At 71.9% G+C, this 57671-nt stretch carries 50 protein-coding genes and 2 pseudogenes (1 of these 52 running past the window's edge); 13 read left to right on the forward strand and 39 right to left on the reverse strand.

Annotation, left to right across the window (positions count from 1 at the left end; translation table 11 throughout):
- Together AB0K15_RS36710 and AB0K15_RS36715 are read left to right on the forward strand one after the other, a co-directional pair.
- Positions 1-426, forward strand: a 426-nt coding sequence (locus tag AB0K15_RS36710; RefSeq protein WP_364061408.1) for a transposase, incomplete at its 5' end; no start/stop codon positions are given.
- Between the two features lie 105 nt (positions 427-531).
- Positions 532-1497 (forward strand): IS481 family transposase, encoded by a 966-nt coding sequence (locus AB0K15_RS36715; protein WP_364061410.1) that lies wholly within the window; start codon positions 532-534, stop codon positions 1495-1497.
- A gap of 264 nt (positions 1498-1761) precedes the next feature.
- On the opposite strand, the gene AB0K15_RS36720 is transcribed toward AB0K15_RS36715, so the two are convergent.
- Positions 1762-2196, reverse strand: a complete 435-nt coding sequence (locus tag AB0K15_RS36720; RefSeq protein WP_364061412.1) for a VOC family protein — start codon at positions 2194-2196, stop codon at positions 1762-1764.
- A 232-nt stretch (positions 2197-2428) separates the two neighbouring features.
- Between AB0K15_RS36720 and AB0K15_RS36725 the strand changes: the two genes are divergently transcribed.
- On the forward strand, positions 2429-2962 hold the full coding sequence (locus AB0K15_RS36725; RefSeq protein ID WP_364061414.1) for a DUF1062 domain-containing protein: 534 nt from the start codon (positions 2429-2431) through the stop codon (positions 2960-2962).
- Positions 2963-2996: 34 nt separating this feature from the next.
- Here the strand turns inward: AB0K15_RS36725 and AB0K15_RS36730 are convergent, their stop codons facing one another.
- The 8 genes from AB0K15_RS36730 to AB0K15_RS36765 all read right to left on the reverse strand — a co-directional run bounded on the left by AB0K15_RS36730 (position 2997) and on the right by AB0K15_RS36765 (position 11746).
- Positions 2997-4124, reverse strand: a complete 1128-nt coding sequence (locus tag AB0K15_RS36730) for a hypothetical protein (RefSeq protein WP_364061416.1) — start codon at positions 4122-4124, stop codon at positions 2997-2999.
- A gap of 10 nt (positions 4125-4134) precedes the next feature.
- Positions 4135-4527 (reverse strand): hypothetical protein, encoded by a 393-nt coding sequence (locus AB0K15_RS36735; RefSeq protein ID WP_364061418.1) that lies wholly within the window; start codon positions 4525-4527, stop codon positions 4135-4137.
- Position 4528: 1 nt separating this feature from the next.
- Positions 4529-5512 carry a phosphotransferase family protein gene (locus AB0K15_RS36740; protein WP_364061421.1) on the reverse strand — a complete coding sequence of 328 codons (984 nt, stop codon included), beginning with the start codon at positions 5510-5512 and terminating at the stop codon, positions 4529-4531.
- On the reverse strand, positions 5509-6711 hold the full coding sequence (locus AB0K15_RS36745) for an acetyl-CoA hydrolase/transferase C-terminal domain-containing protein (RefSeq protein ID WP_364061424.1): 1203 nt from the start codon (positions 6709-6711) through the stop codon (positions 5509-5511). The genes AB0K15_RS36740 and AB0K15_RS36745 overlap by 4 nt, the downstream gene beginning before the upstream one ends.
- Positions 6708-7583, reverse strand: a complete 876-nt coding sequence (locus tag AB0K15_RS36750) for a cyclase family protein (RefSeq protein ID WP_364061427.1) — start codon at positions 7581-7583, stop codon at positions 6708-6710. Before AB0K15_RS36750 ends, AB0K15_RS36745 begins: the two co-directional genes overlap by 4 nt.
- Complete coding sequence (locus AB0K15_RS36755) at positions 7580-9172, reverse strand: class I adenylate-forming enzyme family protein (protein ID WP_364061430.1); 1593 nt, start codon at positions 9170-9172, stop codon at positions 7580-7582. Before AB0K15_RS36755 ends, AB0K15_RS36750 begins: the two co-directional genes overlap by 4 nt.
- Positions 9173-9392: 220 nt before the next feature.
- On the reverse strand, positions 9393-10571 hold the full coding sequence (locus tag AB0K15_RS36760; protein ID WP_364061433.1) for a CaiB/BaiF CoA-transferase family protein: 1179 nt from the start codon (positions 10569-10571) through the stop codon (positions 9393-9395).
- Positions 10568-11746 carry an acyl-CoA dehydrogenase family protein gene (locus AB0K15_RS36765; protein WP_364061436.1) on the reverse strand — a complete coding sequence of 393 codons (1179 nt, stop codon included), beginning with the start codon at positions 11744-11746 and terminating at the stop codon, positions 10568-10570. Before AB0K15_RS36765 ends, AB0K15_RS36760 begins: the two co-directional genes overlap by 4 nt.
- Positions 11747-11884: 138 nt before the next feature.
- Here AB0K15_RS36765 and AB0K15_RS36770 point away from each other — a divergent pair, with 138 nt between their 5' ends.
- Entirely contained in the window at positions 11885-12649 is a 765-nt protein-coding gene (locus tag AB0K15_RS36770; protein WP_364061439.1) for a methyltransferase domain-containing protein, read from the forward strand.
- A 15-nt stretch (positions 12650-12664) separates the two neighbouring features.
- Here AB0K15_RS36770 and AB0K15_RS36775 read toward each other — a convergent pair whose 3' ends face one another.
- The gene (locus AB0K15_RS36775) at positions 12665-12994 is read right to left on the reverse strand and encodes a hypothetical protein (RefSeq protein WP_364061442.1); all 330 of its coding nucleotides are present in this window, start codon (positions 12992-12994) and stop codon (positions 12665-12667) included.
- A gap of 315 nt (positions 12995-13309) precedes the next feature.
- On the opposite strand from AB0K15_RS36775, the gene AB0K15_RS36780 reads away from it, so the two are divergent.
- Positions 13310-14242: a TIGR03619 family F420-dependent LLM class oxidoreductase gene (locus AB0K15_RS36780; RefSeq protein ID WP_364061445.1), complete on the forward strand. Its 933-nt coding sequence runs from the start codon at positions 13310-13312 to the stop codon at positions 14240-14242.
- A gap of 46 nt (positions 14243-14288) precedes the next feature.
- Here AB0K15_RS36780 and AB0K15_RS36785 read toward each other — a convergent pair whose 3' ends face one another.
- From AB0K15_RS36785 to AB0K15_RS36805, 5 genes are read right to left on the reverse strand one after another with little or no spacing between them, the layout of a single operon-like run.
- The gene (locus AB0K15_RS36785) at positions 14289-15146 is read right to left on the reverse strand and encodes an NAD(P)-dependent oxidoreductase (RefSeq protein ID WP_364061448.1); all 858 of its coding nucleotides are present in this window, start codon (positions 15144-15146) and stop codon (positions 14289-14291) included.
- Entirely contained in the window at positions 15143-16207 is a 1065-nt protein-coding gene (locus AB0K15_RS36790) for an alcohol dehydrogenase catalytic domain-containing protein (RefSeq protein ID WP_364061451.1), read from the reverse strand. Before AB0K15_RS36790 ends, AB0K15_RS36785 begins: the two co-directional genes overlap by 4 nt.
- A complete protein-coding gene (locus AB0K15_RS36795; RefSeq protein ID WP_364061454.1) occupies positions 16204-17184 on the reverse strand; it encodes a zinc-binding dehydrogenase in 981 nt (326 codons plus the stop codon). Before AB0K15_RS36795 ends, AB0K15_RS36790 begins: the two co-directional genes overlap by 4 nt.
- Positions 17185-17198: 14 nt before the next feature.
- Positions 17199-18584 (reverse strand): Xaa-Pro peptidase family protein, encoded by a 1386-nt coding sequence (locus AB0K15_RS36800; protein ID WP_364061457.1) that lies wholly within the window; start codon positions 18582-18584, stop codon positions 17199-17201.
- Positions 18585-18643: 59 nt separating this feature from the next.
- Positions 18644-19423: a glucose 1-dehydrogenase gene (locus AB0K15_RS36805; RefSeq protein WP_364061460.1), complete on the reverse strand. Its 780-nt coding sequence runs from the start codon at positions 19421-19423 to the stop codon at positions 18644-18646.
- Between the two features lie 170 nt (positions 19424-19593).
- On the opposite strand from AB0K15_RS36805, the gene AB0K15_RS36810 reads away from it, so the two are divergent.
- The gene (locus AB0K15_RS36810) at positions 19594-20292 is read left to right on the forward strand and encodes a cupin domain-containing protein (RefSeq protein WP_364061463.1); all 699 of its coding nucleotides are present in this window, start codon (positions 19594-19596) and stop codon (positions 20290-20292) included.
- 44 nt (positions 20293-20336) lie between these two features.
- On the opposite strand, the gene AB0K15_RS36815 is transcribed toward AB0K15_RS36810, so the two are convergent.
- From AB0K15_RS36815 to AB0K15_RS36835, 5 genes are all read right to left on the reverse strand, one after another.
- Positions 20337-21431: an SDR family oxidoreductase gene (locus AB0K15_RS36815; protein ID WP_364061466.1), complete on the reverse strand. Its 1095-nt coding sequence runs from the start codon at positions 21429-21431 to the stop codon at positions 20337-20339.
- 43 nt (positions 21432-21474) lie between these two features.
- Positions 21475-23988, reverse strand: coding sequence for an ATP-binding cassette domain-containing protein (locus AB0K15_RS36820; RefSeq protein ID WP_364061469.1), 2514 nt, complete (start codon positions 23986-23988; stop codon positions 21475-21477).
- Positions 23989-23999: 11 nt separating this feature from the next.
- A complete protein-coding gene (locus AB0K15_RS36825; protein ID WP_364061472.1) occupies positions 24000-25109 on the reverse strand; it encodes a substrate-binding domain-containing protein in 1110 nt (369 codons plus the stop codon).
- A gap of 12 nt (positions 25110-25121) precedes the next feature.
- Complete coding sequence (locus AB0K15_RS36830) at positions 25122-26207, reverse strand: ABC transporter permease (protein WP_364061475.1); 1086 nt, start codon at positions 26205-26207, stop codon at positions 25122-25124.
- A 107-nt stretch (positions 26208-26314) separates the two neighbouring features.
- The gene (locus AB0K15_RS36835) at positions 26315-27376 is read right to left on the reverse strand and encodes a 2,3-butanediol dehydrogenase (protein ID WP_364061478.1); all 1062 of its coding nucleotides are present in this window, start codon (positions 27374-27376) and stop codon (positions 26315-26317) included.
- A gap of 291 nt (positions 27377-27667) precedes the next feature.
- Here AB0K15_RS36835 and eboE point away from each other — a divergent pair, with 291 nt between their 5' ends.
- The 3 genes from eboE (at position 27668) to AB0K15_RS36850 (ending at position 30007) form a co-directional block, all read left to right on the forward strand.
- Positions 27668-28870 (forward strand): metabolite traffic protein EboE, encoded by a 1203-nt coding sequence (gene eboE, locus AB0K15_RS36840; protein WP_364061481.1) that lies wholly within the window; start codon positions 27668-27670, stop codon positions 28868-28870.
- A 65-nt stretch (positions 28871-28935) separates the two neighbouring features.
- Positions 28936-29628: an XRE family transcriptional regulator gene (locus AB0K15_RS36845; RefSeq protein WP_364061484.1), complete on the forward strand. Its 693-nt coding sequence runs from the start codon at positions 28936-28938 to the stop codon at positions 29626-29628.
- A gap of 34 nt (positions 29629-29662) precedes the next feature.
- Positions 29663-30007, forward strand: coding sequence for a hypothetical protein (locus AB0K15_RS36850; protein WP_364061487.1), 345 nt, complete (start codon positions 29663-29665; stop codon positions 30005-30007).
- An 8-nt stretch (positions 30008-30015) separates the two neighbouring features.
- Here the strand turns inward: AB0K15_RS36850 and AB0K15_RS36855 are convergent, their stop codons facing one another.
- Together AB0K15_RS36855 and AB0K15_RS36860 are read right to left on the reverse strand one after the other, a co-directional pair.
- On the reverse strand, positions 30016-31002 hold the full coding sequence (locus AB0K15_RS36855; RefSeq protein WP_364061490.1) for a hypothetical protein: 987 nt from the start codon (positions 31000-31002) through the stop codon (positions 30016-30018).
- 114 nt (positions 31003-31116) lie between these two features.
- Positions 31117-32850 carry a GAF domain-containing protein gene (locus AB0K15_RS36860; protein ID WP_364061493.1) on the reverse strand — a complete coding sequence of 578 codons (1734 nt, stop codon included), beginning with the start codon at positions 32848-32850 and terminating at the stop codon, positions 31117-31119.
- 139 nt (positions 32851-32989) lie between these two features.
- Between AB0K15_RS36860 and AB0K15_RS36865 the strand changes: the two genes are divergently transcribed.
- On the forward strand, positions 32990-33985 hold the full coding sequence (locus AB0K15_RS36865; RefSeq protein WP_364061496.1) for a nitroreductase family protein: 996 nt from the start codon (positions 32990-32992) through the stop codon (positions 33983-33985).
- Here AB0K15_RS36865 and AB0K15_RS36870 read toward each other — a convergent pair.
- From AB0K15_RS36870 to AB0K15_RS36920, 11 genes are all read right to left on the reverse strand, one after another.
- Positions 33975-35714 carry a GAF domain-containing protein gene (locus AB0K15_RS36870; RefSeq protein ID WP_364061499.1) on the reverse strand — a complete coding sequence of 580 codons (1740 nt, stop codon included), beginning with the start codon at positions 35712-35714 and terminating at the stop codon, positions 33975-33977. The genes AB0K15_RS36865 and AB0K15_RS36870 overlap by 11 nt on opposite strands.
- A 158-nt stretch (positions 35715-35872) precedes the next feature.
- Positions 35873-36268 (reverse strand): DUF6292 family protein, encoded by a 396-nt coding sequence (locus tag AB0K15_RS36875; RefSeq protein WP_364061684.1) that lies wholly within the window; start codon positions 36266-36268, stop codon positions 35873-35875.
- A 308-nt stretch (positions 36269-36576) separates the two neighbouring features.
- The gene (locus tag AB0K15_RS36880; protein WP_364061502.1) at positions 36577-37215 is read right to left on the reverse strand and encodes a response regulator transcription factor; all 639 of its coding nucleotides are present in this window, start codon (positions 37213-37215) and stop codon (positions 36577-36579) included.
- 132 nt (positions 37216-37347) lie between these two features.
- Complete coding sequence (locus AB0K15_RS36885; protein WP_364061505.1) at positions 37348-37956, reverse strand: CBS domain-containing protein; 609 nt, start codon at positions 37954-37956, stop codon at positions 37348-37350.
- A 25-nt stretch (positions 37957-37981) separates the two neighbouring features.
- Complete coding sequence (locus AB0K15_RS36890; protein ID WP_364061508.1) at positions 37982-39175, reverse strand: CHAD domain-containing protein; 1194 nt, start codon at positions 39173-39175, stop codon at positions 37982-37984.
- Positions 39172-40044 (reverse strand): universal stress protein, encoded by an 873-nt coding sequence (locus AB0K15_RS36895; protein ID WP_364061511.1) that lies wholly within the window; start codon positions 40042-40044, stop codon positions 39172-39174. Before AB0K15_RS36895 ends, AB0K15_RS36890 begins: the two co-directional genes overlap by 4 nt.
- A 396-nt stretch (positions 40045-40440) precedes the next feature.
- Entirely contained in the window at positions 40441-41298 is an 858-nt protein-coding gene (locus AB0K15_RS36900; RefSeq protein ID WP_364061514.1) for a universal stress protein, read from the reverse strand.
- Positions 41295-42311 (reverse strand): nitroreductase, encoded by a 1017-nt coding sequence (locus tag AB0K15_RS36905; RefSeq protein WP_364061517.1) that lies wholly within the window; start codon positions 42309-42311, stop codon positions 41295-41297. The genes AB0K15_RS36900 and AB0K15_RS36905 overlap by 4 nt, the downstream gene beginning before the upstream one ends.
- Positions 42312-42506: 195 nt before the next feature.
- A complete protein-coding gene (locus AB0K15_RS36910) occupies positions 42507-43235 on the reverse strand; it encodes an alpha/beta hydrolase (RefSeq protein WP_364061520.1) in 729 nt (242 codons plus the stop codon).
- Positions 43236-43425: 190 nt separating this feature from the next.
- Positions 43426-46275, reverse strand: a complete 2850-nt coding sequence (locus AB0K15_RS36915; RefSeq protein WP_364061523.1) for an FAD-binding and (Fe-S)-binding domain-containing protein — start codon at positions 46273-46275, stop codon at positions 43426-43428.
- A gap of 75 nt (positions 46276-46350) precedes the next feature.
- On the reverse strand, positions 46351-46884 hold the full coding sequence (locus AB0K15_RS36920) for a hypothetical protein (protein ID WP_364061526.1): 534 nt from the start codon (positions 46882-46884) through the stop codon (positions 46351-46353).
- Between the two features lie 592 nt (positions 46885-47476).
- Between AB0K15_RS36920 and AB0K15_RS36925 the strand changes: the two genes are divergently transcribed.
- Together AB0K15_RS36925 and AB0K15_RS36930 are read left to right on the forward strand one after the other, a co-directional pair.
- Positions 47477-49027, forward strand: coding sequence for an AMP-binding protein (locus tag AB0K15_RS36925; protein ID WP_364061529.1), 1551 nt, complete (start codon positions 47477-47479; stop codon positions 49025-49027).
- 119 nt (positions 49028-49146) lie between these two features.
- Positions 49147-50530, forward strand: a pseudogene (locus AB0K15_RS36930) (IS1380 family transposase).
- A gap of 170 nt (positions 50531-50700) precedes the next feature.
- On the opposite strand, the gene AB0K15_RS36935 reads toward AB0K15_RS36930, so the two are convergent.
- Positions 50701-52239: an amidase gene (locus AB0K15_RS36935; RefSeq protein WP_364061532.1), complete on the reverse strand. Its 1539-nt coding sequence runs from the start codon at positions 52237-52239 to the stop codon at positions 50701-50703.
- 56 nt (positions 52240-52295) lie between these two features.
- A complete protein-coding gene (locus tag AB0K15_RS36940) occupies positions 52296-54368 on the reverse strand; it encodes an MMPL family transporter (protein ID WP_364061535.1) in 2073 nt (690 codons plus the stop codon).
- Positions 54369-54448: 80 nt separating this feature from the next.
- Here AB0K15_RS36940 and AB0K15_RS36945 point away from each other — a divergent pair, with 80 nt between their 5' ends.
- A complete protein-coding gene (locus AB0K15_RS36945; protein WP_364061538.1) occupies positions 54449-54988 on the forward strand; it encodes a MarR family transcriptional regulator in 540 nt (179 codons plus the stop codon).
- A gap of 200 nt (positions 54989-55188) precedes the next feature.
- On the opposite strand, the pseudogene AB0K15_RS36950 reads toward AB0K15_RS36945, so the two are convergent.
- The 4 genes and pseudogenes from AB0K15_RS36950 to AB0K15_RS36965 all read right to left on the reverse strand — a co-directional run.
- Positions 55189-55827 (reverse strand): annotated as a pseudogene (locus tag AB0K15_RS36950) (alpha/beta fold hydrolase); the annotation flags it as partial.
- 199 nt (positions 55828-56026) lie between these two features.
- On the reverse strand, positions 56027-56374 hold the full coding sequence (locus tag AB0K15_RS36955; protein ID WP_364061541.1) for a TraR/DksA C4-type zinc finger protein: 348 nt from the start codon (positions 56372-56374) through the stop codon (positions 56027-56029).
- A 54-nt stretch (positions 56375-56428) separates the two neighbouring features.
- Positions 56429-57400: a nitronate monooxygenase gene (locus AB0K15_RS36960; RefSeq protein ID WP_364061544.1), complete on the reverse strand. Its 972-nt coding sequence runs from the start codon at positions 57398-57400 to the stop codon at positions 56429-56431.
- Positions 57397-57671 carry the 3' portion of an AMP-binding protein gene (locus AB0K15_RS36965; protein ID WP_364061547.1) on the reverse strand. 1306 nt of this gene lie beyond the right edge of the window, so 275 of the gene's 1581 nt are visible here — the last part of the coding sequence; its start codon lies off the right edge, out of view — the gene reads right to left on this strand; it ends in the stop codon at positions 57397-57399. Before AB0K15_RS36965 ends, AB0K15_RS36960 begins: the two co-directional genes overlap by 4 nt.

Genomic DNA, 57671 nt, shown 5'->3' on the forward strand with positions numbered 1-57671 from the left:
GTGGCGTTGGTCGGGCCCGGACAGGCCGGGGACGCACCGATGTTCCCGCACCTGATGCGGCACCTGCGGATCGCCCGCATCGGACGCGGCCGGGCCCGTACTCGCCCCGATCGGGTCCGGGGAGACAAGGCCTACTCCTCGCGAGCGATCCGCGGGCACTTGCGCACCCGCGGCATCACCGCGGTGATTCCAGAGCCTGCCGATCAGGTCGGGCACCGGCAACGCCGCGGCTCCAGCGCAGGTCGTCCACCAGCCTTCGACGCACGCGATTACCGCGGGCGCAACGTCGTCGAACGCGGCTTCAACCTGCTCAAACAATGGCGTGGTCTGGCCACCCGCTTCGACAAGCTCGCCATCATCTACCGCTCAGCCGTGCTCCTTCACGCGGTGACCATCTGGACCAAAACATTGCCAGACACGGCCTAGGTGTATTTGGCCAGGACGTTGGTTGCGGAAGGGGTCTGGTTGACGTGGGGAGAGCCTCCGGTTGAGGTGTGGCTTGTCTAGGACCCACGTCAACCGGAGGCTCTCGTGTCTCACCGTAATGCCCGGACCACGTTCCTGGGCAGGTTGCTGATCGTCCAGCGTCACCAGGCCGGATGGCCGCAAGCACACGTCGCGGCCGCGATGGGAATCTCTCGCAAATGCGTGAAGACCTGGCTGGACCGCTACGCCACCGAGGGGGAGCCCGGTCTTCGTGACCGATCCTCGCGGCCGCATACCTCACCGCGGCGGACCGATGATCAGCTCGAGCAGCGGATCATCACGTTGCGGCAGCGTGAACGCCGCGGCCCGGCCTGGCTCAGCTGTGCACTGGGTGTCCCGACACGGACGGTGTCGCGGGTGCTGGCCCGCCACCAGATCCCGCGACTGGCGACGCTCGAACCGATCACCGGGCAGGTGATCCGGGCCAGCAAGACCACAGCCGTCCGCTATGAGCGGGAGCAGCCGGGCGAGCTGGTCCACATGGACGTCAAGAAGATCGGCCGCATCCCCGACGGCGGCGGCTGGCGAGCCCACGGCCGGGCCCAGCGGGAAGCCACCCGCGACCGCAGCGCCAAGATCGGATACGACTACGTCCACTCCCTGGTCGACGACCACTCCCGCCTGGCCTACTCCGAGATCCACCCGGACGAGAAAGGGCCAACCTGCCCTGCCTTCCTCACCCGGGCGATCACCTACTTCGCCGGCCACGGCATCACCCGCATCCAACGGCTGATGACCGACAACGCCTGGGCCTACCGCTGGTCCCTGCGCGAGGTCTGCGCCGAGCACAACATCCGGCAGAAGGTCATCAAGCCCCACTGCCCCTGGCAAAACGGCAAAGTCGAACGTCTCAACCGCACGCTGCAAACCGAATGGGCCTACCGCCACGCCTTCACCAGCAACGCTGACCGCACCGCAGCCCTTGCACCCTGGCTCCAGCACTACAACACTCAACGCCGCCACAGCGCACTCGGCGGCCACCCACCCACCAGCCGACTGCCACCAACCTGATGGCCAAATACACCTAGGGCGTATCTGGCAAAGCTGCGATGGGTTGCGGGGCTGCTGCCGGTCGTGCCCCGACCGGGTCCGCCGCGACAAGGCCTGCTCCTCGCGGGCGATCCGTGGACATCTGCGGATCCGCGGCATCACCGCAGTGATCCCCGAACCCGCACACCAGGCTGGGCACCGGCGACGCCGCGGCTCGCGCTGCGGTCATCCGGCCACGTTCGATCCGATCGACTGGCGCGGCTTCAGACGCGCGCTGGCAGCGCCTCAGTCGAGGCAGAACTCGTTGCCCTCGACGTCCTGCATCACCAGGCACGACTCGTTCTCCTCGTCGGCGACCAGCAGCTGCCGGCGGACGGCGCCGAGCGCGACCAGGCGGGCGCCCTCGGCTTCGAGCACGGCGACGCGCTCCTCGCCCACGAGCCCGGTGCCGACCCGCACGTCGAGGTGCACGCGGTTCTTGACGACCTTGCCTTCGGGCACGCGCTGGAAGTACATCCGCGGGCCCACCCCGGTGGGGTCACTGCAGACGAACCCCGAGTCCTGCTTCTCCGGCGGCAGCGAGCGGGTGAACTCGTCCCAGGTGGCGAACCCGTCCGGTGGCGACGGGACGACGTAACCGAGCACCTCGCACCAGAACCGCGCGACGCGCTCCGGCGACGCGCAGTCGAAAGTGATCTGGACCTGCCTGACTGACCCCATCGGCCCACCCTAGCCGGACGCGGCCACACGCCGCACGCGAAAACCGGTGGAGCCGCGCCGCCGTGCGTTGTTACCGTGCCGCCGAACCACGTTGCCCAGGAAAGGGCGTGCCGGTGTACACGCTGTGAGACCTCCCGAGAGCTGATTCGTCGCGCGTCGCCCCTGTGCGCCGCGCTGACTTGTGCTGCGGACTTCTCACAGAAACCGGTGTCCTTCTGTGCTCATTCATTGGGTGGTCGAACCCACCCGTTTTCCCGTCCTTCTCCGTCGCTGCACGGCCTGCGGTCACGACCGTTTCCGGCCCAGTGGCAAATTCCGCGTCAACGCCCACCACAAGCTCCTCGAAGCCTGGCTCCTCGTGCTCTGCACCTCGTGCGGGGACACGGTGAAGCTCTCGGTCCTGGAGCGGACGAATGTGCGGTCCCTTCGTCCCGATGTGCTGGAACGCTTGCACACCAACGATCTCGGCCTGGTCGCCGAGCTGCTCCAGGACCCGCTTGTGCTGCACCGCAACCGGGTCGGCCTCGACTGGGCCGGTGCCTGGCGGCTCGACACCGGCGGCTCGGATCATCTCGACCAGGAGGTGATCGACGTTTCAGTGCGCTTCGCCGCCCGCATTCCGGTGCGTCCGGTGCGCTTGATCGCCGAAGGCTGCGCGCTTCCCCGCGCCGAAGTCGAAAGGCTGCTCGACGACGGCAAACTCGTCTCGGCGGTCCGGCTGAGCGGCAAGCTCTCCGGCGACTTCACCTTCACGCTCAAACGCTGAACACTGCGGCGGCCGGGGCCTGCCCCGGCCGCCGTCAGAGAAAGTCCCAGCCCGGCCGACCCGACTTGCAGGTCTCGTAGGCCACCGGGTCGATGGTCTGGTAGATGCCGATCACCGTCTCGCCGTCGCAGGTGACGCGGCACAGGTGCTCGTCCAGGCCGCGCAGGCTGATGCGGGTGCGGGGGTTCGTGAGGTCGTACGTTTCGCCCTCGGTCATCGACGGGCCGTCGTAGGAACCTTGGTGGATGCCGCTTTCCGGGGTGCCGCCGTACATGCCGCAGCGCAGGAACGCCGTCTGCAGACCGAGGTGCTCGTAGTGCAGCCGCTTGACCTCGCCGGTGCCGAGCCGGTAGTCGACGATACCCTCGGCGAAGATGTCGGTGTCGGGGTCGAACCGCAGCCGCCGCGTCGGCTTGGCCACGCGCGTCGCGCCCGGCCGGCTGTCGCCGAACGGGTAGTACACGCGGTCGCCCCACAGCGTCCAGTCCGAGAAAGGCACGAACGCGTTGCCGGACACGCCGACGTGGAGCCGTCCGCCGAGCGACATCGCCGGCCCGCCGACGCCGCGGCCCGTGCCCCAGTGCCGGTCGCGGGTGCCCGCGGAGCCGGGGCCGAGCTCGACGCGGGTGCCGTCGACCTCGACCCAGCCCTCGACCGTGCCGAAGCCCTCGAACCCGGCGGTCACGTCGTTGCGCCGGCCCGGCGGCGTGCCGTGGGCCGAGTCGGACAGCGGTTCGCGGAACACCTGGCGGGTGGTGTCGCGGAAGGTCAGGTCGTAGCTGATGCCCTGCTCGTTGGGCTCCAGCACGTAACGCCATTCCCGCAGGCCGCGGACGATCTCCGGCGCGATCGGGCCCACCCGCAGGTCCGCGCGGTCCACCCCGAGCGCGCGAAAGCTGCGCACGGACGTGTGGCGGCCTCGGAAGTTCACGATGGCGTAGGCCTCGGCGCGGTCGAGGTTCGGGTAGAAGCTGCCGCCGGTCGCGACCATCACCTCGCCGGTGGGGTCGTGGCAGATCATCCAGTACCGCTCGTAGGCGCGCGGGTCGCCGGTCGCCATCACGCGGATCGGGTCCGGCGTCTGGTGGATGAGGTAATCGTCCAACGGGGACAGGGGGAACTGCTCGGCGAAGTGCTCGTCACCGAGGGTCAGGTCGCTCATCGCCACCTCCTCAGCTTGGGTCGGTTTCGATCCGACGGACCAGGTACTCGGTGATCTCCCGCCGGGCGGCGGCGCCGTCCGGGGTGTCGGGCAGGTTCGTGATGACGCGGGACAACAAGGCCCGCAGCTCGGCGTTGCGGCGCGCGGCTTCCGCGACGTCGTAGCCGGCGGGTTCGGCCACCGCGGGGAGCTCGACGTCGTGGCGGGTCAGCAACTGCGCCATCGTGGCGTTGTCGTTGAGGTAGAAGGGAAGCAGCTCGGACCACGAACGCCCGATCTGCTTCAGCAGCCGCCGCACGTTGACGAGATTCTCGTGCGAGTCCCGGCTCAGTCGGGGATCGGTGGCGACGTCGTCCAGCAGGCGCTGCGCACCGTGCAGCTGGTCTTCGATGGTCGGGCGCACGTCAGCTCCGTTCGGCGATCGCGGTCAGCAGGGTCAGCAGCACGCGTCGGGTCGGGCGGTACGGTTCGTCGCTGCGCTCGTCGAGGAACGCCCGGAGGCCGCTGACCTGCATGACCACGGTTTTGAAGGTCGAGAAGACCACCCACCACTCCAGCGCCGTCTCGTCGACGTCCAGACCGGTGGTCTCGCGGTAGTGGCGAACCAGGTCTTCGCGTTCCCACGCGCCCTCGATGAGGTGCTCGCGGTGGCGCAGGGGCTGCACGACCCAGCCGAGGTCTTCCAGGGGGTCGCCCAGGTGCGCGAGCTCCCAGTCGAGCAACGCGGAAACGCGGTCGCCTTGCAGCAGGATGTTGCCGGGCTTGAAATCCGCGTGCACGAGCACGGTGTGCGGCGACGCGGGCGCGTGCTCGCGCAGCCACGCGAGCGCGAGGTCCACTTCGGGCAGTGCCTCGAGCTGGTCCTGGCGCAGCACGGTTTCCCAGCGCCGCAGCTCGGCCAGCGCCGCCTGCTCCCCCGGATCTTCGAGCACCGCACCGAGGCCGGTGGAACGCCAGTCGACGGAGTGCACCTCCGCCAGCAGTTCGCAGAACCGCCGCGCCAGGCCGGTGCGCTCGGCCAGCGGGCGGTCGCCGTTGACCACGCGGTAGTCGCAGGCGCCGGGCTCACGCCGCATGATCAGCGACGGTTTGCCGAGCCACCGGCCGTCCGAGTCCAGCCAGCGGGCCCGCGGCGCGGGGAGGCCACTCGGTTCCAGCGCCCGCAGCACGGCGAACTCCGTGCCCCGGTCGGTGTCCACCAGGCCGCCTTCGGGGTCGCGCCGCAGGATCAGCGGTTCGCGGTCGTCCGTGGCGGGGTCGACGAGGTCGAACACCCAGTTCTCCCGCGAGCGGCCGACGCCGACGCGGGTCAGGTCGGCGATCTTCGGGACCGAGCCGAGCTGCGCCGCGAGGAACTCGTGCAGCTGCGCGTCGAGCGTGCTGGTCATGGCGTCTCCCGCAGTGAGGAACGGTGGCCGGGGGCCGCGATGGCGACGAGGGCTTCGGCGCGCTCGGCGAGGCTTTTCCCGCGCAGGTCGGCGATTCCGTGCTCGGTGACGACCACGTCCACATGGGACCGTGGCGTCGTGACGGCGCCGGCGTGCAAGCCGCGCACGATGCGCGACCGGGTGCCGTCGCCCGTCGTGGCGGGCAGCATCACGATCGAACAGCCGTCCCGCGACTGCTGGGCCGCGCGCAGGTAGTCGGGCTGGCCGCCGATCCCGCCGACGTACCCGGAGCCGAGCTCCTCCGCGTTGACCTGCCCCGTGAGATCCACCTGCAGCGCCGAGTTCATTGCCACGAAGTGGTCGGCGACCGCGCCCGGCCGCGACAGGTCCGACACGGGACACACGAGCACCCCGCTTTCGACCACCCAGTCGTAGAGCTCCGGGGAGCCGGCGGCCTCGCAGATCGTCACGGCGCCCGGCTCGTCGCTCAGCGCGCCGGAGCGGGCGAGGTCGAGCAGCCAGGACCCGGCGAGCGTCGAATGCACGCGCAGGTCGCGCCGGGACTTCAGCGCCCGGCCGAGCGCCGACGGGAGCGTGCCGACGCCGAGCTGGATCGTCGCTCCGTCGGGCACCAGGCCGGCGACGTGCCGCGCGATCGTTTCGTGCACCGGCCCGGTCGCGCCGGCCGTGACCGTCGGCATCGGCCGGGAGCTGGGCACCGTCGCGGTCAGCTGCGACGAGTGCACGCGCGGCGCGCTCGTGTGCGGCAGGCGGTCATTGACCTCGGCCACGACGGCGCGGGCACGGCCGAGCAGGTCGTAGGTGTAGTCGACGGACAGTCCCAGGCTGTGGTGACCGGTCCCGTCGGCACTCGACACCTGCAGCGCCACCACGATCTGCTCGGGGTTGCGGCTCGCGAGCGCGCGTGGGACGTCGCGGAAGTGGCACGGGATCACGGAGACGGTGCCGTTCGCGGCGAGCCGGCCGAGCGGGCCCAGCGCGCCGAACGACACCAGCGGCAGCTCGCGCGCGGCCGGGCCGGTGAGCGCGGTGCTGTGGCTGAGCCCGACGAACACCTCGATGTCGGGCGGAGCCGCCCGCACCAGCTGTTCCAGCAACGGCGTCGGCTCGCCGGTGCCCTGCGCGACCACCACGAGGTCACCCGGTTTCAGGACGCCGGTGAGCCAGTCCGCGGTCACAGGACGACCACCGGCGTGACCGGGGTGGCCGTCGAGCCGACGAGCGGGATCGGCGCGAAGACGAACAGGAACGTCGACCGCGATTCGGCCGCGAGCGCGCCGCCGAGCTCGGCCAGCTCGAGGTTTTCCAGCAGCGGCACGCCGTGCTGGTGCAGGAGCAGCAGGTGCGCGGGGAACCCGCTGGTCGCCGACTGCTGTTCCACGGCGTAGTTGTCGGCACCGACGAGCGCGACGTCGCGGTCGGCCAGCCAGCGCGCGGCCTCCTCGGTGATGCCGGGCTCGTCCGCGAAGTAGTCACCGCCGCGGCCCTGGGTTTCGAGCCAGCCGGTGCGGATCAGCACGGCGTCGCCGAGTTCGGGCGTGACCCCGGCCTCCGCGATGCCCTGGCGCAGCTCGTCGACTCCGACCGGAGCACTCGGCTCCAGCGGCCCGCCGGTCGCGGTCACCAGGTCCACGAGCACCCCGCGTGTCACGACCGGAGGCAGCTTCTCGGCGCCGCAGCGCTGCGCGCCGCGCGTGGTGCGCGTCGAGGCCTGCGAGTGTCCATTGTAGATCTCCTCGCCGGTCCAGGCGTGGGACAGCGAGTCGACGTGGGTGCCGCTGTGCGTCGGGAACTGCACGGTGTCCTCGGCGAACCGGAACCCGCCCGGCGTGCGCGCCCCCAGGGCGTAGTCCCCGGCGTCGCGGTTCATGAACCGCATCGGCCCCGGCCGGTGGCGCGGCGACGAGGTGGCCGGGCCGAGCGGCTGGGCGAGGCCGATCGTCCGGCCCGTCCGCACGAGCCCGGCCGCGCGGCGGGTGACGTCGGGGGTGACGAGGTTGAGCGCACCGGCCTCGTCGTCGGTGCCCCAGCGGCCCCAGTTGCCCGTCATGGCATGCCTGCTTTCAGCTTGTCCTGCACGAGTCTCTCCGCCTCGTCGCGCAACGTCCGGCGGACGAGCTTGCCGGTGCCGGTCTTCGGCAGTTCCTCGACGATCGCCACCGCCCACGGCACCTTGTACCCCGCGATGCGCTCCTTGCAGTGGGCGATCACGTCCTGCGCGGTGAGCCTTCCGCCGCGCGCCACGACGAACGCCACCACGACCTCGTCGCGGCTCGGGTGCGGCGCGCCGAGCACCACGGACTCGGCGATGTCGGGGTGGCCCGACAGGAAGCTCTCGACCTCGGCCGGGGAGACGTTGATGCCGGAGGTCTTGATCATGTCGGTGATCCGGCCGATGAACGAGACGGTGCCGTCGGCGTTGAGGACTCCGCGGTCGCCGGTGCGGAACCAGCCGTCGCCGGTGAAGGCCTCCGCGTTGGCCTCGTCGTCGAGGTAACCCGGTGTCAGGCGGCCGCGCACCTGCAGCTCCCCCGGCTCGCCGGCCGGCAGCGGCGTGCCGGTTTCCTGGTCGGCCACCCGGATCTCGACGCCGGTCAGCGGTTCGCCCTGCGTCCTCAGGCGCGTCCCGAGCGGCATGCGGTGGTCGGTGACGCAGCAGTTGCCGTAGGTCTCGGTCGAGCCGTAGACGTTGCACATCCCGGTGATGCCCAGCTGCGTGATCGCGCGCTCGACCTCCTCGGGCCGGCCGATGGTCAGCCCGGTGCGCAACGACGCCACCTCCCGCACGCGTTCGGCCGGCCCGTTGACGAGCGCGTCGACCATGGCAGGCAGCAGGTACGCGGCCGTCACGCGCTCCGCCGCCATCAGCTCGGCCGCGGCTCGGGGTTCGAACTGCTCCTGCAGCACGAAGCGGGCCTGGTGGGTCATCGTGGCCATGAGCGCGTTGGCGCAGCCGAAGCTCCAGAACAGCGGGGAGCCGAACCACACGCGGTCGTCGGCGGACAGGCCCATGCGCTCGCCGATGTGGAAGCCGTTGAGGATCAGGTCGCGGTGGCACAGCGGGACGGCCTTGGGGTTCTTCGTCGAGCCCGACGTGTAGAGGACGAACGCGGGTTCGGCGGGATCGGGTTTCGCCGGGGTGGCCGGCGGCTTCGGCAGGTCCCGCCACGCCAGCGCCCCCTCCGGCACGTCGTCCCCGAGCACGACCACATGCCTCAGCGCGGGAAAGGCGTCTTGCGGTTTCCCCAGGTCCGGCACCAGCTTCCGCAGCTCGCCGACGAGGTCGTTGCCCCGCACCCGGTCCACCATCACCAGGACCGACGCCTTCGAGCTGGTCAGCAGGTAGTCGATGTCGTAGGCCTTGACCCACGTGTTGAACGCGTCGACCCGCGCCCCGGCGGCCATCGCCCCGAACGCCACCGGCACCCACGCGGCGTCGTTCGGCGCCAGCAGCGCGACGACGTCACCTTCCCCGACCCCGATCCCCTGCAACGCCCTGCGCGCCTCGTCCATCCGCTCGCCCAGCTGCGCGTACGTCAGCCGCACCCCGCCGACCACGAGCGCCTCCCGCCCCGGCACGGCCGCGGCACACGCGCGCAGCAGGTCGGGCAGGGTCTCGGCAGCAGGCGTCGTGGTCATCGCGACATCATCGTCACTTTCGTAATCTCGAATCGAAATTCGTGTTTCTGTAAACTACCGGCCGCGCGGCGAGGGAGTCAAGACGAGCTGAAGCTGGGCGGGCCGTCAGCTGTGGCGAGGGCCCGCCGTCCCGCGGGCACGACAACGTCGGCCCCGGAATCACCGCTGATACCAACGGGTTGCGCGGGACCGCGCTGAATGTCCGGCAGCAGCCGGAGCCTCACGCCCGGGGCGGGCCTGCGATTCCGCGGGCGATGACGTCGTCGGCGTCCACGCCGGACTCGGCGAGCAGGGCGCGCGTGTGCTGGCCCAGGGCGGGGACGTCGCCCATGCGGGCTTTGACGTCGGCGAAGGTCGCGGGCGGGAGCAGGGCGTCGATCTCGGCGAATTCGGTGCCGACCTTGCGCCAGCGGTCGCGGGCGCGGAGCTGGGGGTGGTCGACGACCTGGCCGACTTCCTTGAGCTGGGCGGCGGGAACGCCGGCGGCGGCCAGGCGCTCGTCGAGCTCGGCACCCGACCAGCGGACGGTGCGGGCGGCGACCGCGGCATCGCACGCGGCGCGGTGGGCCACGCGGGCGACGTTGGTGGCGAAGCGCGGGTCGTCGGCGAGTTCCGGGGCGTCGAGGACCGCGGTGACCAGGGTGCGCCAGCCGCTGTCGTTCTGCACGCCGATCAGCATCTGGCCGTCGCGGGTCGGGAAGGCGTCGTAGGGGGCGATCGAGGCGTGGCTCAGGCCCATGCGGGCGGGCTGGGTGCCGGCGTACATCTGGGTGTAGAGCGCGTAGCCCATCCACTCGACGGTGGCCTCCAGCATCGAGACCTCGATCGTGGCCCCCTCGCCGGTGCGCCAGCGGCGCAGCAGCGCGGCCAGCACCGCCTGCGAGCAGTACATGCCCGAGGCGATGTCGGAGGTCGGGATGCCGGTCTTCACCGGCGTCTCCGGGGTCCCGGTGATGGCGATGAGCCCGGCCTCGGCCTGGATGAGCATGTCGTAGGCCTTGCGCTGCTCCATCGGCCCGCCGGCGCCGAAGCCGGACACGTTCACCACGACCAGCTCCGGGTGCTCGGCGCGCAGATCACCGAACCCGAGGCGCTCGGCGGCACCGGGAGCGAGGTTCTGCACGAACACGTCCGCGATCGCGACGAGCCGGCGCGCGATGTCGCGGCCCTCCGGCACCTTCAGGTCGAGCGCGATCGACTCCTTGCCCCGGTTGAGCCACACGAAGTGCGCACCGGTGCCGTGCACGACGTGGTCGTAGCCGCGCGCGAAGTCACCGCCGTCGAGGCGCTCGATCTTGATCACGCGAGCACCCAGGTCGGCCAGGTTGCGGGTCGCCAGCGGGGCGGCGACAGCCTGCTCGACGGCGACGACCGTGACCCCTTCGAGCGGGCGCGTCACGACTGCTTCTTCTTCTCGGCCCGCACGAGCCCACCGCCGACGATCAACCGCTGGATCTCACTGGTGCCCTCGTACAGCCGCATCAACCGGACATCGCGGTAGATCCGCTCCACCGGGACCTCCCGCAGGTAACCGCTGCCGCCGTGGATCTGCACCGCCAGGTCGGCGGTCTTGCCCGCCATCTCCGTGCAGAACAGCTTCGCCGCCGACGGCGCGATCCGCCGATCCTCCCCCGTCACGTACAGCCGCGCCGCCTCCCGGGCCAGCGCCCGCCCGGCCAGCACGCCGGTCTGCTGGTCGGCGATCATCGCCTGCACCAGCTGGAAATCCCCGATCACCGTGCCGCCCTGCGTCGCGGTGGCGGCGTAGGACACCGACTCGTCGAGCGCCCGTTGCGCGGCGCCGACGGCCAGCCCCGCCATGTGGACGCGCCCGCGGGCCAGCGACGTCATCGCGGCCTTGTACCCGACCTCGCCGTCCCCGCCGACCAGCGCCTCCGGCCCGACGCGGACCCCGGTGAAGGTGACCTCCGCGGTGCGCGAGCCCTCCTGCCCCATCTTGGCGTCCTTCGGGCCGACCGTGATCCCCGGCGCGTCGGCCGGCACGAGGAACACCGCGATGCCCGTACCGGACTCCGACGCCGGCCGCGTGCGCGCGAACACGACGAACAACCCGGCCTCGGTGGCGTTGGTGATGAACTGCTTGCCCCCGTCGATGACCCAGCCGTCGCCGTCCGGCTTCGCGGTGGTGCGCAGGCCCGCCGGGTTCGACCCGGCGCCGGGTTCGGTGAGCGCGAACGAGGCGACGATCTCGCCCGACGCGATGCCCGGCAGCCACCGCGCCCGCTGCTCCTCCGTGCCGAACCCGACCAGGACCTGGCCCGCGATGCCGTTGTTCGTCCCGAACATCGACCGCAGAGCGAGCGACGTATAGCCGAGCGCCATCGCGACCTCGACGTCCTGCACGAGGTCCAGACCCAGACCGCCCCACTCCTGCGGGATCGCATACCCGAACAACCCCATCTCCGCGGCCTGCGCCCGGAGATCGGCCGGAATGGCATCCGTGGTCATGATCTCGACCTCGCGAGGCATCACACGGGTACGCACGAAGTCGTTGATCTGGCCGAGAACGGCTGCGAACACGTCGTCAGGGACGTCGGGGTTGCCTGAGTACATGGCTATCACTATCGAGCCGCGATCGACGTCAGTCCAGGGTTCCTACCCGGTCCAGATGACGAGAACGACGTCCCGCTCACTGAGAAGCTGAGCTAAGCTCACGATGTGCCGTCCTACACCCATGGTCACCAGGAATCCGTGCTCCGCTCACACCGCTGGCGGACCGCCGAAAACTCGTGCGCGTACCTCCTGCCCCGGCTCGCGCCCGGGCAGGCGCTGCTCGACATCGGCAGCGGGCCCGGGACGATCACCGCGGACCTCGCCGCGCTGGTGGCCCCGGGGCGGGTCACCGGCGTCGAGATCACCGAGGCGGCCCGTCAGCTCGGCGAAGCGGAGGCCGCCCGGCGCGGCCTGGACAACGTCGAGTTCGTGGTCGGCGACGTCCACGCACTCGACTTCCCCGACGACAGCTTCGACGTCGTCCACGCCCACCAGGTGCTGCAGCACGTCGCCGACCCGGTGCAGGCTCTGCGGGAGATGCGCCGCGTCTGCCGTCCGGGCGGCCTCGTCGCCGCACGCGACGCCGACTACCAGGCCTTCACCTGGCACCCGGCGGACGCGGCGCTCGACCGGTGGCTCGAGGTGTACCGCCAGGCCTTCCGCGCCAACGGCAGCGAACCCGACGCCGGCCGGCGGCTGCTCACCTGGGCCCACGCCGCGGGCTTCACCGAAGTCACGCCGTCGTCCGCCACGTGGTGCTTCGCCACCCCGGAGGATCGCGCCTACTGGGGCGGCATGTGGGCCGACCGCGTGCTGAACTCCGACACCACCGCGCAGATCCTCCGCGACGGCCTCGCGCAATCGGCCGAGCTCGAGGAAATCTCCACCGCGTGGCGCCGCTGGGTCGGCGACCCCGACGGCTGGTTTTCCGTGCTGCACGGCGAAATCGTCGCGGTCGCCTGAAGTCCACGCGGAAAATCAGATTTCGTCGACCTGATACGCGGCCACACTCGCGGGCGCGAGCAGTGCACCGTTGCATTCCGCGGTCGCCGGGCCGAATCCGTACGGGACGAAATCACCCGCCGCGAACCAGAACGCGTTGCCGCTCACACAGTGGGCGATCACACGGTAACCGTGGCCTTCACCGGGCAGGCACGAGACACTGATGCCCTGCCCGAAAAAGATGCCGTACCGCTCCCCGAAACAGCCCGCCGGCGCGAACTGGGCACCACTCGCCGCGGCGGGAACAGCGGACAGACCCAGCAAAGAAAACAACACCGCGGCAAGAACAATCAGCTTCCGACGCACAATTCCTCCCAGGCACGAGGATCTCGACCTTTTCCAGCGTAGAAGCGCGGGAGAATCACCGGCAATTCATCGGGCGAGTGAGCGAAAGCCAGCGGAACGTCACAGCGCTGCTCCATTCGAGCCGGTCCGGGCGGCAGCCGGACACGTCCGCGCGACGGCCCGGCACGCCACGCAGAACTCCGGGCCTCGCGCTCGGGTGGAGACGCCCGCGCGCGCCCCGGTCTCGTGTGGCCGAGCGGACATTGACCCTCACATCGATGTGAATGTCCAGACTCGGTCCGGTCAGGACAATCACGACTCGCTCGGAGAACTCCCATGAAGCTCGGACTCCGCCTGCCCCAACGACTGGGCGTGGACCTGCGGCACGACGTCGTCGAAGCGGCCCGGACGGCGGAAGCGGCCGGGTACGCCGGCTTGTGGACCTACGAACGGCTGCTCTTCCCGGAGCAGCCCCTCGAACCGTACGCGCCGCCGAACGTGCCGTGGCCGGCCGCGTCGCGGCAGGCAGCCGACCCGCTGGCCGTGCTCGCCGCCGCCGCGGTGGTGACCAACACCGTGCGACTCGGCACGTCCGTGCTGGTCGCCCCGCTCCACCTGCCCATCCAACTGGCGAAGGAGCTGGCCACGGTCGACCAGCTCAGCGGCGGCCGGGTGATCGCGGGCCTGAGCACCGGCTGGTCCACCGACGAGCTCCAGGCCGCCGGCACCACCCGCGCCGACCGCGGCCGGATCCTCGACGAGACCCTCGACGTCTTCGACGCCGCCTGGGGCCCGGACCCGGTGACCTTCCGCGGCACCCGCACAGTCATCGACAACGCGGCGGTCCTGCCCAAGCCCGTGGGGAAGATCCCCGTCATGCTCGGCGGCGGAGGCGACGCCCGCGCCATGCGGCGCATCGCCCAGCGCGCCGACGGCTGGCTGCCGCTGCTCACCACCCCCGGCCCGGCCGGCGCCGCCGAACTGCGCACCGGCTGGGACCGCATCCGGGAACTGGCCACCGGCTACGGCCGCGACGCCGGCCGGATGGAGATGGTCGTGGTCGGCAACGTCACCTTCACCGACCGCCCGGCCGGCCCCGGCCGCACCGCGTTCGTCGGCACCCTCGACCAGATCCTGGAAGACGTCCACACGGCCGCCGAGGCGGGCGCGGACGAGCTCATCGTGGACCTGAACCTGCAGGACTGGTTCACCAGCACCCGGCAGATGCTCGAGACCGCCGTCGAAATCCGCGACCGAGCCGACGTCTGATCACCGCCGTCTCAACCGGTCCCCCGGCTGAGACGGCCCGGAGCGCTCAGCTCCCGTCGTACAGCCGCGCGAGCGTCGCCATGTCCTCCTGTCCGAGACCGGCGTTCTGGGCCCGGTGCACCACGCCGACGGCGGTCCGCACCGTCGGGCTCTGCCGCTCGGGGTCGGGAACCGCGTCGAGGAACAGTTCGAGGTCCTTGCGCACCAGGTCCACCGCGAAGGCCACCGGGGGGTGGGTCTCGGACAGGAAGGCGTCGCGCTTGTACCGCACGAACGGGGCGGCGACGGCGGACTCGCCGATCGTGTCGTAGGCCGTGCGCAGGTCGATGCCCGCGCGCGTCGCGGTGCCGAGGACCTCGCCGAGCGTGGCGTTGAACGTGTGCAGCAACGCGTTGACGCACAGCTTCAGCGTCGAGGCGGCGCCGATCGGTCCGATGTGGATGGTCCGCGCGCCCAGGAACCGCAGTACCGGTTCCGCATCGGCCAGGTCCTCGGCCACGCCGCCGAACATGATCGTCAACGACCCGGCGCGAGCCGCGCCGACCGACCCGGACACCGGGGCCTCGGCGAACCGGATCCCGTGCCCGGCCAGGGTTTCCGCCACTTCACGCGAAAGCCCCGGCCCGGACGTGCCCATGTCGAGCACCAGCGTGTTCTCGGCGAGCACGTCGACAACCCCGGTGAGCACGGCCCGCAAGGCCGGCCCGTCGGCGAGCATGGCGATCACCACGTCGGCCCCGGTCACCGCCTCGGCCACCGAGGACGCGACCCGGTCCGGCGCGATCCCGGCACGCCGCGCGCGGCCGGGATCGCGGTTCCAGCCGACGACGTCGACGCCGCTGTCGATCAGCCGCAGGAGCAGCTGCGAGCCCATCGCGCCCAGCCCCAGCACCGCGACCTTCACGAGTGCCTCCCCGGATCGATGAGGACCTTCCCGTCCACGCCCCCGGCGGCCAGCCGCGCGAGGCCGCGGTCGCTGAGCTCGTCGAGGCCGATCACCGAGTCGAGCAGCTCGGCACCGAGCACCCCGGCGGAGAGGATCTCCAACGCCGGCACCAGATCCTCGCCGCACACGTGCGCCACGGTCGACTCGACGGTGATCTCCCGCAGCACCAGGCCGAACAGGTCGACCGCGGGCGCCTGCTTGGGCAGGCCGACGGCGAGAACGCGCCCGCCGTCGGTGACCATCCGCAGCGCGTTCTCGAACTGCCCGGGCGCGCCGCTCGCCTCGATGACCACGTCGGCGCCACGCCCGCCGGTCAGCTCGCGCACGGCATCGACGACGTCGCCCGCCGCGTCCACGGTCCGGGTGGCGCCGAGCCGCGCGGCCCGGTCCAGCTTGTCGCCGGCGAAGTCGACCACGGTCACGTCGGCGTCGTGCAGGTGCCGCAGCCCGGCCAGGACGAAGGAGCCGATGGCGCCGGCCCCGATGACCACCACGGAGTCACCCGGCCGGACGCCCGCCCGCCGCGCGGCGTGCAGGCCCACGGCCAGCGGCTGCGCCAGCCCGGCGTGGTCGAGCGACACCCCGGCCGGGATCGGGCGGAGCATGCCGGCGGGAGCGGCGACGTATTCCGCGAGCCCGCCGGGGGCGTTGAGCCCGAGCGTGTAGTACCGGCGGCACAGGTTGGTGCGGCCCTCGCCGCAGCGATCGCACTGTCCACACGAGACACCGGCACCCGCCGCGACGAGATCGCCCGCGGCGAACCCCTCGCCACCGTCCACGACCTCGCCGACGAACTCGTGGCCGATGATCATCGGGCCGAGGTGCCCGCTGGCGGGGTGGCGCCGGGTGAGCGGCACCATCTTCGGCCCGGCCGCCCACTCCGTGGCGTCCGAGCCGCAGATCCCGCTGCGCCGCACGGCGACGAGCACCTCGCCCTCGCGCAGCCGGGGCAGCGGCACCTCTTCGATCCGGACGTCCTGACGGCCGTGGTAGACGGCCGCCCGCATGGTCCCGGTCACCGCGCGGCCTCGAACTCGAGGTGCACCTTGATGTTCTTCGCGGTGTCACGCGAGGCGCTGATCGCCTCCGCGGCCCGCTCCACCGGGAACCGGCCGGTCACCAGGTCGGACAGGTCGAGCCCGGCGCGCGCGAGGAACCGCAGGGTCTCCGGCCACACCCCCGGCGAGCCGATGATGCCGCGGATGCTCAGTTCCTTCGACTGGATCAGGCCCAGCTTCGCCGGCGCGGTGCCGCCCACGTCGATGCCGACGTACACGACCCGCGCGCCGTGTGCGGCGACGTCGAGCACGTCGGCCATCACCGACGGCCGCCCCGTCGCCTCGATCACCACGGTGCCCCCGGTGCCGCCGGTCGCCTCGGCCACCTGCTGGGCGATCGGCCCGGCCGTCGGGTCGAGCACGACCTCGGCGCCGAGCTTGCGCGCCGCCTCCGCGCGCCCGGCCGCCGGCTCGACGGTGATGGTGCGCGCTCCCAGCGCCGCGGCTCCGGCGGTGACGCCGAGCCCGATCGGGCCGGCGCCGAACACCACCACCGTGTCGCTGGCATTGACGTTGCCCGCCTTCATCAGCGCGTGGTACCCGCAGCTGAACGGCTCGACGAGCGCGCCGTCGGTGAAGGACAGCGAATCGGGCAGCCGGTGCAGCCACGCGGGTTTGGCGACGAAGAACTCCGCCGCCGCACCGCTGATCGAGAAGCCGAAGTGGTCGTCGCCGATCACGCACTCGCCCACCACGCGGTCGCCGGGCGCGAACTCCGTGACGTCGGCACCGGTTTCGACGATCTGGCCGGACCATTCGTGGCCCGGGATCACCGGGTAGGAGAACGGGATGATGTAGCGGCCTTCGAGCAGCTCGATGTCGGAGTGGCAGACACCGACCGAGCGGGCCGCGACGAGCACCTCGTCGGCGGCGATCCGCGGTACCTCCAGCTCGTCGACGGACACCGTGTCCACCGCGGTGAACCTCAGGGCTTTCATCGTCTGGCTCCTTCTCAGGCGGTGGCTTCGCCGCGGCCGGCGGGCGTGTTGAGGTGCGACTGGGACTCGCGGGCGGTGGAGAGCGCGCCGTTCACGGCGATGTAGCGGGGACCGGCGACCAGCAGGTCCTCGGCCGGGAACTTCGTGATCACCTCGCAGCCCTCGGGGGTCACCACCAGCTCCTCCTCGATCCGGGCCGCGCCGACGCCGTCGGCCGAGGGCCAGTACGTCTCGAGCGCGAACACGTTCCCGACCTCCAGCACCTCGGGGTGCTCCAGCGAGACCAGGCGGGAGAAGATCGGCTTCTCCCAGATGGACAGCCCGACGCCGTGCCCGTACTGCAGGGCGAACGCGGCTTCCTCGTCGGCGAACCCGAACTCCTGCGCGGCGGGCCACACCGAGACGATGTCCGCCGTGGTGGCTCCGGGACGCACCAGCGCGATGGCGTGGTCCATGTACTCGCGGGCCCGCACGTAGGCGTCGCGCTGCGCACGGCTGGCCGAACCGACCGCGAACGTGCGGTAGTAGCAGGTGCGGTAGCCCTGGTGGCTGTGCAGGATGTCGAAGAACGCGGGGTCGCCGGGCCGGATCAGCCGGTCGGAGAACACGTGCGGGTGCGGCGAGCAGCGTTCGCCGGAGATCGCGTTGACACCCTCGACGTACTCCGAGCCGAGGTCGTAGAGCGACTTCGAGACCAGCCCCACGCACTCGTTCTCCCGCACGCCCGGGCGCAGGAACCGGTAGAGGTCGTCGTAGGCCGCGTCGACCATCGAGGCCGCCTGGGTCAGCAGCGAGATCTCGTCGGCGGTCTTCACGCGCCTGGCCTCCATGAAGACCTGCTGCCCATCGGTGACCGTGATGCCCGCGCGCTGCAGGGCGGCGAGGATCGGCAGCTCGATCACGTCGACGCCGAGCGGTTCGTTCAGCAGCCCGAACTTCTCCAGCTCGCGCTTGATCTTCGCGGCGACCTCGTCGGCGATGCCCGCGTCCGGGTGGAACGCGCCGCGCAGCGTGGAGATCCCGGCGCGGGCCCCGGACTCGGCACGCGGCCGGACCGCGCCGTGGTGCGGCGCGTGCGGGTCGGCGTCGGCCTCGGCGGTCGTGGTGGCGAGCCACGGGTTGTAGAGCTCGTGGTGCTTGGCTGCGGACCCGAAGTCCCACACGATCGGGTCGGTGGTGCGGGTCAGCAGGGAGAACCGGATGAGCTTGTCCATGGCCCACGTGCCGATGTGGGTGGCGGACATGTAGCGGATGTTGGCGAAGTCGAACGCGAGGACGGCGCCGAGGCTCGACTTGTCCAGCTGCTCGCGCAGGCGCTGCAGGCGTTGGGTGCGCAGGCGTTCGTGGTCGATCCGGGTCTCCCAGTCGACGGCGTTGGGCCCGAACGTGGCGATCGGCATGAGTTTTCCTTTCCCCCGCGGCGGTGGACCGCCGGGAACGTGTGACGGGCGGGTCGGCCTCAGACGAGGACCATCCCGCCCTCGATCGGGATCACCTGCCCGGTGATGTAGTCGGAATCGGAGCCGGCGAGGAACACGGCCGTGGGCACCAGGTCCTCGGGTTCGGCCGGGCGGCCGAGGAGGATGTCCCCGGCCATCGCGGCGAACCCCGAGGCCCCCTCCCCGATGCGCTCGAGGTCGCTGTCGAGCTTGTCCCACAACGGGGTCCGCACCACGCCGGGTGCGAAGGCGTTGACGGTGATGCCGTGTTCGGCCAGCGCTCGCGCGCCGGACTGGGTCAGCGAGATCACGGCGGCCTTGCTCGCGCAGTAGGGCGCGAAACTGGCGAAGCCCTGGCGGCCGGCGATCGAGGCGGTGTTCACGATCTTGCCGCCACCGCCCTGCCGGATGAACCGGCGGGCCGCCTCCTGGCTGCCGAGCACGACGCCGAACGCGTTGACGCGGAAGATGCGCTCCCACACGGCTTCAGTGATGTCGAGGAACTTCTCCGGCTCGTTGAACCCCGCGTTGTTGAAGTACGCGTCGAGCCGGCCGAACTCGCCCACGGCGAGGTCGATCGCGGCGCGGACGTCTTCGCGGTCCACGACGTCGACGCGCCGGTGCACGGCGTGCCCGCCACGGTCGCGAATGGACTGCGCCACCGCGGCGGCTTCGGGTTCGTCGCGGTCCGTGACGACCACCGCCGCGCCCTCGGCCGCCATCCCGCGGGCGAGGGCGGCTCCGATCCCCCGCCCCGCACCGGTCACCACCACGGTCCTGTCGGTCAGCCGAGCCGGCATGGCCACGCTCCTCTCGTTGAGACACCGGGCGTTCGCTCTCGCTGAACGAAACACCGTCGATCCGGGATGTTGCGCAGGTCGCACCCCGGCGTGTGTACAGCCACAACGCACGAACGTATGATCGAGTGAACAGTCGGCGATGGCGCCGTGATCGGAACGGGAGCGGCACCGTGGACGACCGGATCGGCTCTGCGCTGCGCGAAGCGCGGATCAGGCAGAAGCGCACCCTGCGCGGCGTGGCCCTGGCCACGGGGCTCTCGGCGAGCCTGCTGTCCCAAGTCGAGACCGGCAAGTCGCAACCGTCCGTGAGCACCCTCTACACGCTGGTCAGCCACCTGGGCCTGTCGCTGGACGAGGTGCTCGGCCTCGATGTCGCCGGCCGCCGCACGACGGCGGAGCCCGGCAGCCGCCCGGCCGTCCTCGAACCGGAGGAGACCGGCACCACCATCCAGCGGGAGGCTGACAACCCGGTGCTGGACATGGACAACGGCGTGCGCTGGGAACGCCTCGCGATCGACGGCTCGCGGTCGGTGGAACCGCTGCTGGTGACGTACGAGCCCGGCGCGAGCAGCTCCGTCGACGGCGGGCTGATGCGCCACCCGGGCATGGAGCACGCCTACCTCCTCGGCGGCGAGCTCACGCTGCGGTTCGAGTCCGACGAGCACGTGCTGCGCGCCGGCGACTCGTTCTCCTTCCACTCCGACCGCCCGCACCTCTACGTCAACCACACCGACGCGCCCGCGCGCGGACTGTGGTTCGTCGTCGGCCGCACCGGCCCCGGCCAGCCGCGCGACTGGCTCGCCGAGCCGCCGGCCGAGTTGTTCGAACTGCTCGCCCGCCCGCTCCCGGCGACGAGCGACGAGCGCTGACCGGGCGCCCGGTCCGCCGGGCCTGTTCCGCGCGTCCACGGTGCTCATTCCGCCGCGCCGGGTTCCGCCGGGGCGGGCGGGATGATCCGCTCCGCGCGCAGGGTCTCGAAGAGCCGGGCGAACGAGTCCAGCGTGCTGGTGTAGCCCGTGAACCCGGCCTTGCGGCTCTTGCTCATGTCGGTGAGGCACTCGATGGGCCGGCCGAGGTCGCTGTCGGTGTGCCACCACGACGCGACGCGGGCGAGGTCCGGCTCGCGCAGCCCGTGACGCTCGGCGATCCGGCGCCAGACCCCGGCGGCGTCGGCCATCTGCTCTTCCAGCGGCGCGGGCTTGCCGTCGAACCCGGCCGGCGTCACGCCGAGCAGCTTCGCGAGGCGCGGCCACATCCAGCGCCAGCGGAACACGTCGCCGTTGGCGATGTTAAACGCCTCGTCGCGCCCGTTCTCGTCGGTGGCCGCCCACACCATCTGGTCGGCCAGCAGCCCGGCGTCGGTCATGTCGGTGACGCCGTTCCACTGGACCTCCGAACCGGGGAACCGGAAGTCCCGCCCGGTCTCCCGGCAGACGGCCGCGTAGACGGCCAGCGTCATCCCCATGTTCATGGCGTTGCCGACGGCGTGGCCGATGACGGTGTGCGCCCGGTGCACGCTCCAGGTGAAGCCGTGACGCTCGGCGGCCGCGAAGAGCTCGTCCTCCTGCGCGTAGTAGAAGTTCGGCACGTCGAGCCGCGCCTCGTCCTCGTGGAACGGCGTGTCGGGCGTGACCCCGGCGGCGTAGGCCTCGAACGGCCCGAGGTAGTGCTTCAGCCCGGTCATCAGTGCGACGTGGCGCAGGGTGCCGCCCGCGGTGGCCGCCGCCAGCACGTTGCGCACGATGCCCGCGTTGACCTCGATGTTCTCCGCTTCGGTGGGGCGGCGCGACCACGCGGTGAGGAAGACGTGCGTCGGTTTCGTGTCCGCGAGCGCGGCGCTCAGCGCGGCCGCGTCCTCGAGGTCGGCGCGGACCGAGCGGACTCCGGCGATGCCGGACTCGCTGCGGCGGGACACCCCGGTCACCGCCCAGCCGCGCTCGACCAGCCGGGTGGCCACCGCGGCCCCGGCGATGCCGGTGACCCCGACGACGAGTGCTGTTTCGGTCACTGTCTCCTCTTTCTGCTCGGATGTGGCTCGGGTCCGGGACGGCTCAGACCAGGGCCGGGGTCCGGCGGCGCACCCGGGTGTAGATCGCCGCCGCGACGAGGATCAGGATTCCCTGGAAGAAGTACTGCCAGCTCTGGCTCAGGTTCAGGAACGTCGTCGCGTTGAGCAGCTCCTGGATCAGCGCGGCGCCCAGCAGCGTCCCGATGAACGACCCGCGGCCGCCGGCGAGGCTCGCGCCGCCCAGCACGACCGCGGTGATGCTGGAGAGCGTGTAGCTCACGCCCTGGGTCGGGTCGCCGACGCCGATCTGGGCCATCAGCAGCAGCGCGCCGAAGAAGGTCAGGACCGCGCAGCCGAGGTAGGCCAGCACGTGGACCCGGTTCACCTTCACGCCCAGGCGCCGGGCGGACCCCTCGTTCGAGCCCGCCGCACGCAGGCCGCGGCCCCACGCGGTGAACCGCAGCGCCAGCTCCAGCCCGACGGCGACGACCACGGCCACGAGGAACGCGATCGGCACGAACCCGACCGTCGCGGTGATCGCGTCGGTGACCGAGGTGCTGATGAACCCGCCCTGGAACGGCCGCAGCAGCAGGGAGACACCCTGCAGTCCGATGTAGAGGGTCAGGGTCGCGGCCACCGCGGTGAACCCGCCGAAGCGGATCAGCACCCCGTTGAGCACCCCGGACCCGACGGCCACCACGAGCATGATCACGAACGCCAGCGCCACGAGGAACGGCGAGTGGCCGTCGGTGACGAAGAACGACGCGATCACCACGAGCAGCCCGGCGAGTGGACCGACGGACAGGTCGATCCCGCCGGTCATGATCACGATCGTCTGGCCCAGGCTGATGAACGCGAGCGCCGTGAGCAGGGTCAGCAGGGAGGTGACGTTGAACGGCGCGAGGAACCGCACGTTGTGGGCGAAGGTGTAACCGCCGAGCGCGAGGATGACCAGTGCGAGCACCAGGCTCGGCGCGTAGTCCCCCTTCGCCAGGTCGCGCAGGCGCTCGGTCAGCGGCGTCCGTCCGGTCGGCGGAGCCGGTTTGGCCGGGACGGCCTTCTTCGCCGAGGGGGCCTCGCCGCGCAGCGTGGTGGCGTTGACGACCGAGCCGGTGATCTTCTCCTCGGTGACGTCGTCGCCGGTGAGCTCGGCGACGACGTGGCCGCGCGAGAACACCACGACCCGGTCGCAGAGCCCTTCCAGCTCCTTGGCGTCGGACGAGACCACGACCACCGGCACCCCGGACGCGGCCACGTCGCGCATGATCGTGTAGATCTCCGACCGGGCCCCGACGTCGACGCCCTGGGTCGGCTCGTCGGCCAGCAGCAGCCGCGGCGCGGCGAGCAGGGCGCGCGCCATCACCACCTTCTGCTGGTTGCCGCCGGACAGCGCCATCACGTTCGTCTCGCGCGAAGCGGTCTTGACCGAGAGCTTCGCCAGCTCGGCGTCCACTCCCGCCCGTTCGCGCTCGCCGGACACGACTCCCCCGCCGGCGAACGCGGGCAACGCGCTGACCGCGGCGTTCTCCCGCACCGACATCGCCGGCAGCAGGCTTTCCCGGTGCCGGTCGGCCGGCATGTACGCGGTCGAGCGGACCAGTGCCCGGCCCCGCAGCGGCACGCCGTCGAGCACGATCCGCCCCGTGGACGGGCGCAACCCGGCCAGCGCGCGCAGGAACTCGCTCTGGCCGTTGCCGACGATGCCGGCCAGCCCGACGATCTCACCGTGGTGCGCGACGAGCCGCGCGTCCTGGAAGCCCTCGCCGGACAGGCCTTCGACCGCCAGCGCGACCTTCGCGTCGGCCAGGACCGTGTCCTTCTCCGGGAATGCCGACGTGAGCTCGCGCCCGACGATCAACCGCAGCATCTCGTCGTCGGTGAGGTCGGCGACCGCCGAGTGCCCGCGCGCCCGGCCGTCGCGCAGCACCGTCACCTCGTCGGCGATCTCGCGCACCTCGGCGAGCCGGTGGGTGATGTAGACGACCGCCGTGCCGCGGGCGGTGGCCTGGCGCACCTGGTCGAACAGGATCTCGGTCTGCTCCGCTCCCAGCGGCGCGGTCGGCTCGTCGAGGATCAGCACCTTCGGCTCCAGCGCGATGGCCTTCGCCAGTTCCAGCAGCTGCTTCTGCGCCACGCCGAGGTCGGCCACCCGGTCCTGCAGCCGCAGGTCCGAACCGACCCGGCGCAGCAGTTCCACCATCCACACGCGCGGGGTGCCGGCGGGCATCCGCTCGGCGGGCACCGCGAGACGGATGTTCTCGGCGACCGTCATGTCGGCCAGCACGGCGGGGTGCTGGTGCACGATCGCGATGCCGAGCCGGCTCGCCCGGTCGGTGGTCAGGGCCGCGATCGGCTCGCCGGCCACCGTGATCGTGCCCTCGTCGGGCCGGGTGGAGCCCGACGCGACGCCCATCAAGGTGGACTTGCCCGCGCCGTTCTCACCGAGCAGCGCGTGCACCCGGCCGCCGAAGACGTCGAGCGACACCTCCGACAGGGCGCGCACGGGCCCGTAGCTCTTCGACACCCCGGAGAGGCTCAGTGCCGCGACTTCGCTCATGGTCGCCTCTCCTACTTCAGCGCCGCGGTCTGGTCCGCTTTGGACAGCGAGCTGGACACGAACGCGTCACTCGGGAGCTCCTTGTCGCACGTGACGGGGTGCGGCTGCCCGGTGATCGAGTCCTCGAACGCGGACTGCGGGTACACCAGGTCCTTCGGCACCACACCACCGGTCGCCTTGGCCACCGCGACGTCGATCGCCAGGCGCGACATCGCGTTCTGCGAGGAGACGGTGAACAGCTGGAACGGGTTGCCGGCGTCCTTCTGCTGCTGCCAGTTGCAGGCCAGCTGGTTGGCGTCCTCGGTCGCGATCGCCGGGATCTTGCGCCCGGCCGAGGTGAACGCGGAGAACGAGCTCGCCAGCGCGGCACCGAAGTCGGTGGTGATCGCGTCGATCTCCGGGTTCTTGGCCAGTGCGGCGGTGATCACGCGCTGGGTCTGCGCGGCGTCCCAGTTGGTCACCTCGTACGGCGTGTTGCCGACGAACTGGATGCCCGGATGGTCCTTGAGCACGCTCTGCATGCCCTTGTACTCGTCGAGGCTCTGCGAGTTCGCGGCCGGGCCGCCGAGGTTGAGCACCTTGCCCTTGCCGTTCAGCGCCTTGACGAGCCATTGGCCCCACAGCACACCGGCCTGCTCGAAGTTCGTGCTCACGAACGCGTCGTAGTCCTGGCCGGGCGTCCCGCCCGGGTTGACCCGGTACGGCACGGTGACCACGCCCGCCTTGTACGCGCTGCGCAAGGCGGGCAGCACGGCCTGGCCCGCGTCCGGGAAGACCACGATCGCCTGCGTGCCCTTGGCGACGAGGCCCTGGATGTCGGAAATGGCCTTCTGGGTGTTGCCTTGCCCGTCGGTGTAGGTGAACGACGTGACGCTGGGGCACTTCGCGACCTCGGCCTTGGCCTCGGCTGTGGTGACCTTGCGCCAGTTGTTGTCGCCGAAGCCGTCGGCCAGGCCGAGCGTGACCTGCTTCGAACCGCACCAGGCGGGCACGTTCGCGCTGGCGGGCTTGCCGCCCTCGGCGCTGGTCGAGCCGCCGTCGTCCACCGTGCAGGCGGTGGTGACGAGGGCCAGGGAAGCCAAGCCGGCGAGCAACGACCGGCGAAGGGGCTGGGGAGACATGGGAAACCCTTCCTACTGCTGGGTCCGGGGAGCGGGGACACGGCGGAACCAGCCGCGCACGGCGGCCCAGTTCACGGTGTATACGGCGACACCCGCGGCGAGCGCGAGCGCCTGGACGATGTTGTTCGTGGCCGCGCTGACGCCGAGCGTCAGCACGAACTGGTCGAGCTGGGACAGGAACAGGGCGGCGACGGCACTGGCGACCGGGCTGCCCTTGCCGCCGAGCAGGGACGTGCCGCCCAGCACGACGGCCGCGACCGACGGCAGCAGCAGCGTGTCGCCCTGGAACGCGCCCGGCGTGGTCACGATGCCGGCCAGGAGGATGCCCGCGGTGCCGTAGAGCAGCGACGCCCAGACGTAGGCGGCGAGCTGGTGGCGCCGCACGCGCAGGCCCGCCAGCCCGGCGGCCTCCGGGTTGTCGCCCACGGCCTCGAACCGGCGGCCCGGCACGGTGCGCTTCATCGCGAAGCCGGTCACCGCGACGAGGACGACGGCGATGTAGACCGCGTACGGCAAGCCGAGGAAGCGGCCGGTGACGAGCGAGTGCAGCGTGTCCGTGGTCGTCACCGGCGAGCCGCCCGAGATCCCGAGCACCACCGCGTACAGCAATGCGTTGGTACCCAAGGAGGTCACGATCGCCGACATCCCCAGGCGGCTCACGACGAGGCCGTTGAGCAGGCCCGCCGCCAGGGCCGCGACGTAGGCGAGCAGCACCGCGGGAAGCAGCTTTCCGTTGTCCCCGGCGGGGTAGTGCGTCACGATGATCACGCTCAGGGACACGGTGCCGGGCACCGACAGGTCGATCCCCGCCTGCTGCACGACGAGCGTCTGCCCGAGCGCCACCACGGCGAGTACCGCGGCGAAGGGCAGCATCCCCTGCAGCGAGCTGCGGCCCAGGCTCTCGGGCTGCAGCAGCAGGCTCACGAGGAACAGCAGCGCGGTCGCGACGAGGATCGTCACCAGTCCGCGCGAGGCACGCTGCGCCGTCGTCTGCCGCCACAGGCTCGGCCGGCCGGGCGGGCGGGCGGTCCCCGAAGCCGGGGCGGGCGACGGGGCCGACTGTGTGACGACCACGGAACCCCTTGTCGTGTCGCTCATCGGATCGCTCCTCGGGTGCAGCGCACCGGGTCGCAGGGCAGGACGAAGTCTGTCCACAAAGGTCTCGTGGACAGGCGGAAACGGTTGTGGTGCAGAGGTGGTTCGGGTCAGCCGACCTTGACGAGCAGCTTCTGCGCGTCGCCTTCGGGGTCGAGCAGCCGGTCGAACCCGCCGGTGACGACGTCGTCGACCGCGATCACCTCGGTGAGTACGCGCTCCACCGGGAACCGGCCGGTCGCGACGAGCGAGATGATGCGCGGGAAGTCGAACACGGGGTAGCACCACGTGCCGACCAGGCTCAGATCGCGCTGCGACAGCGCCATCGGGTCGATCGTGGCGGGCCGGACGTGCAGGCCCACCTGCGTCGCGGTGCCGTGGGAGCGCAGGCCGGCCAGCGCCGTGGCGAGGCCGGCCTCCGAGCCGGAGCACTCCGCGGCGACGTCGGCCCCGATCCCGCCGGTGAGCGCGTGGACCGCCTCCGGCACGTCCTCGGCCAGCGGGTCGAGCACGGTCGCGACCCCGAGCGCGTCGAGCAGGGCCCGGCGGCGCGCGTTCGGCTCGCTCACGAAGATCTGTGCCGCGCCGGACGCGTGGGCGTACAGCGCGGCGAGCGCGCCGATCGGCCCGGCGCCGGTGATCAGGACGCGGTCGCCGGAGGTGAAGCCGGTGCGGTCGACGCCGTAGGCCGCGACCGCGGCCGGCTCGACCAGCGCGCCCTGCACGTCCGACACCGATTCCGGCAGCACCGAGATCTGGTGCTCCGGGACCACCACCTGCTCGCTGATCCCGCCGCCGTCCCAGCTCAGTCCCGTGCAGGCCATCTGCGGGCACAGGTGGTTGAGCCCGCGGCGGCAGTAGTAGCAGTGTCCACAGTAGATCAGCGGCATCACCGAAACCCGGTCGCCCACGCGGACCCCGGTGACCTCGGCGCCGATCTCCAGCACCTGTCCGGAGAACTCGTGCCCGAGCACCTGCGGCGCCGCGGCGTGCGAGAGCGGGTGCGGACTGGTCGGGATGACGATCGGCCCGGCCGCGTACTCGTGCAGGTCGGTGCCGCAGATCCCGCACAGGTAGGGGCGGACGCGCACCTGCCGCGCGCCGACCCCGGCCGGCTCCGGGATGTCCTCGACCCGGATGTCGTGCTTGTCGTGGAAGACCGCGGCGCGCATGCTCAACTCCTCGTAGTCTTTCCGGAACCCGCGCAGCCGGGATCCGGGCGTGGACACGGCGCCGGTACTCGCCGGGTTCACTCCCGTTCGACGACGCTGTACAGCGGTAGTGAACAATGAACCAGCCGGTGAGTCAAGAGTCAGCGAACAACTTTGCCAGACGCGCAGGTCAACGGCCGTAATCCTTGACAGCACTGGGTTTCGGACTGTTCACTTCGAGCAAACGTCTGCTGCAGCGCGTCACCGCAGCACTTCCGGCACCCCCTCTGCCGCCTTCCCCGGAGGAACCTCATGGACCTCGGCACGCGTCTGGGCCACCTGTCCTACTCGACCCTCGTGCACCCGGGTGACACCTGGGACGAGATGAACGCCAGCCTCGAGACCTACGTCCCCGAAGTGAAGCGCCGGGTTTCCCCCGACGCGCCGTTCGGCGTGTCGCTGCGGCTCTCGGGCGCGTCGGCCGACCGGCTCGCCGGCGACGGCCCCGAGCGGGACCGGCTGAAGAAGTACCTGTCGGACAACGATCTCTACGTCTACACCGTCAACGCGTTCCCGCACGGGCCGTTCAAGGGCCGCTCGGTGATGGAGAACGTGTACGAACCGGACTGGAGCACCGAAGAGCGCGTCGCGTACACCACGCGCGTGGCCGACGTGCTCGCCGACATCGCCGCGGACGGGGTCGAACCGACCATCCAGACGGTGCCGCTCGCCTATCGGCCCAAGGTCACGGGCGAGGCGTACGTGGAGCTGTTCACCCGCAACGTGCTGCGCGTCGTCGCCCACCTCGTCGCCCTCGAACGCCGCACGGGGCGGCGGGTGAAGCTCGCGATCGAGCCGGAACCGTTCTGCTACCTGGAAACCATCGAGGAGACCGTCCGCTACTTCACCTCGCGGCTGTACTCGCGGGCCGCGGCCGAAACCCTTTCCGGCCTCGCCGACCTGCCGCTCGCGGAAGCCTTCGGCGCCCTGCGCCGCCACGTGGGGATCGTGTTCGACATCGGGCACCAGGCCGTGGAGTTCGACGACATCCCCGCCTCGCTGGACCTGCTCGCCGGCGCGGGCGTGCCCGTGTTCAAGCTGCAGCAGGCCGCCGCGCTGTGGGTTCCCGAGGTGACCGACGAGGTGGTGCGCGAGCTGGAGCGGTTCACCCGCACCATCTACCTGAGCCAGACCTCGGAGCTGCGCGAGGGCACCGTCACCCGCCACCTCAACCTGTCCGACGCGATCGCCGCCTGGCGCCGCGATCCCGGCGGCGCGCGCGAATGGCGCACGCACTTCCACGTGCCGGTGTTCCTCGACGACCTGGGCCCGTTCCGCACCACGCGGTTCGCCCTGGAGCAGGCCCTGGACCGCCATCGCGCGCAGCCGCAGTCGTCGCACCTGGAGATCGAGACCTACACCTGGGACGTGCTGCCCGAGCACCTCAAGACGGGCGACATCACCGACTACGTCGTGCGGGAGCTGGAGTTCGTGCGCGACCGGCTCACCGCTTGAGCCGCTCACGGCGAGGCGTCAAGCTATAGTGAACACCGACTGAACGAGAGCGCGAGGAGCGAGACGTGGCAGCGAAGCACGAGCCGGCGGCGGAGCACTCCGAGGCCGCGAACCTCGGCGAGCAGCTGCGCGCGCGCCGGCAGGCGTCCGGGCTGTCGCTGCGCCAGTTCGCGCGCGACCTCGGGTACTCGGCCGCGTTCGTGTCGCAGATCGAGAACAACAAGTCCCAGCCCTCGGTCGCGACCCTGTACGCGATCTGCAACGCCCTCAACGTCTCCATCGACGAGTTGTTCAGCAGCGCCGCCGGTGCGGGCGCGGAGGAACCGCCCGCGCCCGCACCGGCCGCAGGCGTCGAGAAGCACAGCTTCCACGGCGCCCTGGCGAAGCTCAACGAAAGTCCCGAGGAGCAGCAGAGCCCCATGCTCCGCCCCGGCGAACGCCGCCAGCTCGTCCTCGACTCCGGCGTCACGTGGGAGCAGCTGTCGTCCATCCACGACAGCACGGTGGACTTCCTGCACGTCCGCTACGAGGTCGACGGCAGCTCCGTCCCCGACGACAAGCTCACCCGCCACTCGGGCATCGAATACGGCTACATCATCAGCGGCACCCTGGAAGTCGCCCTGGCCTTCGACACCTACCAGCTCCACGCCGGCGACTCCATCGCCTTCGACTCGACGACCCCGCACCGCCTCACCAACCGCGGCGACGGCCCGGCCGAGGCGATCTGGTTCGTCCACGGCCGGAAACCGGCCCGCTGACGCCACCCGCGGCGGATGACCATCGGCCGCGGGTGTGCACAGTGGACTGTCCACCCGAATCGCGAGCCCGGCCGCAGCCGACGCACCAGGTGGCGACGGTGCGCGGATCGGCCTGACCCGAGTGCCGCTGCGCGGGCGGACCTGTGTACCCGTTCTCTCGGCTTCGATCGTCGGCTACCTGGCGCTCTCACCGTTGGCCCACCGAATCGGGCACCGGAAGCTCGTCATCGCCGCCACGGCGTTGTTCGGGGTGTTCACCGTGCGGTGCGCGGTGGCCGGGAACGACACGCTGATCGCGCCGCGGCCGGCGACCGGGGCGGGCCTCGGCGCGGCCATCGGGCGGGAATTCGGCCACGCGACGGTCTCGGAACTGGCCTGATCGGACCGTCAGCAGGCCGGCACATCGGGTTCGGCCCGATGCGTCGTCACCTCGGCGGCCGCCCGTCGCGACGTCATCCGGGTCGGGTGGCCGTACCCGATCCGCAGCAGCGCGTGCACCTGGCCCAGCCCGCGGAACAGGTCCAGGAACTCTCGCCGGGTGCCGTGGACCTCCAGCGGCTGGGAGAGGAACGAGGTGGCCAGGCCCTCCGCCGTGGCGGTCAGCAGGACCCGCTGCATCGCCATGCCGGCCCGGACGTCGGCGGCCGCGCCGTGGTCGCGCGTCAGCACGACCGCCAGCAGCGGATCCTGCTCGAACTCCCGCGAGGGAACGGCCGGGTTCGTGTGCGAGGCGCGATGGCACACGACACCGGGGATCTCGTGCGGCGGCCCGAAAGCGACCGTCGGTACCCCGTCCGGGCTCTCCGCCGCGCGCCCGGTCCAGAACGCCGACTCCGCCCGGAACGCCGGGTCCTCGGACTGCAGTGACTCCGCTCGCCGCACGAGTGCGGCGACCCTCGGGTAGCGCCCCGAGGCGTCCAGGAACTCGAGCTGCCCGCCCTCGGTCAGCGCCGCCGACTTCAGCCGGGCGCGCGCGACCGCCGGCACGGCACGGTCGGCGAACGGCCGTCGGTTCGTGTGCCTGCGGTGCACCGCCTCGGCGAGCCTGCGGTCCTGTTCCGTCGAACGCCGGGTGCCGTCGAGGCCGACCACGGCGAGCAGGTCGGGCGACGCGGGGGCCGGCAGGATCCGCACCCGCGCGCCGAGCCCGTTGACCCGCAGGGTGATCACGAGGTTCAGCACGGCGGCGCCACACGACACCCTCGCCTCGCGCGCCGCGGGATCCGCGACCGCGAGGACCCGGTCGCGGTCGAGCCACACCTCGACCGCGCCGCCGTCCACCACGAATCGCCACGGCTGGGTGTTGTGCGGCGACGGCGCTCGCACCGCCGCCGCGAGGGCCTGGTCGAGCGCGGTGGGGAGCCGGTCGTTCATCGTGGTCTCCGGGGGACGACGCCTGGGGTCACCTCGAGCGTCGTCCGCGCGGCCGCCCCGGTGTACGGGCGGCGGTCACGAGGTCGAGGGACCTAAGACCCCGGTGCCCCCGGCTCACGGCAGGGGCACGGTCCACTCGACCCGCGTGCCGCCGCCCGGGCGCGACTCGATCGTGAAGGTGCCGCCCGCCGATTCGGCCCGGTCGCGCAGGTTGGCCAGCCCGCTCGGCGAGACCTCGGCGGGCAGCCCTGAGCCGTCGTCCGCGACCGCCACCCGGAGCACGTCGTCCTTGGCCGACACCGCGACGGTCACCGACGTGGCGCCGGCGTGCCGGACGGCGTTGCTGACGGCTTCGCGGACCACGGCCTCCACGTGCTCGCCCAGCTGCGCGGGCACCGCGTCGACGGTGCCGGACATGCTCACCGTGGGATGCACGGGCGCGTCGTCGGTGAGCTCGGCGATCGCGTCGTAGAGCCGGTGCCGCAGGCTCAGCCCGGTCGCCCCCGCGGCGCCACCGTGCAGGTCGAAGATCGCGGTGCGGATCTCGTGGACGATCTCGTGCATCTGGTCGACGCTGTCCTGGAGCCGCCGCTTCAGCTCCGGCTCCTTCAGCCGGCGGCGCGTGCCCTGCATCGCCAGCCCGACCGCGAAGAGCCGCTGGATCACGTGGTCGTGCAGGTCCCGGGCGATCCGGTCGCGGTCGGACAGCACGTCCAGCTCGCGGGCGGCTCGTTGCTGGGCCGCCAGCTGCAGGGCGAGCGCGGCCTGGTCGGCGAACGACGCGAGGACCGGCAGCTGCGTCGCCCCGAACGCGGCGGCGCCCGGCTCACGGACCGCGATCAGGACCCCCGACGTGCGGTCCCCCGTGCGCAGGGGCACCACGAGCGTCGGGCCGAAACGCCGGCCCCCGCCGAGGTCCAGGGCCGGGATGCTGCGCGGGGTCCGGTCCCGGTAGACCGCGCCCGGAACGGTCGAGGCGGTGTCGATCCGCACGCCGGTGAGCTCGACCGCGCTCACGCTCGCGCAGACGGTGATCGTCAGGTCGGTGGCGTCGGCGTCCCAGTCCTCGCCGACGTCCGGCCGGCCGAAGTCGGGCAGCGCCAGCATCGTCACGTCCGAGCCGGTCAGCTCCAGGGCCCGTTCGGCGATCAGGTTCAGCGCGTCGGCCGGGTCCGTGCCGCCGAGCAGCTCGGTCGTGACCTCACTCGTCGCACCGAGCCATCGCTGCCGCAGCTGCGCCTGCTCGTACAGGTGCGAGTTCTCGATCGCGATCCCCGCCGCGGCCGCAAGCGCTTGCACGATCACCTCGTCGTCGTCGGTGAAAGCGTCACCGCCCTGCTTCCCGGTGAGGTAGAGGTTGCCGAACACCTCTTCGCGCACCCGGACGGGAACGCCGAGGAAGGAGTGCATGGGCGGATGGTGCGGCGGGAACCCGACGGACGCGGGATGCTCCGAGATCTCCTCCAGCCGCAGCGGCTTCGCCTCGTCGATGACCAGGCCCAGCAGCCCGTGCCCCTCGGGCAGGTGGCCGATGCGCTCCCGCGTCGCCGAGTCGATGCCGAGGTACACGAACTCCGCGAGCGAACCGTCGTCGGCGAGCACGCCGAGCGCCCCGTACCTCGCCTCGCCGAGGTCGATCGCGGCCTGGACGATGCGGCGCAGCGTCGTGTCCAGCTCCAGCCCCGACGCCACCGCGAGCACCGCGTCGAGCAGGCCGTCCATCTTGTCGCGCGTACCGATCAGCTGCTCGACGAGCTCCTGGAGATCCCGCAGCGTCTCCCGCAGGCGCAGCTGTCCCAGGGTGCTCGAAAGCCTGCGGGCGCTCTCCCCGGACCCGGTTTCCGGCATCGATCCGCTCGCCTCCCTCATCCCACGGCGTCGCCGCCCGTGATGACTTTCGCCTCTGTCCGCCGCGGCGGCGGCCGACGAGCCTGGCGGGGCAAGGCTCGACTCCGACCTGCATTCGCTTTCCACGGCCGGGAGACCGATGACCCTACAAGTGGCTGCGACCGGGCGGCTCACCTCCGAACAGGTGAGATCGGCTCTGCGCGCCGCGACGCTCGCGCCGTCGACGCACAACACCCAGCCCTGGCTGTTCGCCAGCGGACCGGGAGGCATCGAGGTCCGCGCGGACCCCGACCGGATCCTGCCCGTCGCCGACGCGGACCGGCGGGAGCTTCTGCTGTCCTGCGGCGCGGCGCTGTTCAACCTCCGCACCGCGATCCACGCCTGCGGCGTGCATCCGGTCGTGTCCTTGTTCCCCCGCCGTCCGGAGCCGGACCTGCTGGCCGTGGTGCGGCCGGTGGGCGCCGCCTCGGCCGGCGACCGGCTCGCCCGGCTGGCGCGGGAGATCCCCCGCCGGCACACGAACCGGTCGCCGTTCGGCACCGAGGTCGTGCCCCCGTCGGTCGTCGGCCTGCTGCGCCACGCCGCGGAGCTCGAGCAGGCCTGGCTGCCCCGCCTCGATCACGGCCAGGTGGCGGTGCTGAAGAAGCTGGTGCGGACGAGCCACCGGGTCCAGATGAACGATCCCGCGTTCCTCGCCGAGTGGCACCGCTGGACCGCACGCGACCGATCCAGCCGCGACGGCGTCCCGATGTCCGCCGGGGGGATCGCGCCGGCCGACGACTCCTGGGTCCTCCGTGACTTCGGCACCCGGGCGGCCGGCCCGTCCTGCCCGGACCTGGCGCCCGAACCGCTGGTCGTGGTGATCGGCTCGTTCGGCGACGGCCCGGTCGACCGGCTGAGGACGGGCCAGGCCATGCAACGCGTACTGCTGACGGCGACGGCGCTGGGGCTCGACGCGTCCTTCATCTCGCAACCGGTCGAAGTCGCGCACGTCCGCGAACGGCTCCGCGTGCTGCTCGGCGGTGGCGTCTGGCCGCAGATCATCCTGCGCCTGGGCCACGGTTCGCCGGCCTCGCCGGTGCCGAGAAGGGAGCTGGAGGAGGTCGTGGTCGCCCCGACCCTGCTCACCGCCTGACGACCGCCCCGGCTCCCCCGTGGCTCGTCGGCACCGTCCAGCGCATCGAGCCGGCCTCGTCACCGTGGCCCACCTCGCAGGTCCCGCCGCGCAGCCGCGCCGCTTCCGCCAGCTCCGCGAGGTCCGCGGCAGCCGGTCCTTCGAGATCGCCCGTGCCGTCGTGCCGGATCACCGCGGTGAGCCGGCCCGGCTCGGACCGGATCTCCACCTGGACCCAGGCCGCGGCCGCGTGGCGCGCGACCAGCCGCAGGCCCCGCTCGAGGAACGGCACCAGGTCGGCGGCCACCAGCGTGTCCAGCTTGCCGGAGAACTGGGTCGAAACCGCGAACCCGAGCACGGGGGTGGCCTCGGACAGCACCCGCAGGACCTCGTCGCGCACCGGGGATGGGCCGGCGTCAGCCGGGTCGTCGACCGAGAACACCGTGGCCTGGATCTGGTCGATGACGGCGTCGAGGTCGGCGATCGTCTCGCGGACCCGGTTCGCGACATTCGCCGACCGGGCGAGGCCGGCCGTCGTCTGCAAGGCCAGCCCGGCGGAGTACAGCCGCCGGACCACCTGGCTGTGCAGGTCGGCGGCGATCCGCTCACGTTCGTCGTACAGGGCGTTGCGCTGCTGTTCGGCCCGCGCCTCGGCCAGCTCGATCGCCACGGACGCCTGGTTGGCGAATCCCGCCGCCATCTCCAGATCGTCCGCGGTGAACGGCGGGCGGCCCGTGGCGCGCGCCGCGGTGAGCACACCGTTGACCTGCCCGCTGCCGGTGAGGGGCACGACGAGAACGGCGTCCACGTCCATCTCGATCGGCGGCCGCATCGGCAGCCGCTCCCGCTGTTCGAGCCACGAGCCCATCATCGGCTCACCGGTGGCGAAGACGGAACCGGAGACCGACGAGCCGACGGGCAGCACCAGGCCCTCCAGCTTCTCCGCACCGGCCCCGACCGCCAGGTCCACGCGCAGGGTGCCCTCGGCACCGGCCGGCCTGACGACCGTCACCAGTTCGGCGTCGGCGAGCTCCCGGGTGTGGCGCGCGATGAGCGCGAGCGGGTTCTCCGACTCCGACGAGAGGAGCTCGCGGGTGATCGCGGCGGAGGCGCGCAGCCACTCCTGCTGGACCCTCGCGGTCTGGTACAGGCGCGCGTTGTCGATCGCACTGCCCGCGGCGGCGGCCAGGGCGAGCGCGAGCTCTTCGTCCTCGCCGCTGAACCCGCCGTTGACGCTGTCGGTGAGGTAGAGGTTGCCGAACACGGCGCCACGCACCCGGATCGGGACGCCCAGGAAGCTCGCCATCGGCGGATGGCCGGCCGGGAAGCCGGTGGAGCGCGGATCGTCCTGCAGACGGGCGAGCCGGATGGGCCGGGGATCCTCGACCAGGGCACCCAGCAGGCCCTTGCCCTCGGGCAGGTGACCCAGTTTCGCCACCGTCTCCGCGGCCATGCCCACGTGCACGAACTCGGCCAGCTGCCCGTCCTGGCCGATCACGCCCAGTGCCGCGTAGTGCGCCCCCACCAGCTCGCGAGCCGCCTCGACGATGCGCGTGAGCAGCGCCGGCAAGGCGAGGTCGCTCGTGATCATCGTGGTCGCGCGCAGCAGTCCGCGCAGGCGGCCCTGGGTTCCCATGACCTCCTGGGCGCGTTCGACCAGCTGCGCGAGCAGCTGGTCGAGCTCCAGCCTCGGCAGATCGGGGAAGGTCAGCCTGCCCGGGTCGGGCCGGTCGTCCTGAGCTCCGCTCACAGCCGTTCCTGTCTTCGCCACGGTCCTCGCACACCGCGCAGGTCGCCGGTCCGGGAAACTCAGTCTCCCACCCTCGCGAGCACCGTCAAGCCGGTGAAAACCCGACCGGCGGTCCACCGTTCCGGATGTTCACCCACACGTCCACTGTGGACAAAAGCTCAGCCGGCCCAGCGCAAGATCAGGACACCGGCGGAAGAGGTGTCGAGGCGGTAGCGCAGCAACCGGGCGACCAGTTCACCCCGGTCACCGCCGGGCTCGGGCGGGACCGGTACCGGGACCGCGTCGGCGGACCGGACGCCGGCCACGAAGCGGCGCACGGCAATCGGCTCGGGCACGACTTCGCCGCCGAGGTAGGCGAGCACCAGCAGGTCCTCACCGGAATGCGTTTCCATGGCGAACGACCAGCCGTGGCGCTCGTCCCGCACCAGGGCCGTGTCCCGCCCCGGTCGCCGGCGCAAGCGCACGTCCAGCGCCACGTACGCCGAGACGGGGTCGTCGAGGTCCACGGTGCAGGATTCCACCCCCACGCCCACCGCGGCACTCACCGCGGCCAGATAGCCGGTCAGGCCGCAGCGCAGGCCGTGGTCCTCGTCGATGGCGGTCGGCAGCGGGATCGCCCTCCAGCGTGGTCGGCACCGACCGGCAGTTCCCGGCCGTGGCCTCTCTCGCCGCGACGTTACGACGGTGAGGCGGCGCCCGAAGGCGGCGTTCGGCCCCGGCCGCAGGACTTTCGTCCCCGCTCACCCCCGTGACCGCCGCGCGCTCCGAAGCTTCGACGAGGCCGTCAGTCCATTAAGGACGAACACCCGGGCACGTCGGCCCCGGAAACCCCTTGCGGCATCGCCACGACCAGCGCGCCGGCTCAGCGTTCCTGGTTGCGCAGCTCCGTGGCCAGGACAGCGGCCTGGGTCCGGCGCTCCAGGCCCAGCTTGGTCAGCAGCCGCGAAACGTAGTTCTTGACGGTCTTCTCGGCCAGGAACATCCGTTCCGCGATCTGCCGGTTGGTCAGGCCTTCGCCGATCAGCTCCAGCAGCTTGCGTTCCTGGTCCGACAGGTCGGACAACGGGCCTTTCTTGGCCTGGCTTTCGCGCAGCTTGGCCATCAAGGCCGCCGCCGCGTGCGCGTCGAGCAGGGACTTGCCCGCGCCGACCTCGCGGACGGCCGAAACCAGGTCCATGCCCTTGATGTCCTTGATCACGAACCCGGCGGCGCCGGCCATCACCGCGTCGAGCATCGCCTGCTCGTCGGTGTAGGAGGTGAGCATCAGGCACTTGAGCTCGGGCAGCTTCGAACGCAGCTCGCGCGCCAGCTCGATGCCGTTGCCGTCCGGCATCCGCACATCCAGCACGGCGACATCGGGCCGGAGCGCGGGAATCCGGGCCAGCGCCTGCGACACGCTGCCGGCCTGCCCGACGACGGTGATCTCCTCGTCCTCGTCCAGCAGGTCGGCCACGCCGCGGCGCACGACCTCGTGGTCGTCCACGAGAAAAACGCGGAGCATCGGAGACCTCCCCCGGCCGAGAAGGGATGACGCGGATCAGCGTACGGCCGCCCGCCCCGGGATCGCGATGACCAAAGTCCCGGGTCCCGAGCCGGAGGTCACGTCCGGCCGGTCAGGTGGTGGCGCGCGGGGTCACGACCACGGATCCGCGCCGGACGAGACGGCGTCCGCGGCGACCACGCCCGGCACCGCGAGCGCGAGCACCGTGACGACGTGGCGATCGATCTCGTCGTCGTCGCGGTCGACGATCCGCACCACCCCCTCGCGGACCTCGACCTCCCACCGGCCGGTGCCACCGTAGATCTCCAGCCGGTGCCGCACGTCCGCGGCGATCGCGCTGTCCGCCCGCGCGAGCACGCGCACGACGTCGCCGCGGGTGACGATCCCGACCAGCCGGCTGCCGTCGGCGATCGGCATCGCCCGGATCCTCGCGTCGACCAGCGCCTGGCACAGGTCGGCCACGTCGGTCCCCGGCGACATCGCCGTGACCGGCGTGGTCATCACGTCTTCCACGGTGCGGCCGGCCGCCGCGCCCGGACTCCCGGCCCCGGACCGGACGTCCGCGGGCACCCGGTGCCGGATCAAGTCGGCCTCGGTGACGATGCCGATCAGCCGTTCGTCGTCGTCGACGACCGGGAGCGCGGTGAACCCGTGCTTCGTGAGCACTTCCGCCGCCTCCTTGGCCGACGCCGACGGCGTCACCGCCACCACGGGCGCGGACATCAGGTCGCGTGCACGCATCGAGTTCTCCTCCTTCTCCTGCGGCCTAAACCCGCATCGGCTCGAGTCCGCGTCGCAGGGTTTCCCACGCCGCGGGCAACGCGGCGAGGCACTCCTGCGCGGCGAGCGCCTCGGTCGTGATCAGCAGTTCGTAGGTCTCCGCCGGACGGCCGGCCTCCGTCGCCGCCGACGCGAGTGCGCGCAGCTGCTCGCGGGCGACCGTCGCGTCCCGGTACTCCCCCAGCAGGTCCTCCACCGCACGGCAGTCCGCGAGCACGCGGTCCGGGACGAAGGGCAGGGCGGCCGCGGCCGCTTCCAGCGCGTACCGGAGCCGCTTCGCGCTCTTGCGCACCGCGTGGACGGCGTTCGGAGCGGAGCCGGCGAACGCCGCTTCCAGCCGCGCGTCGGTTTCGGTCACGACCGTCCACACGAGACCCGGCAGGACGGCACCGGCCGGTTTGAGCGCGGCCTTGCGCTGGTCGGATCGAGGCTGCTCCCGCAGCACGACCCCGAGCACTTCGAGCGCGTTGAGCAGCTGGAGGTAGCGGTGCGATTCGAGCGCCTCGGCGCATTCGGCGGCGGCTTCCGCGGCCGCCGCGGCGAAGTGCCGCCGGCCGTCGGCCCGGATCGGCCCCAGGCCCGCCTCGTCCGGCAGCTCGCCGAGGCGGTGCAGGAACCTGCGCCGCTGCACCTCGGTGTCCCGCGCGGGCCCGACGCTCGCACCGAGCCGGCACAGCGACGCGCACAGGCCCCGCACCAGCCGCCGACCACCGAGGACGGGGGCGAACGTCCACAGCGCCGTCCTGAGGCGACGCGCCGCCGCTCTCAGGTCGCGCACCCCCTCGGGTTCGCCCAGCCGCACGGCCAGATCGGCGCGGGCGAGCGCCTCGATCTGCGTCTCCAGGTAACCGAGCACCGTGGCCCGGGCGGTGTCCGCCGGTCCCGCGTCCCGGGTCAGGCGTCCGGTGCACGGGCCGGTCACCGGGGCGAGCTCGAGATCCCGGCTGTAGGCGCGGACGAGCCGGCGCAGCTCGTGCGGCACCTGGTCCGACTCCGGCGCCTCGACCCGGCACCCCCTGCCGTCGCCGCGGTCCAGCTGCCAGCTCGTGCCGACCCGGCTGAGCGTCAGGCCGTGCCGCCGCAGCCGCAGGCCGGCGGTGTCGTAGTAGTGGATGCCGTAGTGCAGGAGCGGGTACTCGGGCGCGGGACGGGAGTTCGTCGCCGGGGTCGTCAGAGTCATGGCAGGCTCCCCGGGCGGACCACCGCGACGGGGCACGCGGAGTGGACCAGCAGCGCGTGGCTCGTGGATCCGAGCAGCATGCCGGTGAACCCGCCCCGGCCGCGGCTGCCGACCACCACGAGCTGGGCGCCGGCACTGCGCTCCAGCAGGGTCCGGGCCGGCCGGCCGTGGGCGACGACCACGTCGACCCGCAGTTCGGGGAACTTTTCCCGCCAGGGCGCGAGCTGCTCGTCCACCAGCCGCCGTTCGCCGGCGGCGAAGTCGTCGGGGCTCGTGCTCCCCGTCGTGATCTTGGTCCAGGTGCGCACCGCCACCAGCCCGGTACCGCGAGCAGTGGCTTCGTCGCACGCGTAGCCGAGCGCCTCGCTGCTGTCCGGCGATCCGTCGAGCCCGACGAGGACCGGTCCGGAGGTGGGCGGCGCTTCGTCCGGCTTTCGGCCGCGCACGACCACGACCGGGCAAGGCGCCCGGCCGGCGAGCGCGGCCGCGGTCGAACCGAGCAGGAGCCCGGTGAACCCCCCGAGCCCGCGGGAGCCCAGCGCCACTACCTCGGCGTCGGAGCTCTCCCGCAGGAGCACGCCCACGACACTGCCCTCGACGGCGCTCCGCTCGATCGGCAGCGACGGCCACCGCGCGAGCACCGCCCCCTCGGCCTCGGCGAGGCCCGTCTCGGCCACGGACCGGAACCCCTCCCGGACGGCGGCGACCGCCATGCCGGACACACTCGGCCCCGGAACCGTGTACGCCTGCACCAGCTTCAGCACCGCGCCCCGGCGCGCCGCCACCGCGGCGGCCCAGACCGCGGCGTGGCCGGAGGACGGCGACCCGTCGACTCCGGCAAGCACCACACGGTTGTCACGTTCGGGCACTGCGCACACCCCCTCCGCTACGCCGGAGCGGACGCGTCCGGTGCACCGCCGCGCGATCCTGCTCGGCGCGGACGGTGTTCTCCGCTGCGGTGAGGACGACGGCATCCGGCCCCGGCAGCACCGTGGACCGGCGGCCGGCGGAGAGCCGGCGGCCTCCGGGTTGTGCGTGCATCGGATCTCCTCGTTTTCGACCTCGCCGGTCCGCCCCACCGTCGCGCAGCCACGCCCCGGCCGGCGAGGGGACGAAGTCCCTTTTCCCGAGGACGAAAGCGCAGTTCCCTCCGGCGGAGCCGTGGCCGCACCCGGGAGCGGGCGCCGGGTCCTCGATCCACTGTGGACCGGGTTCGGCGGCCGCGCGGGTCCCCGGCCGGGGCGCTCCGGGCGTCCGGTCTGCTGCTAGCCGCCGACCGCCATCACGGGGCAGTCGGCGCGGTGGAGCAGGGCGTGGGTCGTGGAACCGAGGACCGTGCCCGTGAACCCGCCCCGCCGCCGGCTGCCCACGAGCGCCGCCTCGGCGTTGCGTTCGAGCAGCCGGTCGCCGGGGAGATCGCGCTCGACCACCGGTTCGACGTCGACGTCCGGGTACCGCTCGCGCCGACCGGCCAGGCGCTGCGTGAGCAGCCGTTTCTCGCCGTCGCCGATCTCGGCGAGCGGGCTTGCCGGGTCGTCCGCGAACGGCCGGCCGCTCTCGCTGTCGTGCCACGCGTGCACCGCGACCAGTCTCGTGCCCCGCCGCGACGCCTCCTCGAACGCCCACGACACGGCGGCCTCGCTCGTCGGGCCGCGGTCGACGCCGACGACGACCGGGCCGTCCGGGCGCGCCGCACCGGTTCCGCGCACGATCACCACCGGACAGCCCGCTCTCGCGATGAGGTCGGCGCCCGGGGATCCGGCCAGCAGTCCGGAGAGCGTCCCGGTCGGCGGGCCGAGCACGAGCACGAGGGCACCGGCCGAGGCCTGCCGCAAGGCGGTTTCGGCGCCGGCCGTACTGGTCTTGGTCATGACGGGCACACCCGGCTCGGCTGCCGCGGGCCCGTCGCGCGCCGCCCGCGCCACCTCCTGCGCGAGCACGGCCTTGGTTTCGAGCCACGCCGACGCCTTGCCGCCCGGACACGGGCGCGCCACCGCGCTCGCCGTGAGCACGGTCAGCGAGGTGTGCCACAGCGCCGCTTCGCGCACCGCCCACCGTGCGGCCGTCGCCGCCTGCCCGTTCCCGTCCAGACCCACGACGACCGGCCCGGTCGCCCCGTTCACGGCTCGCTCCGGCCCGCTCCGGCCAGGACTTCGCCCACCCCGCGGCGCAGGCTCGCGGGCGCGTCCCCAGCCGGCCTGCCGAGCCGCATCAACGCTTGCGGGAACCCCGCGAGACCGCGGTCCTCGCACAGCGCCGAGCGCACTTCCGGCACGTGCAACGGCTGCGTCAGCACCGCCGCCGACAGCCCCAGCGTGACCGCTTCGAGCCAGCCGCGTTCGAGCGCGTAGCCGGCCCGGACGTGGTCGGCGCGGCTGTCGTCGGCCGTCAGGAACAGCAGGAACGTCTCGGCGGCCAGCCGGGACCGCAGCACGCGCGGCTCGGGTATCTCGGTGGCGCGGCGGACCAGCCCGGCCCACGGCAGCTCACCCGGCGGCACCACGGTGCGCCCCAGCCCCGCGCCGTGGCGGTGCCCGGCCTCGTCGCGGATCGTCCACAGGGCGAGCTCGCGCTGGTAGGCACCGTCGTCCCGGATCGCGCGGGCGGCGTGGTCGAACAGCTTCGCGAGCTCGCCGGCATCGGTCAACGGCACAGCTTCGGCCCCGGTCGTCACCGCGGCCCGCACCACCCGGTCGACCTGTCGCCGGGCGACCGGGAGGCCGCCGAACCGGCCGCGGTGGCTGCGCCGCACCGCGATCGCCGCGAACCGCGCCAGGTCCTCCTCCGACGGCGCGCACCGCGTTGCCGCATCGACGCGCGCCACGACGTCCGGACGGGCCGGATCGGGCAGGATCGTCACGTCGGCCCGCCGGCCGAGCACCCGCACGGCCAGTTCGAGGTTCGCCAGCGCCGTCCCGCACGACATCGCGAGGTCGCGCCGCCCGGGATCGTGTTGGGGCAACGCCACGTCGGTCCGTTCCCTCAACAGCACCGCACGGTCCTTCGGCTCCACGGCCCACGGCTGGGTGTTGTGCACCGACGGGGCCCGCAGGACCGCGCGCCCCAGAACCTCCACTTCGGCGCTCGTCCACCCGCCGGCCCCCGGTGCCGGGGCGGGAACAGCTTTGTGGGACACGGCTTCTCCTGATGGCCTCGTCGGATCGGACGGGCCCAGCCAACCCCGGACCGCCGAGACCCCGCGCCGGCCACAAGGCACCGCCGCGAAGGACCAACGTCACCGGGTCCGGGCCGGTGTCCACAACGGACCCGGACCTGCCGCTGCCGGTCTTTCCCCGCCCTGTCAACGGATCTCGGGCCGAGGAGTCCGGGCTCACTTCAGGTGCCGCGCGAAGAACCGGTTCCCGTCGTCGCCCTCGAACCGCGGGACGCCCGTGTGCCCGCCCGTGTTGGCGTGCAGTGTCTTCTCCTTCGAGCCGAAGGCGTCGAACAGGTCCAGGGCCAGCTGCCGGTCGTTTCCCTCGTCATCCCACTGCAGCAGGACGAGCAGCGGAACCGTGACCTGCCTGGCCTCCTCGAACATGCTGCGGGGGACGAAACTCCCGGCGAACAGGAGGGCGGCCGCGATGCGCGGCTCGACCACCGCCAGCCGGACGCCGATGGCGATCACCCCGCCGGCGAGCCCGACGGGGCCGCCGATCTCCGGCAGCGCAAGAAGGGCGTCCAGAGCGGCCCGCCATTCCGGGACCGCCTGCTCGACCAGCGGCAGGACGAGCCGGTCGACGATCTCCTCGACCGGCTCCCCGGTCCGCAGCGCCCGGCGCAGGTCGGCGCGGGCCTGCTCGGCGGCGGCGGACCGGGGCCGGTCACCGCTGCCGGGGAGCTCGAGGGTGGCCGCGGCGTAGCCTTCCGCCGCGGTGTGCCGGGCCCGGGCCACCAGGCGCGGGTACATCTTGCGCAGTCCGCCGGGGTGGCCGAGCAGGATCAGCGGGGCCGGCCCGGACGCCGATGCGGGCGTCCACAGGATGCCGGGGATCTCGCCGAGGGTGAACTCGCGCTCGAGGACGCCGTCGTCGAGGCGCTGTTCGGCGGAGAATCGCATTAACGTGCCTTTCGGGAGTGCTCGCGAACGGCGCTCCCGGACGACCTACCGCCCGACCGTGACCCCTGAAGGGAGCACCCCTGTCGTAACGTTCACGGGTACCACCTCCTCGGTCTGTCGCACGGCCTCCGGGAAGGTAGCAGCGGCTGCTGTGAGCCGCCACCGGGTTTTCGCGGACGGGCCCCGCGCGTCACCGATCTTCCCCCGCGGGCCGGGTGGCCCGTTCGACGAGCTCGAGGACGTGCTCGTAGCGGTGCCCGGTCGCCCGGGTCATGCCGAGCTCGCACGTGCGGTTGCAGGAGACGTGGGCGTCGAAGGGGCCGGCGGCGGCGAGCTCCCGGGCCTGGCGTGCGGTGGCCGACGCCGTCAGCTCCGGGTGCAGCAGACCGCGGTCGCCGGCGAAGCCGCAGCACCCCCACTCCTCGGGCACGGTCACGGTGGCGGCCACGGCCGCGGCGACCTCGCGCAGCGCGCCCGCCAGCCCCATCCGCGTGGCCGAGCACGTCGGGTGCAGGGCCACGGCCTCGACCGGGGCGCTGATCGTGAGACGGCCGAGCACCTCGTCGCGCACGAACTCGATGGCGTCGACCACCCGGATCCCCCGGAACCGCTCCGGCCCCCGTTCGATCAGGTGCCGCAGCCCCTCGGTGCACGAGGACGCGTCGCCGATCACCGGGATCCGGCCGCTCCCCGTGGCGGTCCACAGAGCGGGGAGCACGCGCCGCGACATCTCGTCGTGCCCCCGTTCCATGCCCTTGGACTTCCACGGGGTGCCGCAGCACAGCGAAGGCAGCCCCTCCGGGGTCGTGAGGCGGATCCCGGCCCGCTCGCACAGGGTTCGCACCGCCGCCGCGGCTCCGGGCTCCGCGCCGCCGAACATGGTGCCGGTGCACGACGCGAACAGCACCGCGTCGGCGTTCCCGGTCACGGACTCGGTGCGGCGCCGCCCGCCTCGCGGGAGCTCGGGCGACCACAGCGGGACCGCATCGGCGCCCCCGGCCTTGCGGGCCAGCTCGTTCGCGCCGACGACCAGGCGCTCCGGCAACTTGGCGGCGGTGGTGAGCGCGGTCGCGGCCGCCCGCGTCGCGCCGTCCCAGTGCCGTGCCGCGCCCGCCCAGATCGCCGACGTGGCCCGCCCGGCCTCTTCGGCCCGCAGCCGCTTCATCAGGTCGCCGGTGTTGATCGTCACCGGGCAGGCGGTCTGGCACATCCCGTCGACGGCGCAGGTCTCCACGGCGTCGTACTCGTACTCGGCCTGCAGCTGCGCGAGCGCGGCCGCGTCCCCGGCTTCGCGGGCGCGCTCGATCTCGCGGCGCAGCACGATGCGCTGGCGCGGCGTGGTGGTGAGGTCGCGGCTCGGGCAGACGGGTTCGCAGAAGCCGCATTCCACGCAGCGGTCGACTTCTTCCTCCACCTGCGGCGAGGCCTTGAGGTCGCGCAGGTGCCCGGCCGGGTCCTCGGCGATGAGCACACCCGGGTTGAGCAGGCCCCGGGGGTCGCACAGGCGCTTGATCTCACGCATGACGTCGTAGAGCTCGTCGCCGTACTGGCGGCGCACGAACGGGGCCATCATCCGGCCGGTGCCGTGCTCGGCCTTCAGCGATCCGCCGTGGCCCAGCACGAGGTCGACCATGTCGTCGGTGAAGGCCGCGAACCGGTCCAGCGGCCGGCCGTCGCCGAGGCGCTCGGTGAGCATGAAGTGGATGTTGCCGTCCTTGGCGTGGCCGAAGATCACGCTGTCGCGGTAGCCGTGGCGGTCGAACAGGCCCGTGAGCGACTCGCACGTCGGCAGCAGCTCGGGCACCGGCACGACGATGTCCTCCAGCAGCGCCGTGGTGCCGGCCGGCCGGGCCCCGGCGATCATGGCGTACAGGCCCTTCCGCACGTGCCAGTGGCCGGCTCGGGTCGCCGGGTCCGCGGACAGCACCGCCGGCGCGGTGGTCGGCAGCGCCGCCAGGGTCGCGCCGGCCCCCGCGGCCAGCTCGTCGACCTCTTCGGCGGTGCCGGCCTGGTACTCGACGAGCAACGCCGCGTGCCGGTCGACCGCGAGGTCGCGCAGCACCGCGGTCGCCTGGGCGTCGCGCTGGCCCACGCGGATCGAAGTCGCGTCGAGGAGCTCGATCGTCGCCGGGCCGGTGGCGACCAGCGCCGGCAACGCGCCGGTGGCCCCGGCGAGGTCGTCGAAGACGAGCAGGCCGGTGCGCGCGTGCCCGTGCAAGGGCACCGTGCGCAGCACCACCGACGCGATGAACGCCAGCGTGCCCTCGCTGCCGACCGCCAGGTGGGCCAGGATGTCCGCCGGCTCGGTGTGGTCGAGCAGCGAGTTGAGGCCGTAGCCCATGGTGTTCTTCATCGAGAACTGCTGCTCGACCCGCTTGCGCAGCGCCGCGTCGCCCCGCACCCGGTCGCGCAGCCGGCACAGGCCGGCGTGCAGCTCGGGCTCGGCGGCGCGCAGGCGGCCGTCCGCATCGGGTTTTCCGGTGTCCACGACCGTGCCCGACGGCAGCACGAGCACGATCGACTCGAGCGTCGCGTAGCTGTTGGCCCAGGTGCCGCACGCCATGCCGCTGGAGTTGTTCGCGACCACGCCCCCGACGGTGCACGCGACCTCGCTCGCCGGGTCGGGCCCGAGCTTGCGGCGCAGGCGCGCGAGGCGCGCGTTGACCTGCCGGATCGTGGCCCCGGGCCCCACCCGCACCCGCGCGCCGTCGTCGAGCACCTCGATGTCGCGGAAGTGGCGCCGGGTGTCGACGAGCACGCCGTCGGTCCCGCCCTGCCCCGACAGGCTCGTGGCCCCGGACCGGAACCCGAGCGGCACCCCGGCCGAGCCCGCGGCGGCGAACAACCGCCCGACCTCGTCCGCACTGCTCGCCCTCACCACCGCCCGCGGCGTCAGCATGAAGTGCGACGCGTCGTGCGCGTGGGCCAGCCGGTCGGACAGCCGCTGCCCGACCCGCCCCGGGTCCCCGGTCGCGGCGGCCAGCAGGGCGAGCAGATCGGCGGCGCCGCCCGCGGTGGCGGCGTGCTCGGTGACGGTCATCAGCTGATCCTCGTCGATCGTGTCGTGCGTGGCGCGTTCAGCGTGCTCGATGTCGCTCGGGCCGCCGCCCCAGATTCACGCTCGGCACCGGCCGGGGCAAGGGCCAGCCGCGGAGATGTCCGCCACCTGGTCCCGGGCGGTCGATCTGCTTGCCCGGTCAGGAAGATCACCGGCGACAATCCAGATGTCGTATTCCTCGGTCGTCACACCGCACATCACCCGCGCATCCCTGGACATGGCCACGAATTCAGGTTCGCCGGGATATGCCACGAGATGATGCGCGAGAGCCATCCGGCCAAGGCGCCGGACGCGTGCCCACGGCAGCCTTCCGACCCGTTCACCGGCGACGCTGATCAGAAATTCTCCGTCTTCGCCGAAAAGGCCGCGCTCCTCTGCCAGGAACTGCCATTGTCGATCGACTTCCTCCAAATACCCGAAATCGGGCAGAACTTCAACGGTCGCGGCCGGAACAGTGCTTCCACTGGCAGCCAGGCGCCAGACGTCGCTCGGCCGCGACCCTCCGGCCGAGTAGTTCGTGTCCAGCACGGCAAGACCTGACTTGCGCAGCAGCTCAGTTCGGAGTGCCTGTTCCGCGGAGGGATCTTCCATGTGCGCAGCGTAAAAGGGGACCCGCTCGGCCTCGCAAGCGGATTTCGTACTCCGGAGTCGGCTCGCAAGGCGCAGGGAGCCGGTCCGCTCTGACACTGCGCCAGGGGCCGATCGAGGTGGGAGGTTGCGGCGAGGCACCGCCGACCCACGGCGCACGCGGCTACCAGCTCGACGTCTTCCCCCGAGCGCGCCGGCACCCAGCGCTAGCCTCAGGGATTCACCGAAATTTGATGTGGGTGCGTGTCGGAGATGGAGAAGGGTGCTCCGACCTGTGGTGATCCTTCTTGCTGAGGGAAAAATCATCGCGTGCGAGGAGCATTTTTCTGGTGATCCGATAATGGCTGATTACCTGCCGTTTATCTGGTCGGTGCGCTCACCGAGGATCCGGAACAGTGGAACGGCTGACGTCTGTGGCGATTATCACTGTCCGCTGTCGCACCTGCCCATCCCATCCTTGATCAATTGCGCTTATCGTCGGACAGGTTGGTGAATTCAGATCCGGGGGGATCAAATGAAAGCGTTGTCGGTTCGGCCGTCTGATGAGTCCATCCAGCGGTACCTTGCATCGGGAGAGTGGCGCACAGAAACTCTGGTGGAAGACCTTTTCCGGTGGGCTGAGGAGACTCCCGATGCGCCGGCGGTCTTGGCGTTTCGAGAGCGGGACGGGCTGGTCACGCTGAGCTACCGGGAGCTGGCCGGCTGGGTGGACCGGTTCGCGGCCGCGCTGGCCGAGCTGGGTGTCGGGGCGGGTGAGGTGGTGTCCGTCCAGCTGCCCAACTGGTGGCAGACGCTAGCGCTGGAGCTGGCCTGCTGGCGTCGGGGCGCCATATTGGCCCCGGTGGTGACCACTATTCGGGGTCGGGAGCTGGAGCGGATGCTGGCCAGGCTGGGGACCAGCGTGTTCATCACCACCGACGTGTGGGAGGGCTACGAGCTTGCCGCCACGGTGGCCGCGATGGCGCCTCGGTTGCCGGCGCTGCGCCATCGGGTGGTGTTCGGCGATGTGGTGCGTGAAGACGAGATCGACTTTGTCCAGTTCTTTCAGGAGCAGCGGCACCCGGCGCCGGCCACCTGTCACACGGATCCTTACGGGGTGACGCATGTGCTGTTCACCTCCGGCACCACCGGCGAGCCCAAAGCGATCCTGCGCAACCTGAACTGCATGTACGCCAAGATGTCACCCCTGCTGCCCGGCGACGGGACGAAGGAGCATCGGTACAGTTCCCAGTCGTTGATGCATGGGCTGGCAATGTGCTACGTCGTGCTGTCGTTCGCCACCGGTGGCACCACATTGCTGGTCGACCGCTGGGATCCCCGACGCATCGCCGAGTTGCTGGCCGAGGCCGGCACCGAGCAGCTGGTCCTGGTGCCCACGCTCCTGAGCGAGCTGCTCGCAGCCGTGCGCGAGGACGGCGTCCAACTGCCTCGGCTGCGCGAGGTCATCACATCGGGTACCGCGATCTCGCCCGAGCTGATGACCGAAACGGCCGAGGTATTGGGCTTGCCGCTGAGGAACCAGTGGGGGATGACCGAGGGCGGGCTCACGGTAACCAGCCCCGACGACCCGCCGGACTGGGCCACGCGCAGCATCGGCCGCCCCGGTACCGGCACCGAGGTCGAGTTGCGCCCGGCGGTCGCGCACGCGCCGGTCAACAAGGAGAACCCGGGCCGGTTCATGATCCGAGGCGGCTCACTCTGCCTGGCCAGCATGGGACGCGACAGCGGGAAGCTGCAGGTGCTGGCCGAGCACGACGAGGGCTGGTTCGACACCGGGGATCTGGCCGTCCCGGACGGCCGGGGCGGCTACAGGTTGGTCGGACGGGCCGCGGACCGGATCGGCGGCGCGCTCATGATCCCGGTTGCCGACGTGGAGGACGCGCTGCGCGCGCACCCCGAGATCACTGACGTCGCCATTATCGGGCACCGGGACAACGTCGAGGGGTGCGCGGTGATCGTGAGCCCTGCGCCGGTCAGACTGCACGACATTCGCTCCTACCTGTCCGATCTGGGCATGACCGAGTGGTACTGGCCGACCCGGGTGGAGCGCGTCGACGCGTTGCCGCGAAACCACATGGGCAAAGTGGAAAAGGCCCGGCTGCGCGCCTGGCTCGCAAACCAAGGCGAACCGCCCACCTCAGCCTAGCTTCGGGGATTCGTCGAAATTTGGTGTGGGTGTGTGTCGGGGACGGGGAAGGGTGCTTCGACGTGTGATGGTCCTTCTTGGTGAGGGAAAAATCATCGCGCGTGAGGAGCACCCTTCTGGTGCGGAAGTGCATCTCGTCCTATCCGGTGTTGACTGTGGATGGCGATGGATCTGGGGTCGTGTCGCAGGCTGGGGCGGTGCCGTTGCTGCGCGCTGTGGAGCGGGTCGGCCTGGCCGGTGGCCGGTCGGCGGTGCTGACGCCGTGGCGCAAACCGATGGCCACCCACGATCCGGGCCAGATCGTGCTGGATTTGGCGATCTCGCTCGCGATCGGTGGTGACTGTGTCTCGGACCTGGTGCTGCGGGCCGAGCCGGGCGTGTTCGGTCTGGTGGCGTCGGATCCGACAGTGTCGCGGCTGGTGGCCGTGCTGGCGGCCGATGCGCCGAAAGCGTTGGCGGCCATGGCTTCCGCGCGTGCTGACGCGCGGGCGTGGCGGCTGGCTGGCTGGCTGGCGAACACGCTCCCGATCACGGAATCGACGCCGGGCATCCGTTGGTGATCGATCTCGATGCCACCCTGACCGAGGCGCACTCGGAGAAAGAACTGGCGGCACCGACGTTCAAGCGCGGTTTCGGGTTTCACCCGTTGTGGGCGTTCGTCGACCACGGTGAGACTGGCACTGGCGAGCCTGTGGCAGCGATGCTGCGGCCCGGTAACGCCGGGAGCAATACCGCCGCCGATCATCAGCAGGTCCTGCGCGAGTCCCTCTCCCCACTGCCGTAGCGGCCGTTGTGGCGTGTCGGTCGGAAAGTGCTGGTGCGCACCGACTCCGGCGGCGGTACACACGAGTTCCTCGAATGCTGCCACCGTCGCCGGGTGCAGTATTCGATCGGATTTACGCTCACCGACGAGATCGTCGACGCCCTCGACACCCACCTCTCACCCGAGAACTGGACACCCGCATACGACGCCGACGGCGAGGTTCGCGACGGCGCCTGGGTCGTCGAGGCCACGGGAATCGTCACCCTGTCCGGATGGCCGCCCGGCATGCGCTTGATCGTCAGAAAAGAACGGCCGCATCCCGGCGCGCAGCTGCGGTTCACCGACCGCGACGGGATGAGATTGACCGCGTTTCGTCACCAACACCACCACAGGGCAGCTACCCGACCTGGAACTGCGCCACCGCCGGCGGGCCCGCTGCGAGGACCGCATCCGCGCAGCCAAGGACACCGGCTTGGGGAACCTGCCCTTCCACCGTTTCGACGCCAACCGCATCTGGCTCGCGCTCGCCACACTCGCGATGGACCTCACAGCCTGGATGCCGATGCTCGCCCTCACCGGCCACCCGGCTCGCCGATGGGAGGCGAAACCCGACGACTACGGCTGTTCGCCATCCCCGCCCGCTGGCCCGCCACGCCCGGCGCGTGCACCTGCGCCTGTCAGCCCACAATCCCTGGACCAGCCTCGCCCTCAGCGCCATCACCCACCCAGAACCGACCTGACCAGCACAAACCCGCCCCGCAACAGAGGAAAGGACCACCACGGGCCCGTGGAACCCGGCAGCCAGCCCGCTGACACGGGCCGGTCAACCACACCCACCAGCCCCGATACGATCCAAAAACCCCCATCCGAACCCGATCACGCCAGGCCGCAGACCCTGCGAAAGATCGAGCTAGGACGCCGCAGCCGCAGTGCCCGCCGGGGCGGGGAATCCGCCCACCGCTTGCTCGTACGCGTGCGCGACCCGCAGGACCGTGGCGTCGTCGAACCGTTTTCCGATGATCATCATCCCCGCCGGCAGGCCGGCCACCAGTCCGGCCGGGACGCTGCACGCGGGATGACCGGTCACGTCGAACGGCGCGGTGTTGCCGATCATCGACAAGGCCGTGTCCAGGTAATCGGCGAGCGACACGTCCGGTGCCGGCAGCTCGCGCGCGACGTACGGCAGCGTCGGCATGACGAGGACGTCGTAGTCGCCCAGGGCGGTGTCGTAGGCGGCCCGCAGTTCATAGGAGAGGTTGCGCGCCATGGCGTAGTACTTGCCGCCGCCGAGTTCGAAGGTGTAGCGGCCGGAGAGGCCGACGAGCTGGACCGTCTTGGACAGGTCGCGGCCGCGCGCGAGGCGGCCCCGGGCGTAGTGCGCGATCAGCTCGGGGTCGTACTGGCCCCAGGTGCCCATGCCGTACCCGTGGCCGTCGATCATCTGGTAGGCGGCGCCTTCGGTCGCGATCACGTTCCACACCGCCATGGCGTCGGTGTGCCACGGGACCGAGACCTCGTCCGCGGTCAGCCCGGCCGAGCGCAGCACCTCCACCGCGTCCCGGACCACGTCGTCGACGCCGGCCAGCGACACCGGCGTGCCGAACCCTTCCCGCACCACGCCCACGCGCAGCCCGGACGCGCTCTCGCGCAGGGCGGCGACGTAGTCGACCGGGTCGAGGACCGTCGGCTGTCGGGAGTCGTAGCCGTCGACACCGGCCAGCACGCTCAGCATCAGCGCGGCGTCGTCGACCGTGCGCGTCATCGGTCCGAGGTGGTCGATGGTCTGCTCGATCGGGAACGCGCCGGTGTACGGCACCAGACCGTACGTGGGCTTGTGCCCCACGATCCCGGTGAACGACGCCGGGATCCGCACCGAGCCGCCCTGGTCCCCGCCCACCGCCAGGTCGACGTCGCCGTTCGCCACCAGCGCGGCGCTGCCGCTCGACGAACCACCCGCGTTGCGCGAGAGGTCCCACGGGTTGCGCACCGGCCCCGGCCACGACGTGAAACTGCCCCCGGAGAAACACAGGTCCTCGCACGTCGACTTGCCGGCGATCGTCGCGCCCGCGGCGAGCAGCCGGCGCACGACCGTCGCGTCCCGCCTCGGCACGAAGCCCTCCATCGACGCCGAACCGTTGACCATCGGCACCCCGGCCACGGCGATGTTGTCCTTCACCGCGACCGTCCGCCCCGCCAGCGGGCCTTCCGCCGTCTCGGTAATCGCCGTCCGCACCGACCACGCGTTGAGCGGATTGTCCACCGGCAGCGACGACTCCCGTACCGGCACCTCGGGCGAGGACCGCTCGTAGAGCCGCTCGACCTCCTCCGACGCCGCCAACGTCCCTTCCACCGCCGGGACGAACTCCCCGATCTCGGCCTGGGTCAAGTCGAACCCGTAACGCCGAGACAGCTCGGCGAGCCTGGCCGCATCGGGCACCGGAATAGCCATAACCGCTCCTTCGAGATCGGCGATGGCGTCGAACCTAGGGACGATCCGACGACACGTCAACGAATGCCGGTGTGTGCCCGAGACAGCGCCGAAGGCCACCAGACGCGGCGACCGATGTCGAGCGTGAGCGCGGGCACGAGGAGCGTGCGAACCAGCAGGGTGTCGATCAGCACGCCGACCGCGACGATGAAGGCGAGCTGGGCCAGGAACAGGATCGGGATGACGGCGAGCGCCGCGAACGTGGCGGCGAGAACCACACCGGCCGAAGTGATCACTCCGCCGGTCACGGCGAGCCCGCGCAGCGTTCCCGCCCGGGTGGACGAACGTCGCGTCTCCTCCCGCACCCTGGTCATGAGGAAGATGTTGTAGTCGACGCCCAGCGCGACCAGGAACACGAAACCGAACAACGGCACCACGGGGTCGGCTCCGGGAAACCCGAAGACCGAGTTGAACACGACCGCGGACAGGCCCATGGTGGCGGCGAACGACAACACGACGGTGGCGATCAGCAGCAGCGGCGCGAGCAACGCGCGCAGCAGCAACGCCAAGACCAGGAAGATCACGACCAGCACGATGGGGATGATCAGGTCGCGGTCGTGCTCGGCGGCGATCCGCGTGTCGAGCTGGACGGCGGTGGGGCCGCCCACCAACGCGTCCGCGCCGGGCACCGCGTGCACGGCGTCGCGAACGCGTTGGACGGTTTCGACGGCCGCGGTGGAATCCGGGGCGTCGCGCAGCACCACCTCCACCCGGGAGCGGCCGCCGACGACCGGGGGCACCACGGCAGCCCGCTCGACCCCGGCCACCACGGCCGCCGAACGCACCGCGGCGGACGCGCCGGCGTTCGTGATGACCACGGTCGGCGCGCCGGTGCCGCCGGGGAAGTGCCGCTCGAGCACCTGTTGCCCCGTGACGGAATCGACCCGGTCCAGGAACACGTCCGACTGACTGGTGCCGGCGGCTTTCAACTGCGGCAGGAACGCCACTCCGACGGCCAGCACGAGTACCACGCCGATCCAGATCGCCCGGGGAGATCGCCCCACGAACTCGGCCACCTTCCCCCACACCCCCGCGGCCTCCGGGTGCGCGGAGCCCAGGGCGGGTACCCGGGGCCAGAAGATCGCACGCCCGAACAACACCAGCACCGCGGGCAGGAACGTCAGCGAAGCCACGAGCGCCGACGCGATGCCGATCGCGGCCACCGGCCCCAGCGCTTTGTTGGAGTTCAGCTCACTGAACAGCAGGCACAAGACGCCGAGGACGACCGTCGCCGCGGATGCGACGATCGGTTCGACAGTGCCGCGCAGGGCCGCCCGCATGGCGTCGAACCGGCTGCCGGTATCGCGCAACTGCTCTCGGAACCGCGAAACCAGCAGCAGCGCGTAGTCGGTCGCCGCGCCGAAGACGAGGATCGAGAGGATGCCTTGGCTCTGCCCGTTGAGATCGATGATCCCGTTGTCCGCCAGGAGGTACACCGTCAGGCTCGCCAGCCCCAGTGCGAACACGGCGGACACGAGCACCAGCAGCGGCAGCAGCGGGCTGCGGTAGACCACGATGAGGATCAGGGCCACCACCGCACCGGCGACCAGCAGCAGCACCCCGTCGATCCCGCCGAACGCGACCACCAGATCCGCGATCTGCGCGGCCGGCCCGGTCACCAGCACGGTCAGTCCCCGCGGCGCGTCCTCCAGTGCTTCGCGCACCCGGGTCGCGACGTCGCCGGGGTTGCCGGTGGCGTCGATCCCCACCACCACCTGCACGGCACGGTCGTCTCGCGGAGCCGGGATGACCGGCGACACCGGAGCCTCGACCCCGGGCAGCCGAGCGATCCGGGCGGACCGCTCGGCGAGGAACTCCCGGTCCGCCGCGGTGATCCCCGTGGACCGTTCGGCCACCACGACCGCCGGCAGCACTTCGCGGTCGACGAACGCCTGTTCCTGCGCTTGCGCCTGGGTGGCCTCGGCACTTCGGGGCAGGAACGCGGAACTGTCGTTCTGGACGACGTCACCCAGCTTTCCCGCGAAGGGCCCGGCGAGAGCACCCAACGCCAGCCACAGCACCGCGAGCAGCGCCGGCAGCAGCCACCTGAGGCGCCTCGGCCGGCGAGCAGCCGGGTCGTCGTCGCTCACCCCTTGACATCCCCTCTCACGGGTCAGTTTTATTTCCACCATAGAAATATTCGATAATGGAAACATAGGGCGGGACGCTCGTGATCGCAACCGGGCTGTCGCTGCGGGAGAACGACGAGGAGCACCACATGGAAGGAAGCCCGGCGGGAGCAGCCGGCGACCCTCACGGGTTGGCCGGGTTGCTGCGCCGCCACGCCGTGGAGACCGAGCGCTACGTCGCCACGATCGGCGCCGGCCACGACATGCACCGCACCGACCTGAACGCGCTGGCCGTGGTCATGGACGCCGACCGGACGCGGGAACCGATGACCCCCGGACGGCTCAGTGCGGCACTGCACCTGAGCCCTCCGGCCACCAGCGCGCTCATCGACCGGCTCGAACAGGCGGGGCACCTGCGGCGCACCCGCAGCGCCGCCGATCGCCGCCAGGTCGATCTGCGAATCACCGACTCTGCGCTGGCGATCGGCGCCGCCCTGTTCGGCCCGCTCGCCGACCACGTCCGCGCGGTCATCGCGCGCTACAGCGAACCGCAGCAAGCCCTCATCGCCCGCTTCCTGCAGGACGTGTCGACGGCCATCACCGCCGCGACCGACGATGACCGGGGCCCGTCCGGCCGGTGAAGTGAGCCGCCTCCCAGGCCCGCTTCTCGTAGGTAGTGGTTCACGCAGGCATGGCCCGAGGACGTCAGGATGGCCGGGCCGGACGCGGAGGCGAGCGAGGAACCTCCGCATCGACTCCGTGTCCGGCCCGGCAAGCGGTGCGAGCTCAGGGCCGCTCGGCCCCGGAGAGAATCTCCCTCGCCACCGTTTCCGGTGCTGTTTCAGGAACCCAGTGCGTGATCCCCTCGAGTTCGACGAACCGGCAGGGCCCGGTGACGTGCCGCCGGCAGCGTTCGGCGCCGGCGCGGCCCAGGGCCGTGTCGGCGGTGCCCCACAGGTACGCGGTCGGGATCGTCGACGGGCCCAGCGCCCGGAAGCTGCCCATCGCCCGGTACCAGTTGAGGGCGGGCGGTCGCGGCGCCGCCGGACATGAGTGCCCGGTGCGGGGCGAACTGTTCGTCCGACAGCGGGGGCACCATCAGCGCCCGCAGCTTTTCGCCGTCCGCGATCACCTCGTCGATCTCGCCCGCGCGCCTGAATTCGGCGAGGTAGCGCGAGCTGCGCTGCTGATCGGGATCGTTTTCCCGAGCCCACTCCCACGCGGCCGGGTGCGGCATCGACGCGGCCACGAGTGATCGGGTGCGTCCGGGGTGCTGCACGGCGAGGTGCCAGGCCAGGATCCCGCCCCAGTCGTGTCCCGCGACGTGCGCTTGCGTCACGCCCAGGGCATCGAGAATGCCCAGCGCGTCGGCCACCAGGGCCGGGACCCCGTAGTCGGGCACCGCGAGCGGGCGCGCGCCCGCGGAGTAACCACGCTGGTCCGGGGCGATCGTGCGGTATCCGCGCGCGTTGAGCCGCCGGGCGACCTCGGCCGGGCCAGGTGGTGGTTGAGAGCGAAGGAACGGGGCTCACGCGCACCGTGCTGGAGCTCTTGCGCGCGGGCAAGGTGCCCGTCCCTTCGCACATGCAGTGAACGTCAGGAAACGCGCGGAGCGCCGGTGACCGTCTTTCGTCCACTCGGGAGGCCGCGAATCGCACTGTCGCCGCGGAGTGGTTGTGTCACCGTCGATTCGCGCAGGCGATACAGGTCCGCGTCGCCGGCAGGGCGGCGAGCCGGCCTTCGGAGATCGGGCCACCGCAGCGTTCGCAGACCTCGTAGACGCCCGCCAGCACCCGCTCGGCGGCTTGGCCGAGTGCCGCGAGCTCGTCCTGGGCCTGCCGCAGCAGCGCCTGGACCTGCGCCCGCTCGAAGGCGATGGTGGCACCTTCCGGGTCGTGTTCGTCGTCGCCGCTGCTGAACTCCGACGCCGCCACGATCTCGTTCCACTGCCGCGCCAGCGCCGACGCCCGTCGCGAGGTCTCGGCTTGCGCCCTCTCGATCAGCTCCATCGCGGCGCGCTCGTCCATGACGCGACCATCCTCCCTGTCGCCGTCATCCTCACGCAGAATCCCGCCCGCCCGCTACTCCCCCGCGTTCACGACGGCCGGAAGACCGGCCAGCGCTGCCCGGTACTCCGCCACGATCCGCGACACGATCTCGGCCGCGGGCAGGACCTCGTCGACCAGCCCGGCGGATTGGCCGGCTTCGACCTTGCCGTCCGTGACGTCACCGTGCAGGGCCGCGTCCTTGAGCGTCGAGGCCAGGAACGTCTTGCGCCGCACGGATTCCTCCGCTCCGGTGGTCTCCAGCTCGAGCATCCGGGCGGTGAAGTCGTTGCCCAGGGCGCGGATCACGCCCAGGCCGTGGCCGACCGTGCGGGTGCTGTCGACGCCCGCGGCGAGCACTGCCCGCTTGTAGGCGTCATGGACCGCGGCCTCCGTGCTGGCCAGGAACCGGGTGCCGAACTGGGCCGCGCCGGCGCCGAGGGCGAGCACGGCGGCCAGGCCGGCACCGTCGGCGACACCTCCCGACGCGACCAGCGGCAGCGACGGGACCGCGCGCGCCACCGCGCGCACCAGCACGGACGTCCCGACCATCGCGGGCGGCGGGTGCCCGCCGGCCTCGGCGCCGACCACCACGAGCCCGTCGACACCGGCGTCGGCCGCCTTCCGTGCATGCTCGATCCCGGCGACGACGTGCAGGCAGCGAGTGCCGAGGTCGTGGAACCGCTGCAGGTACCGGCGCGGACCGCCCTGGGAAGCGATCAGCACGGGCGGGCGGTGGCGCGCCAGCAGGTCGATGACTTCGTCGGCGCCCGCGCGGTGGAGCGGGAGGTTCACCGCCCACGGCCGCTCCGTGCCCGCGGCGACCTCGCTCAGGACCCGGTCGAGCTCGGGCAGGCGCATCGGCCCGGCCGCCACCACGCCGAGGCCGCCGGCGTTGCTCACGGCCAGGGGCAGCGCGGAGCACGACGACGCCCACGACATCCCGGCCTGCACGATCGGCAGGTCGAGGCCCAGCAACCGGGTCACCGGCGTCTCGACGCGGATCACGCCTGCCCCAGCAGGGATCGGGCGTGCGCGGCGAGCCGGTTCTTCTGGATCTTGGAGCTGGCGGTCATGCCGATGTTCTCGAAGCCGTCGACCACACGCAGGTGCCGCGGCACCTTGAAGCCCGCCATCCGCTCGCGAGCCCACGCGAGCAGCTCCGCCTCGGTGACACCGGGCTCGGTGAGCACGACGAACGCGAAGGGGACCTCGACCAGCCGCGTGTCGGGGACCCCGACGACGGCCGCCTGCCGGATGAGGGGATGCCGGTGCAGGG

The organism is Amycolatopsis sp. NPDC049253, from assembly GCF_040678995.1.
GTDB lineage: Bacteria > Actinomycetota > Actinomycetes > Mycobacteriales > Pseudonocardiaceae > Amycolatopsis.

Coding starts and splice junctions, on each gene's coding strand:
- AB0K15_RS36740 (WP_364061421.1), bottom strand. CDS start 5,512: ATGACCAGCACGCTCGACGCGCAGCTGCACGAGTTCCTCGCGGCGCAG.
- eboE (WP_364061481.1), top strand. CDS start 27,668: ATGGACCTCGGCACGCGTCTGGGCCACCTGTCCTACTCGACCCTCGTG.
- AB0K15_RS36885 (WP_364061505.1), bottom strand. CDS start 37,956: ATGCGTGCACGCGACCTGATGTCCGCGCCCGTGGTGGCGGTGACGCCG.
- AB0K15_RS36730 (WP_364061416.1), bottom strand. CDS start 4,124: ATGAGCGACCTGACCCTCGGTGACGAGCACTTCGCCGAGCAGTTCCCC.
- AB0K15_RS36835 (WP_364061478.1), bottom strand. CDS start 27,376: ATGCGCGCCGCGGTCTTCCACGACAAGCACGACATCCGGGTCGAGGAC.
- AB0K15_RS36750 (WP_364061427.1), bottom strand. CDS start 7,583: ATGACGGGCAACTGGGGCCGCTGGGGCACCGACGACGAGGCCGGTGCG.
- AB0K15_RS36935 (WP_364061532.1), bottom strand. CDS start 52,239: ATGGCTATTCCGGTGCCCGATGCGGCCAGGCTCGCCGAGCTGTCTCGG.
- AB0K15_RS36865 (WP_364061496.1), top strand. CDS start 32,990: ATGACCCTACAAGTGGCTGCGACCGGGCGGCTCACCTCCGAACAGGTG.
- AB0K15_RS36800 (WP_364061457.1), bottom strand. CDS start 18,584: ATGCCGATCGCCACGTTCGGGCCCAACGCCGTCGACTGGGAGACCCGG.
- AB0K15_RS36720 (WP_364061412.1), bottom strand. CDS start 2,196: ATGGGGTCAGTCAGGCAGGTCCAGATCACTTTCGACTGCGCGTCGCCG.
- AB0K15_RS36860 (WP_364061493.1), bottom strand. CDS start 32,850: ATGCCGGAAACCGGGTCCGGGGAGAGCGCCCGCAGGCTTTCGAGCACC.
- AB0K15_RS36855 (WP_364061490.1), bottom strand. CDS start 31,002: ATGAACGACCGGCTCCCCACCGCGCTCGACCAGGCCCTCGCGGCGGCG.
- AB0K15_RS36830 (WP_364061475.1), bottom strand. CDS start 26,207: ATGAGCGACACGACAAGGGGTTCCGTGGTCGTCACACAGTCGGCCCCG.
- AB0K15_RS36880 (WP_364061502.1), bottom strand. CDS start 37,215: ATGCTCCGCGTTTTTCTCGTGGACGACCACGAGGTCGTGCGCCGCGGC.
- AB0K15_RS36755 (WP_364061430.1), bottom strand. CDS start 9,172: ATGACCACGACGCCTGCTGCCGAGACCCTGCCCGACCTGCTGCGCGCG.
- AB0K15_RS36805 (WP_364061460.1), bottom strand. CDS start 19,423: ATGCCGGCTCGGCTGACCGACAGGACCGTGGTGGTGACCGGTGCGGGG.
- AB0K15_RS36910 (WP_364061520.1), bottom strand. CDS start 43,235: ATGCGATTCTCCGCCGAACAGCGCCTCGACGACGGCGTCCTCGAGCGC.
- AB0K15_RS36920 (WP_364061526.1), bottom strand. CDS start 46,884: ATGGAAGATCCCTCCGCGGAACAGGCACTCCGAACTGAGCTGCTGCGC.
- AB0K15_RS36780 (WP_364061445.1), top strand. CDS start 13,310: ATGAAGCTCGGACTCCGCCTGCCCCAACGACTGGGCGTGGACCTGCGG.
- AB0K15_RS36765 (WP_364061436.1), bottom strand. CDS start 11,746: ATGTACTCAGGCAACCCCGACGTCCCTGACGACGTGTTCGCAGCCGTT.
- AB0K15_RS36820 (WP_364061469.1), bottom strand. CDS start 23,988: ATGAGCGAAGTCGCGGCACTGAGCCTCTCCGGGGTGTCGAAGAGCTAC.
- AB0K15_RS36915 (WP_364061523.1), bottom strand. CDS start 46,275: ATGACCGTCACCGAGCACGCCGCCACCGCGGGCGGCGCCGCCGATCTG.
- AB0K15_RS36825 (WP_364061472.1), bottom strand. CDS start 25,109: ATGTCTCCCCAGCCCCTTCGCCGGTCGTTGCTCGCCGGCTTGGCTTCC.
- AB0K15_RS36890 (WP_364061508.1), bottom strand. CDS start 39,175: ATGACTCTGACGACCCCGGCGACGAACTCCCGTCCCGCGCCCGAGTAC.
- AB0K15_RS36955 (WP_364061541.1), bottom strand. CDS start 56,374: ATGGACGAGCGCGCCGCGATGGAGCTGATCGAGAGGGCGCAAGCCGAG.
- AB0K15_RS36795 (WP_364061454.1), bottom strand. CDS start 17,184: ATGAAAGCCCTGAGGTTCACCGCGGTGGACACGGTGTCCGTCGACGAG.